This window comes from Flavobacterium sp., from assembly GCF_004295795.1.
GTDB lineage: Bacteria > Bacteroidota > Bacteroidia > Flavobacteriales > Flavobacteriaceae > Flavobacterium.
In genome coordinates this window covers 1-57,671 of record NZ_SEBR01000004.1, presented here as the reverse complement: position 1 = coordinate 57,671, position 57,671 = coordinate 1, and the positions used below count along the sequence as shown (strand labels likewise).

Genomic DNA, 57,671 nt, shown 5'->3' with positions numbered 1-57,671 from the left:
ACCGATCGCTGATCGATTACTGGTTTTACTGTTTGGAAGTATGATTGGTTGAGAAGATCCGGGCGAAAATCTTCAGGCTCGTGATTTGTTTTTTGTCGGCTCTGACATTTTTGAACTGCTTAGGGGGTTCCTTTTGGTGGGTCGTGGCTTAGAAAATTAGCGGGTGTTTGTCCTTTTTTTACACTTTCGGATTCCGAGGTTTGAAAATCCGAGTCAACAAATAATAAGACAACCCTGTCACTGTTTAGAAGGGTGACAGGGTTTATAACCCTGACAGGGTACCCCAATCTGTAGGAAAAAACCACGCGTTATTCAAAATTGCAACCAAAAATCCAACCCAAATCAAATTTCGAGGCCAGAATTACCAAAAAATCTTGAATAATCAGTTTACATCCTAATCCACAACAAATTATATATCAATGAATTATGTGTATAATTTTTAGAGTTGACCAATCTCGACATCATTTTCACGCAACATTTGTTGACGCAATAATGTCCCAATACGCGAATTGAAAAATATATACCTTTTTAGCAAAAGTACATCGCAACAAATTCACCATATAATTATCTTTACGGAAATTAATGCCTGTAAAAAATCAAGCATCAAAAAAACAGACCATGAGTTATTACAAGATTGCCAATCTCGAACAGTATTTCAAGCACTACAACAAATCGATTCGCGAGCCTCGTAAATTCTGGGGCAAGATCGCCGAGGAAAACTTCACCTGGTACCAAATGTGGGACAAGGTCATGGAATTCGACATGGCAGAAGCCGACATCAAATGGTTCGTGAACGCCAAAGTCAATATCGTCAAGAATTGCGTCGACCGACATCTGGCGCGCCGTGGCAACAAAACCGCAATCATTTTCGAACCGAACAATCCCGATGAGGAAACCCAACATATCACGTACAACGAACTGCACGAACGCGTCTGCAAAATGGCCAACGTATTGCGCGAACAAGGCGTCAAAAAAGGCGATCGCGTGTGTATTTACCTTCCGATGATCCCGGAACTGGCCGTGGCGGTTTTGGCCTGCGCCAGAATCGGGGCGATCCATTCGGTTGTTTTCGCCGGATTTTCAGCTTCGGCCGTGGCGGCGCGCGTCAACGACTGCGAATGTTCGTTGGTGATTACCGCTGATGGAGGTTTCAGAGGCGACAAAACCGTCCAACTCAAGTCGATCATAGACGAAGCCTTGCACACTTGTCCGACAGTCCACAAAGTACTTGTAGTAAAACGCACAAACGAAGAAGTTCCGATGACTTACGGACGCGACATGTGGCTGCAACCACTTTTGGACGAAGCATCGGACAATAATGTAGCCGAGATCATGGACGCCGAAGATCCGCTTTTCATCCTTTACACATCCGGCTCGACCGGAAAACCAAAGGGAATGCTGCACACGACGGCGGGTTACATGGTTTACACCGCTTATACTTTCAAGAATATTTTCGCCTACGAAGAAAACGACGTTTATTGGTGTACGGCCGATATCGGTTGGATTACGGGCCATTCCTATATTTTGTACGGACCGCTTTTGAACGGCGCGACCACCGTAATTTTCGAAGGCGTTCCGTCGTATCCGAATTACAGCCGATTTTGGGACATCATCGAAAAACATAAGGTCAACCAATTTTACACCGCTCCAACGGCGATCCGTTCGCTTGCCAAGGAAAGCATCGACTTCGTTCAGGGACATCCCATGAAATCCTTGAAAGTGATCGGCTCAGTCGGTGAACCGATCAACGAAGAAGCCTGGAATTGGTACAACGATCACGTAGGAGGAAAGCGCTGTCCGCTCGTCGACACTTGGTGGCAAACCGAAACGGGTGGCATCCTGATTTCGCCTGTTCCGTTCGTAACCCCAACAAAACCTACTTACGCGACACTTCCATTGCCGGGAATCCAACCCGTGTTGATGGACGAAAAGCGAAACGAGATCGAGGGCAACCAGGTTGTGGGAAGTTTGTGCATCAAATTCCCTTGGCCGTCGATCGCCAGAACAATTTGGGGCGATCACCAACGCTACAAAGACACGTATTTCTCGACTTTCCCCGGCAAGTATTTTACGGGCGATGGCGCGCTTCGCGATGAAGTCGGCTATTACCGGATTACCGGACGTGTCGATGACGTGATCATCGTTTCGGGCCACAACCTCGGAACGGCTCCAATCGAAGATGCGATCAACGAACACCAAGCCGTTGCAGAAAGCGCAATCGTCGGTTTCCCGCACGATATCAAAGGAAATGCGCTTTATGGTTACATCATCTTGAAGGAACACGGGGAAACGCGAGACCAGAAAAACCTTCGCAACGAGATCAACAAACTCATCTCAGATCAGGTCGGACCAATCGCCAAACTCGACAAGATCCAATTCGTGTCGGGACTTCCCAAGACGCGGTCAGGCAAGATCATGCGACGCATCCTGCGAAAAATCGCGGAAGGTGATTTCAGTAATTTCGGCGACACAAGCACGCTTTTGAATCCGGAAATCATCGATGAGATCAAGGACGGAAAAATCGAGTAGCTTTAGTCTGACGCAAAATAATCTCTCTTTTTGAAAAGGCCGCGAATAGCGTAAATTTTACTCATTCGCGGTCTTTAACTTTGGACGTAAAACTTCAACTTATTTTAACATGCCGTTAGAAAAATTTGCATGGAAAACTTTGTGTAAATCCTGTAATAAAATCATCCTCGTTTACAAACACGGTCGAACCTGATTTGTTAAATTGCGGCCTATGCTAAACAATCGAGTCATTATTATCGGAGGCGGTCTTGCGGGACTTACCGCTGCCATCCATCTTTGCCGTTCGGGCAAGGACGTGACTTTGATTGAAAAACAGGAATATCCCAAACACAAAGTTTGTGGAGAATACGTTTCCAATGAGATTTTACCGTATTTGAAGTGGCTCGGACTCGATCTGTCGCCACTGAATCCGGTTATTATTGAAAAAGCCGCATTTTCCACCGTCGACGGAAAGGAAATCAGGTGCGAATTGCCACTGGGCGGAATCGGGATAAGTCGATATGCACTCGACAATTTCCTGTACAAAGCCGCAATTTCACAAGGTTGCGAAGTAATCCAGGATTCGGTTTTGGACGTGCAATTCGCGAACGATCAATTTTCGGTTGATTTATCTGACGGACAAAAACATCAGGCCAAAATCGTGCTCGGCGCATTCGGGAAACGGTCCAATATCGACCAAAAGCTCGAACGCGCTTTCATCAGGCAAAAATCGCCTTGGCTAGCTGTCAAGATGCATTATTCGGGAGATTTTCCAAACGATCTCGTCGGATTGCACAACTTCAACGGTGGCTATTGCGGCGTTTCAAAAGTCGAGAACGGAGCCGTGAACGTTTGCTATCTCGCCGATTTCGACTCGTTCAAGAAATATAAAAACATTGCCGAATACCAGTCGCAAGTTGTTTGTGAAAACCCACATTTGCGCGAACTTCTTGACAATTTCGTCCCGTTGTTCGACAATCCGATCACCATCAGCCAGATTTCATTCGAAAAGAAATTGCCGATCGAGAATCATATCCTGATGATGGGCGATACGGCCGGACTGATCCATCCTTTGTGCGGAAACGGCATGGCGATGGCGATCCATAGCGCGAAACTGGCATCGGAATGCGTCATCGATTTCCTTGAACAGAATCTGACAAGGGAAAAATTCGAGCAAAACTATTCCAACGTCTGGAACGTACATTTCAAAAAGCGTCTCAAGACAGGAAGATTGCTGGCCTCGATGCTGCAAAAGAAAACCATCTCGCATTTTTTGCTGCAAGCGCTATCACTCTTTCCGTCGCTTTTACCCGAAATCATCAAAATGACACACGGAAAACCCATTAAAATAGCCGCATGAACCTCACTGTAGACACGACATATCGAAGCGAATTGCCCGAGATCATGGACGATCTCGACATGAAAGGCGAGCAGTTGCGCGACACGCTTGACAAAATTGCAAACCTGAACCGTCGACTCGGCGGAAACAGCCTGACGATTTCGGGCGTGAAACGGTTGGTGGAAAAATATCCGAAACACAAAACCATAAAAATTGTCGACGTTGGTTGCGGAAGCGGTGATATGTTACGGGATCTGGCTGATTTCGCGAGCGAGGACGGAAGAAAATTCTCGCTAGTCGGGATTGACGCCAATGCAGATGCGATCGCGTACGCCGAAAAAATCTCCGGCCATTATCCCGATATTTCCTACTCGGTACAAAATATTTTCGACGAGCGTTTCGCACAACTCGAATGCGACATTATCGTGAGCACGCTTACCTTGCATCATTTTTCAGATGCCGAGATCGAGTCGATACTAAAAACTTTCCGCAGGCAGGCCAAAATAGGCATCGTGATCAACGACCTTCACCGATCGGCTTTGGCTTACCGATTGTTCCAGATCGTCTGCTGCGTTTTCCAACTCGGCCCGATGCCCAAAAACGACGGGTTGATCTCGATCCTTCGCGGCTTCAAAAAAGGGGAATTGCGCGAATTTTCGCAAAAACTAAATTTCAACAATTATAGCATCCGATGGAAATGGGCATTCCGCTACCAATGGATCATACAAACCGCATGAGTGTAAAAATCAAGACAGTAGCCAAAGAGCTGCCCAATTATAGTAAGGATACGTCCGAAATAGTAGAACTTGTCGACAGCTGGCTCGACGGTCAGGACGATCGTTTTGTGAGAAAAGTCAAGAAAATCTTCGAAGGAGCGGCCGTTGACCGAAGATATTCGATCATGGAACCGATGGACGTTTTCACGGCGACTTCATTCGAGGAAAAAAATGACATCTACACAAAAGAAGTCATCGATTTAGGCGAAAAAGTACTTCGGAAAGCCTTGCTCAAAGCGGCTTGGGATCCGTTGGCACTCGATTTCATCATCACGGTAAGCTGCACGGGGATCATGATTCCTTCTTTGGATGCGTATCTGATAAACCTCGTCGGGTTGCGACAGGACATCGTGCGTTTGCCCGTTACCGAAATGGGTTGCGCGGCCGGTGTTTCGGGAATCATTTATGCCAAGAATTTCCTCAAGGCCAATCCCGGAAAACGCGCTGCGGTAATCGCTGTGGAAAGCCCGACGTCGACTTTCCAATTGGACGATTATTCAATGCCGAACGTGGTCAGTGCTGCCATTTTTGGTGACGGAGCGGCTTGTGTGTTGCTTTCTTCGGACGAATCGGATGAAGGACCGGAAGTGATTTCGGAAGAAATGTACCACTTTTACGACAACGAGCACATGATGGGTTTCAAGCTCACCAACGGCGGGCTCCAAATGGTGCTCGACGTCGAAGTTCCCGATACGATCGCGGCCCATTTTCCAAAAATCGTGCATCCGTTTTTGGCCAAACAAGGTCTTGAGATGAAAGACGTCGACCATTTGATCTTCCATCCCGGCGGACGGAAAATCATCCAGACGGTAGAAGAACTTTTCGCCGGATTGGGAAAAAATATAGACATGACCAAAGCGATTCTGCGCAATTACGGCAATATGTCGAGCGCGACGGTTTTGTATGTGTTGGAAGAAATCATAGAAGAAAAACCCGAAAAAGGCCAGTACGGACTCATGTTGAGCTTCGGCCCGGGATTTTCGGCACAACGCGTCTTGCTCAAATTCTGATGGCAGATTTTACCGACAAGAACTATTGGGCGATCGTACTCGGCGCAAGTTCCGGTCTGGGATTCGCATCCGCCAGAAAATTGGCCGAACACGGCATGAACATCTGCGCGATTTACAGAAGTCCGCGCAGCGAAGCCGAAATCGTCGAAACCAATTTTTACGAAATACGCAAAACCGGAGTCGAATTCCTCGAATTCAATGCCGATGCGATGAATTCGGAAAAACAAATCGAAATTTTGTCCAAACTCAAAATGGCGATCGGCGAGGGAAAAGTCCGAGTACTTTTGCACAGCATTGCCAAGGGAAATCTCAAACCGATGACAGGAGAAAACAGCCTTTCGCCAGATGATTTCCGAACGACTTTGGACGCCATGGCGATCAGTTTGTACGACTGGACAAAATTACTTTCGAGTGCCAATTTGTTTGCAGATGATGCTCGAATCTTGGCATTCACAAGCGAAGGCAGCCAAAAACCGATGTCGAATTACGCGGCAGTTTCTGTAGCGAAAGCGGCATTGGAAGCAATCTCGAGAAGTATTGCGCTGGAATTTGCGTCAAGCGGAATCAAATCGAACTGCATCCAAGCCGGCGTGACTGATACGGCGGCGATGCGCAGAATTCCGGGAAGCGACGATCTGGTCACACATTCAATTTCCAGAAATCCTTTCAAGCGGTTGACGACGCCCGAAGACGTGGCGAACGTGGTTTATCTGATGGCAAAAGACGAAGCCAAATGGATCAACGGAACGACAATTCAGGTCGATGGAGGCGAACATCTGCAATGATCTCCAAAGCTGAAATACTCAGGAAATTGCCGTATTCCGAGCCGTTTTTGTTTGTCGACGAATTGCTGTCGATAGATGAAAACGGAGCAAAAGGCACTTATTTTTTCGACGAAAATCTCGCTTTCTACAAAGGTCATTTTCGTGGAAATCCAGTTACGCCGGGCGTGATTTTGACGGAATGCATGGCGCAGATCGGAGTGGTCTGTCTAGGCATTTTCCTGTTGGATGAAGAATTGAAGTCGGAAACTGCAATTGCATTGACTTCAAACGAAATAGAATTTTTGAAACCCGTTTTCCCGAATGAGAAAGTAACGGTGACTTCCACCAAAAAATACTTCCGTTTCGGCAAACTCAAATGCGAGGTCGAAATGCGCAACCAAGCCGACGAAATTGTCTGCAGTGGAACGATTGCGGGCCTCATAACAACCAGAGCATGAAAAAACGAGTTGTCATAACAGGATTGGGAATTTGCGCCCCGAACGGAAACAACATTCCGGAATTCCTCGAGGCCATAAAATCGGCGAGATCAGGGGTTCGTTTCGACCAACAATTGGCCGACCTTAATTTTTCCTGCCAGATTTCGGCCAAACCACAAGTATCGGATGAACTCAAATCGCAGTATTTTACCGAGCTCGAACTGAGAAATTTCGACGCCGACGGCATTATGTACGGCGTAATCGCGGGAATGCAAGCGTGGAAAGACGCCGGTTTGCCGCTAAATTCGGACGAAGCCGATTTCGACAGCGGAACGATTTTCGGAGCCGGAACTTCCGGACTCGGAAAATTCCGCGAAGCTATATACAAAATCGACGACAAAAATGTGAGAAGGTTGGGAAGCACGGCGGTCGTTCAAACGATGGCGAGCGGCATTACAGCTTATCTGGGCGGAAAACTCGCACTCGGAAATATGGTCACGACCAATTCGTCGGCTTGCACAACGGGAGCCGAAGCCATTCTTTTAGCTTACGACAGAATCGTCTCGGGTCAGGCAAAACGCATGCTCGCCGGCAGCACAAGCGATTCCGGACCTTACATTTGGGGCGGTTTCGATGCGATGCGTGTCTGCAATTCAAAATCGAATGACGATCCCGAAAATGCTTCGCGACCCATGAGCGCGACGGCTTCCGGATTCGTTCCTGGCGCTGGTTCCGGCGCATTGTTGCTCGAAGATCTCGATTCGGCTTTGGAGAGAGGCGCAACGATTTACGCCGAAATCCTTGGCGGGCACGTGAATTCGGGCGGGCAAAGAGGCGAGGGTTCGATGACGGCTCCGAATCCTGCCGCGGTTCAAAGGTGTATTTCCGAAGCCTTGAAATCGGCTGATGTCGAGGCCAAAGACATTGACGCGATCAACGGACACTTGACCGCGACTTCGAAAGACGGCCTCGAAATCGAGAATTGGACAAAAGCACTCGGCAGAAACGGGAGCGATTTTCCTTACATAAATTCGTTGAAATCAACCGTCGGACATTGTCTTTCTGGTTCGGGAAGCGTAGAAAGTGTGGCCACGGTCTTGCAGATCAAACACCAATTCGTGTTTCCGAACCGCAACTGCGACGATTTGCACCCCGAAATCGCGAATCTCGTCTCGGGAGAAAAAATTCCGACCCAAATCGTTGATACACAACTCAAGTATGTAGCCAAGGCAAGTTTCGGTTTTGGCGATGTGAACGGATGTGTTATATTTGGTCGATTTGACTGACCAAACGCCCAAAACATGAACAAAGCCGAAACCATCGAGCAACTGAAAACCATCGTAAAACCTTATATCAAGAACCAGGAAGCGTTCGAGAATCTGAGTGAGGAAACCGATTTTATCCGCGACCTGCAAATCAATTCCGCGAATCTCGTAGATGTGGCGCTCGATGTCGAGGAAGCTTTCGACATCACGATCGACAACGCGTCGATGGAAAAAATGCTGAACGTCAAAGCCGCTTTGGCTATCATCGAGGAAAAACTGTCCGAAAAGTGATCGGCAACGACGTCGTCGACCTAAAAGCCGCGAAGGCTCAAAGCGATTGGCGTCGCAAGGGATTTCTTGAAAAACTTTTTTTGGAGCCTGAAATCCGTCTGATACAAAATTCAGAAAATCCCGACATTTCCGTGTGGAATTTATGGAGTAGGAAAGAGGCCGCTTACAAGATTTTCAACCGACAGACGGGAATCAGGAAGTTCAATCCGACCTTTTTTGCATGTGCCGACCTGAATCCGGAAAGCAATGTGCGATTTGGAAATGAGATCGTTTATTCAAAAACGGAAGTCAATCCTGAATTCGTGCATACGATTTGTGTGTCCGATGAAAAACTGTTTGGCTTTGTATCCGAAATTCCAAAATCGGAAATCATCAAAATCGACGGACTTCCATTTGTCATTTCAGATAAAAAGCAACTTCCCGCATCTGTAAGCCATCACGGGATTTTCGAGAAATGCGTGACCTTAATTGGCGATGGTCTCGATTTCGATCTTGCCTTCCAAGGTGCGATGGATCGGGCATTTGTCGGCGATTTCGAGTAGACGCGCACATTGTTCTTTGTCGAGATTTCCCTTCATTTCGATGTATCGGACAAACGATGCCTTATCAGCCTTATCATCGCGCTCTACACTGACCCGAACCGTAACTTGTTCCAACTCCCATTTTTTTCGATCGGAATACATTCGCATCGTGGCCGCGGTGCAAGTTCCCAAGGACGAGGCCAGTAATTCGAATGGAGAAAATCCCAAATCTTCTCCGCCCAAATGCCGCGGTTCGTCTGCGATAAGCGTGTTTCCGTGAGACGAGGTGATTGTCATCTTGTATTTTTCGCGTCCGATTACAGCGGTGATGTCTGCCATTAGAATCTAGGTTTTGGAAGTGGAACGAATTCGGTTTCACCCGGAACTTTGTCGAATTCCTGGTTTTCCCATCTGATTTTTGCTTTCTCGATCAACTCTTTGGACGATGCGACGAAGTTCCAGAAAATAAAGCGTTCCTCGGGAAAAGGTTCGCCTCCGAAAATGTAAACTGTCGTGTTTTCATCGATTTCAAATTCACACAAATGCGCGTCTTTGGCGACAAGCAGTTGTTTAGGTCCGAAAATATGGCCTTCGGTCGTGACGTTTCCTTCGAGAATATACATGCCGCTTTCGCCGAAAAGTTCTTGTCCGATGTTTATTTTTTTGGCAGAAGTCGATTTGATTTCCAAAAGGTAAAGCGGACTGTAAACCGGAACAGGCGATTTCCTGCCGAACGCTTCTCCGGCAATCAGGCGAAATGCTACGTCATCGCTTCCCCAATGCGGTATTTCATCGGCTTCGACGTGATGGAACGAGGCTTCTCCTTGTTCGAGATGCTTCGGAAGTGCGACCCAAATTTGAAGTCCGTGCAGGTTTTTTTCGGACTGACGCAAATACTCAGGCGTTCGTTCGGAGTGCACGATTCCATTTCCGGCGGTCATCCAATTGACCTGACCTGGCTTGATTTCCACTTCGGAACCGAGGCTGTCGCGGTGCAAGATCGCGCCCTCGAAAAGATAAGTCAAGGTCGAAAGCCCGATATGAGGATGCGGCGGAACGTCCATATTCTGGTGATCTGACAATTTCGCCGGTCCCATGTGGTCGATGAACGCGAACGGTCCGACCATGCGCTTTTCGCGGAACGGCAAAAGTCGTCCGACCAGGAAATTGCCGATATCGGCGGGACGTTCTTCGATTATGAGTTGGATGTTTGACATGTTTTACAGTAGATGAAAGATTGATAGATGATTAAAAGTTTACAAATCTGTTATCTGGCTAAGTTCTGTTTCTGTTTCTGCAACTGCAACTGCAACCGCTTCTGCAACTGCTTCTGCCACTAATTTATCCCAAGTCGGTTCTTGAGTTTGAGGAACAAAAGCGACATAATATAAGCATCGTCCATCGCCGTCATTCGCTCTCCGGTTGGAATTTTGTAGAAGTGGGCGAGTTCGTCAAGCGAAAATTGCCTGTCGGTGATATCGTTGAGTTTGCGGTGCATGATCTCGATGTCGAGCGCCTCGTTTTTCAATCGCCCGCAGCCCAATTTCTCGAGCGCCGCGTTTATCAGCTCGACGTCGTGATGGATTCTGTGTCCGACCAAAACCGCATTTCCGATAAATTCAACGAAAGCTTCAGTCGCATCGTTTTCAGATAATTTATCCTGTTTGGATTCAAGTATGAATTCATTGCTATCCATGCCGTTGTCGTGCAGGAATTTGTATTGTGGAATCACGGTTTCAAAACTGTCGCCAATCAGGACGTTGTTATTGAAAACGCCAATCGCGCCAAAGGCAAAAATCACGTCCTTTTCGGGATTCGTACCCGAATGTTCCAGACTCAAGGCCACAAAACGCTTTGAACGGTGATCGAATTTGGCGAGATATTTTTTCCAGAATTCGGGATATTCCTTGTTGATGTGTTTGATCCAGTCGAACATTATGAAAACTGTGTTAATCGGAATTTGTCTTTTATGATTTCCTCGAGATCGCGCATGGGTTCAAGAGCCGTCTTGAGTTTTTCGCGATCGATTCTGGACAATTCGTCGAGATTGATGAAGCGTCCGTCGTTGTCGTATTTCATGCCTTCGATAGCGCGGTATTTCGACAAGGTCAGGTAAGCTTCGGCACAACTCAGGTAAACCTCGGAATGTCTGGCGTCAACCATGGCCAATTGCTTGAAACGCAGATAGGTATTGGTGATTCCGCGCAAATTCTGACCCAAAGCCAGCAATCTCGCGCCGTCAGTCAAAGGCATGATTCCCCTGAGTTTGATATCGAACCTGTTCCTGTTTTCGCCTTCTTCCTCGACATTGAATTTCTTGAAAAAACTCAAGGCCGGCGGTTTTCGCAACGCGTCGTTCCCGAGATAGTCGAAGAGCGAGTTGCGTCTTGTGTTGGTGTAGATCGCGTCCAGCAAGGTTTCTTCGATTTTCGATTCTCCGAAAGCCAGATCGAAATCAAAGAAAATGGGGCTGATTTCGTTGCTCTTTTCGCCCGGAGTCGTCATCCAACCTTGGTATTGCTTGAGCCAGTCCGAAACCGACTTGCACCAAAGCATATTGCTGGCCACGTGGCCGTTAGGGCAAGGCACATAACCGACTTTTTCGAGGACGGCGACCGTGCGTTTGGCCAATCTGAGGAAATAATCTTTTACGTCCTTGTATTTTTCGGCTGCGACGTCTTCGAAAACAAGCATACTGTCCTGATCGGTGAGCAAAATCTGTTCTTTTCTGCCCTGACTTCCTATGGAAAGCCAGGCGAATCGCGCAGGCGGCGAACCCAAATCGAGAATGGAAATCTCGACAGATCGCTTGATGATCGCCATATTGATCTCGCTCGCAATGTTGTTCACATGCGTCATAGGAATGTTCTTGGTAAGCGACGAACGCACGAGTTCCGACATTTTTTCACGGACGTTCCTGAGTTCTCTCGGATGTTGCGCGCGCTTGATTTCCTTGATGAGAATGCCCGGGTTATTCGCCTGTGCAGCAATGAGATCGTGTTGGGAAATCACGCCTTTCAAAGCCGACTTGTCCGATCCGTCGGCGGTGACGACCAAATGCGTGACGTTGTTCTTGAGAAGCAACAATTGCGCCTCGGCCAACGATACGTTTTCGGGAACCGATACGACAGGCGAGGCCATGATCTTGTCGACGGCGATCGTTACAGGAAATCTTCCTGTTGCTATCTTGGAACGCAAATCTGCATCGGTCACGATTCCAATGGGAATTTCTCCTTGCGTGACAACGACGTAATCTGCAAGGTTTTCTGTCATCTGGATCGCGACATCTTTCGTCAACGAAGCCGTCGAGGCGCGCAAAGGCGTTTTCGAATAATCAAGCGACTGAAAGAACTGCATTTCGGTTTGCTGTTCCGGCGCGTAGTTGGTTTCGGACAGCAATTTCCCTCGGATGTCCTTGTCAGCCGGATTGCGGCTATTGTTGGCGAAACTCTCCAAAAGGAAGTTCAAAACCTCGGAATTTGCCGCGACGTAAGGCCTGAAAGCAGCGATCGGGACGGCGTAAACAATGCTTTCCTCACGCGCTTTTGCCGTCATCATATAGTTGTTTCGGGCAAAAAACGGACGCAACCCGAAAATGTCTCCGGGCACACATTTGTTGAGCAGATTCTCTTCCGCGTCAGCGATAACCGTCAAATTCACAACGCCCGAAGCCACGACGTAAAAGCTGTCGTGGAGCGTGTCGTTGATCGTGAACAGGGTTTGGTTCTTGTCGAGCGTCACAACGCGAATGCTCGTGGAAATGCTCAGCAGATCGTCATACGAGAGTTTGTTGAAAGGAGGGAAGTCCTTGAGGAAATCGGCGATTCTTTCGGCAATGCTGTTTCTCATGTTCGGGGTAAAAACTTAAAAATACAAAGAAAACAAGGCGTCCTGAATCAAATTCGGCTTAAAATTTCAGCAACTTTTCAACGTCTTTAAATTCCTGTTAAACTGCTGATAAGGCGCGAAATATCCGTAAATTTAAAAGAAGAAAACCACTTACATGGCCTTTATCGACTATTATCAGACCTTGGGCGTAACCAAAAACGCGTCGGCTGACGACATCAAGAAAGCTTACCGCAAGCTTGCCCGGAAACTGCATCCGGACGTAAATCCTGACGACAAGGACGCCAACCTCAAATTCCAGCAGCTCAACGAAGCTTACGAGGTGTTGGGCAATGCCGAAAATCGGAAGAAATATGACACTTACGGAGAAAATTGGCAGCAAGGCGAACAGTATGAGAATGCGCGCAGATCGCAGCAAAACCAATATGCGGGCGACCAAGGTTACACGTACAACGGAAATTTTGGTGATGGTGATTTCTCGGATTTTTTCGACTCGATGTTCGGAAATGCGAAAGGAAGAAACGCGCGCCAGACGGCGTATCGCGGACAGGATTACAGTTCGGAAATCCATCTGTCGCTTCGGGACGTGCTTGAAACGCAAAAGCAAACACTTTCGGTCAACGGCAAAAATATCAGGATCACGGTTCCGGCCGGAGTCGCTGACGGACAGACCATCAAACTTTCTGGATTTGGCGCGCCCGGAGCCAACAATGGTCCGTCGGGCGATTTGTATCTGACGTTTAAAATCAAACAAGATCCTGACTACAAGCGACTTGGGGACGATTTGCACAAAGAGGTCGAAATCGATTTGTTCAAGGCGATTCTGGGTGGCGAAGTTACGGTCGAAACCTTATCCGGGAAGGTCAAACTCAAAATCGCCGAAGGAACGCAAAACGGTACAAAAGTAAGACTCAAAGGAAAAGGAATGCCGGTCTATAAAAAGGACGGAAATGGCGATCTGATCGTGACGTATTCGGTCAAAATTCCAACAGACCTGAGCGAAAACCAAAAGGATTTTATCCGAAAAGCATCTGAAAATCAATGAGTATGAAACGAATGCTGTCAATTGAAGAGTATTGCAAATTGCATGGAACCGAATCGAAATTCCTGTTGGAACTCGAGCAAAATGGCCTGATCGAAATCGTCGTGGAGAATTCTGCGCATTATATAAGTGTCGAAAAACTTCAGGATTTGGAGCGCTACAGAATTTGGCATTATGAACTCAACGTGAATATCGAGGGAATCGACATCATCGAGAATCTTTTGGAAAAGCAGCGGTTTTTTCAGGAGGAAATTGGTCGGTTGCGCAACAGGCTTGGGGTTTATGAATCGGATGGTGATTTGTAGCGGCAGAGGAATCGACCCGTTTTCCTGTGTTTTCTATTTTACATAATATAAATTATAGTGCAAAATGCCATTGTATGCAAACTGGCGAAAAGTAGCCAAATTCCCAACGCTCAAACATTGTTTGCAATAATTGGATATCAACACGTTACGGTCGATAACTTTTGGATAATCGACGCTTAACATCAAATCGATTTTCTACTTTTAGTCGACGAACTACATCCTTATGAAGCAATTATTCTGGCTCGCGATCTTGCTGCCGATCTTTGGCCTGGCGCAGAAAAAAGAACGAATTCCTTTTCAGTCTTACGATTTTCTAAAACTAGTCCACAAATACTACAAGAATATTCCGGTTATCGAAGAAGGTTTCAAATCGCTTGACCTGATTGGCGAACCTTGTTTTTTGCTCACGATGCCAAATGGCGATCTTTATTACCTGTATGAAAATAACGTGCTTAAGTTTTCTTCGGGAAACACATCCGTGGATGTTTATCAGGTTGGCGAAAACGTCGTGATGTTTGCCGTACAGATTTCGACTAGCGAACGCCAATTGATTTACTCGGTAAATGGCGATGTGAAATCCCGTTTGAAAGGATAATTTCTATTTCAAAATATTCTCCTTGATTTTTTCGTCTGTGTTCCAACCTTTGGAAAGATTTTAAATAATCGACGAAATTTTGCGTTTAATCGACAAACTACAAGGTTGAACAACTTTGTCAAAATGTGTAGTTATGAACAATTTTCAGTCAAATTGTTAAAAAGATGAAAATGCGTTTTGTCGGATAAATTCTTACAGTCGTTCTAATTTATGTAAGATTTTACTTCACTTTATTCTTAATTTTTACACTTTATCGGCTAAATTAGGTTTTTTAACAATTGTTTTTCTAGTTTTAAATCGTCGACGAACTAGATTTGTCAAACCGATATTTACGCTGTTTTTTTGAAAATATCGCATCGAAACGCCCTAAAACCCAAATCCATAATAGCAACCCCAAAGAAAGCATCGTAGCGCTTTCAAAATCTTGACCTACTACACTATGAAGAAATTATTGGCCTTGACCTTGGCACTGGCTTCCTACTGTGGATTCGCCCAGACTACAACGGTCACTTACGCGCCCACCACGGCGAGCTTTTCCAATCCGGAAAGAGGTTTTTACAGACACACCGAAACACACTCGGATTCCTACAGCAGTCTCAATCAGACGACGCTGACCAACTACCGCGTCAACGGAAATTACTCGTTGATTCTTCGCGTTTGCTATCTCGAGAATTTTGTCAACGGGGCGATTTCCTCGACTTATATGAACAACATGCAGGCCGATTTCACGAAAATCCGCAACGCCGGACTCAAGTGCATCCTGCGTTTTGCTTATTCGGACGACAACGACAACGGCGCGGCACAAGATGCTTCGAAAGCGCAAATTCTGTCGCACATCAGTCAGTTGCAGTCGATGTTGCAGACCAATTCGGACGTAATCGCTGTCGTCCAGGCCGGATTCATCGGCGCTTGGGGCGAATGGTATTACACCGATCACTTCGGAATGGAACCGACCGCGGCAGATTATGCCAACAGGAAAGCCGTAGTCGATGCGATCCTGGCGGCGCTTCCGACCTCGAGAATGGTACAATTGCGCACGCCTTCGCTGAAACGGAATACTTACAATGCCATGACGGCTTTGACTGCGGCGCAAGCTTACAGCACTACACTTCCGGTTGCCCGACTCGGCCATCACAACGATTGTTTCCTTGCAAGTTCTGACGATTACGGAACGTATGAAAACGTCGCTGTCGAATATCCTTATTTGGAGCAGGAGACGAAATTCACGCCTATGGGCGGAGAAACCTGTAAAGTGAACGCGCCTCGTTCAGAGTGCGCGAAAGCCTTGGAAGAAATGGCGAGATTTCACTGGTCGTACCTCAATGTGGATTATCATCCGGATGTGATCGACGGATTCGAGGCCAATTCGTGCCTTGACGATATGGAAAGAAGATTGGGTTACAGATTCGAGTTGCAGACCGGAACTTATCCGAACACGGCGACTGTCGGTGGCGCTTTGGCCTTTACTTTTCAGGTCAAGAACACAGGATTTGCCGCGCCGTACAATCCGAGAACGGCTTATATCGTGCTCAGAAACACGACCAATCAGGCCGTTTACAGCTTTCCTTTGACGACAAATGTCAGATTATGGCAGGCAAATGCTACGCAAACCGTTTCAGAAACTGTCGTACTTCCGGCGAACATCCCGACAGGAAATTACCAGATGTTCCTCAATCTTCCTGACAACGCGGCGGCTTTGGCTACGCGTTCAGAATATTCGATCCGTTTGGGAAATAACAATACCTGGGAAAATGCGACGGGTTACAACAACCTGAACCACACGATAAATATTGGCGGCGCGCTTGGCATCGGAGACAATCCTATCGCTTCGGAACTGCGCATTTATCCGGTTCCTACACACGGTGAACTCACTGTCGAATACGATGGTATCGATGCGTTCAAGGCCACGGTTTTCAACTCGCTCGGACAAGTCGTCGGAGTATCTTCCACTATCAGCGGAAACAAGATGTTGCTGAATACATCGGGCTTGACCAATGGAATTTATTTCGTCCAACTCGAAAACGGCGCAACCAAGACAGTGAAGAAATTTATCGTGAGCAACTAAACAATAAAATTATTGATTGATTTTATGACCGGCGGAAATCCTCCTTTTGCCGGTCATTTTTTTTGCCGTTTTTTGAGATTGTGCTTGATTCCGAGAAGGAAAGCATTCGAGTAGAACTTGTCTTGCGTGTACATTTCCATTGTAGCCGAAATGGCCGTGTAATCGAAAATCTGCCAGTTGACTTCGCCCGTGTAGCGCATGAAATTTCCGCTGAAATCGTCCTGGAAATAAGCCGCTTCGAGCCTTGCGGTGAAATTGCTGTCGAGCAGTCCGTATCTCCAACCGAGTCCGCCGCCGTAGTAAAGACGTTCGTCGAGTAACCAATATGGATAACCTACGTCAGTGTTGGCGTTGATCGTCGAACCGATGGAACCTTGTGAAAACGAAACTTCGGCGAATGGCAAAAAGCGCATTTTTACGTCCGATCCGTCGTCCCAGATCGTCTTGCTCGTCAAAATGATTTCATAGGATGCTCCTATTTTCACGGGCGTTTTCGACTTGCTGGCCGTGTAGTAATTTCCTTCGGCAGTGAAGTTTTGGTTGATGTTCCTGAAAAAGAAAAATTCTCCGTAAGCCACGGCCTGCGTGCGATAGATTTCTTTTCTATAAGCCGGTCCGGTTTCTGCAGGGAACAATCTGGCTTCGGCCGAAAGGAAGTTCTTGCCATAATTCTTGCTTGCGCCAAGACCTGCGTGAAAGTAGAAATTCCCGTAATCGGTATACTCCACTCGCCCACTTCCCCAATATTGCAGTTTTTCACCGTCTACCGGATTGTTGAACTGGTATTGCAAACCGTAAGCATTGGCCGTTATATTGTCGCCCGGATCGAACAGAGCGATGTCGATGTCGTACATCCTGCCATAAGTCGCGCTGAAACTATGCAGGTTTTTCTTCTTGTCGAAGTGGCCGTAAGTGAGCGTATTCTTGAAAAATTGCGGCAAATCCTTATTGGTTTCCATCGCGCTTTTCAGGGCAATGAAATCGCCGTATTGCTTGCGGATGTCTTTGGTAAGCGCCGCCAGAACGTCTGGATAAAACAACTCCGGATGTTTCATCACCAGCAATTGCTGCAACTCTTCTTCGACATACACGACGTCTTTGTTCAGGATTGCGCGAATTTCGTCTTTCTCGGGACTGTCCGGAAGCGATTTGGCGAGAATCCAAGCCTCGAGAAAACGTCCTTGTTCGTGATAAATGCCCGCCATCAAAGCTTTCGTCTTGTAATCGTCAGGATTGATCGCGATGTATTTCTTGTATTCTTCCTCGAGCGGTTTGTAGGCCTGCAGGTCGATCAGCCACGACATTTTTGATCCGAAGTCGATGTCGTCACTGAATTTCGACCACGCGTAAGCTTTCTCGAATTCGTTCCTGTCGGCGTAGAGCCAGGCCGCGTCACTTGCGATCGGGCCATACTTTTCCTCGGGTTTTATCTTGTCGAGTTCGGCTTTTGCCGCATCGGGTTCATACGTCATCAAATGTTCGAGATATTGCAGATAGGTGTCGAAATTCGTATCGACCTTGAGCAAAGTCTGAAGCGCTTTCTTGATTTTCTCCTGATTTTCCGGCGTGTGGAAATCGGCTACGTAACTGTTGAGCAAATGCACATCATTGGGCGTCACCATGAGTTGCGCGCTGAGCCATTTCTCGCGGATGAGATCGTTCGGATACCCGATTACGCGATCGAGTTCCTTCGAATACATGACGTTGTTGGCCGTTGGATATTTCACGACATATTCCTCGAGCATTTTCCAGGGATCGAGCGGACGGTCTTTGTCCCAAGCCACGAATTTGGCATATTTGTTCCATTGTACCGAATCGATCGTCGGCTTTGCCATAAGCTGTTGGCCGAGTTTGATCATTTCCTTTTCGAGCAAGGCATCGGCATCTTCTTCCACAACCGCGTCGACTTCTCCCGAAATGTACTTTTTCTGTTTTATCAGATAAGCCTTGTATTGTTGACCGACCGATTTTACGATCCTTTCGGCTTCTTTCTTTTGAGCTGGCGTTTTCAGGTTCACGTCTGTCAGGGTCAATTCCGGCTTGTGCGTGTAAACCGAATACAGATAACCTTCCATGAACGGCGTTTTCGAGAACAAAGCCTCTTCACGCGTCAGTGAAGCGTCGACTTTTTTGGCATTCTGGAAACTCGCATACATAAACCAATATTGCGTATTGGCAATCGATTTTGAAGGATCGGATTCGCGAACCGTGTACAAACCGTCGCCGCTTTGATGAACGAACTGCGAAGCGCGCCAATCGTTGACGATCTTTCCTCCTTCTCCGGCATTCACGTAGCGCAATTGCGGATAAGTCTTGGCCATCTCGTCGAGAATCGCCGTGAATTCGCCCATCATCCCAATAGATTTGTTCTTGGTTTTTCTCCAACCGAGCTCGCGCGAATTGCGAAGGTCGAAATCGCCCGAACTCGTGTTGAACGGGCTCGGGATTTGGTAAACGTCGTCCGGATGCACGAAATGCGTCCAGATTCCGGTGTAGATGTACATCGACTCGAGCGAGAATTTCTTGTCGGTTTCCATGTAGAATCCGTCGGAAATCCTCGGATAATCGAAGAAATCCTTGTTGTAAGGATCGAAGTCGAATTCGCGTCCGCCGCCTTCCGCAGGATCGCCAAGGTAGAGACTGCAGATGTATTTGATCGACGGCATTCCTTTCCGAAGGTAATCGACGCCCGCCGGATCGATGATGTTCGAAGGCGGAACGTAAGTCACCGGCAAAGGTCCGTAATTGGTCACGCCCCATTTTTTCTGAACCGATTTCAAAGCCATTCCGATGAATTCGGGCTTTTTCCAGTGGCCTTTCTTGAATTCGACGTGGTTGTAGCCGTGCAGGCAAAGTTCGTGCCCGTGTTTTTTGGAATCGAAAACGAGCCAGTCCGACAGAATTTCTGTCTTCTTCCCGACCTTGACTTTATGAGAATCCCATTGGTCGAACAAAAACGGCGGTTCCACATTGTTCTTGTAGTCAAAAGCGATCATCGCCGAATAGGAAATCTTGTATTTTTCGGCGATCTGTTTCATATCAGGCCACCACGCATCTCTTACGAACTCGGCGATCGTCAGGTTCATTTCAGACTTGATCGGCTCCGATTTTATGTCGTAAACCGGTGATGGGAAATCGTCAAGAAAAATCGTGCTCGTATTCGCAATCGGATAAGGAACGGCTTCGATGCCTTTCAAAAGCCCCGAAAACAGTAGTCCGCGATGGATTTTTTCGTATTCCGTGGTCGTGTTGAAGAAAACGACTTTCCCTTTGCCTATCTGATTTTCGACGACAAGCGGATACTCGCGATTGTTTACCGAAGTTGCCAGGATTTTCACATCTTTCCTGAAATTGCCTCTGGCGTAACCGTAATGTTTCGAATTTTCAGAGTATGTCTTGCCTTTGAGGTTCGGAAGCACGGCCGTTGAAAAATAAAAGCCTTCGGAATTGATGTCGGTCTCGAAATCGCAATCAGGGCGCAAGCCTACGAAATACGACATCCTTCTGTCGTCGCTGGCCAGCGGAAGCAGCAAAGTTCCGCCTTGGGCGACAAATTCCACAAGTCTGTTCAAAGCGGCCTGATTCAATTTCTTGATATCGTGGATGCAAAGCGAACGAACCGACGCCGGGATCTGCGCCTTGGCGTTGAACGACTCGATATCGATCGACCGGAAAGGCAATTTCGTATAGTCGCAAACCTTTCTGATGTTCCGATCGTTGGCCACACTGAGTTTGCTGCTGTTGTCGCGGATGTAGAAAATCAATGGCGTCTGGCTTTCTCCCGGCAGATTGTAACGGCGCAATTCGGTCGCGCTGTTCTTGGCCTCGTCTTCGAAAAAGCTGAAATCGTCCGCGTCGAAGTTGTCGAGCGAACCGCATCCGAAGGCCAACGCCAACGCCAGAAAAGCGAAGTAGCGCCAAAGCAGGAGACTTTTTGTTTGTTTGTTGTTTTCCATGGTTAGAATATCAGGTCTGAGATGCGGCTGGATTCGGGTTCATTCACGATCTCGTACACTTTTACGTGTTTGTTGTCGTAAAACAATTGCACTTTTCTTCCTCTTTTCTTGAGCAATGCCAAATGATCCAGCACGATCGGTTTGAGTTCACCGTCTTCCACATAAGTTTCGGACGTCACATCATCGTCGAACACGAATACGAGCACACTTTTCGGGATCACGTCTTCGGGATGTTCTTTTATGAACTTCGGATTTTTTATGTTCTTGAAGTAAATCGAGTCCTGACGCGGGTAATCGTAGATGAAATCGGAATAATTCATAAAGAAATGCTTGTCCTGACTCAGGATTTGCGTCATGTTGTTGTTCACGATCGCGTACGTATAAGGAAAATAATCGCGTGTGATGTTGTCGTAAGCCTCGAGGACTTCGCGTTGTGTCGGATCGGATTCCGTCAGTTTGCCCAGATTTTGTTGCTGCTTTTGGATGGAAATCACCACGAAGACCGCGATCAGTGATCCAACGAGTATCGGATTCCACTTCTGTAAACGTCCAAAAACCTTGATGAAATTGAAAATTCGTACAACCGATGCGATCGCGATTCCGGCCACGATCGGCATGAAAACGGCGAGTCCTTGCGTGAGCAGATCGTCGTCGATCCAGGCGTTGTTCATACTTTTGATGAAAAGCAACAGGTTGAAATACACCAAAAATGCGAACGAGGCGCGCCAGTCTTCTTTGGCGACAAAAGTGTAGATTACGATCAAAACTGCCGCTACGGCCGAGATTATCCGATAATAACCAAGCAAAACATCGAGATCGACAACCAACTGCGGAATGTAAGTGTAAGAGCTCACCGCAAGGAAATTCGAGTGCATGAACATCTCGAGATCGGAGTTGAAATATTTCGCGATAATGGCGTAAAGTCCCATGATCAAAGTGACGCCACACAGGTACGAAAGCAATCCGACCCATTTGAAATTGCCCGATTTCTTCTTGGCGAAGCACAATCCGGTGAGCATGAACGGCGGAAAAAGGATGCAAAGCGTAAAAATATCGATAAGTCCTATCGCGAAAAAAGCCACGATGAAAGCGAAGAAAAACTGCCACTTGGTCATCTTGAGCAATCCCGGACGCAAATAGTAGACCATTACGGGCAATCCAAAAGTGAGCGCGAGGAAAATCGGACGGTTTTGGAGCACGAAATAGATGTTGAGAGGCGAAAGTGTGTATACCAATCCAAAGCTCAAAGCCGCGATCGTCGGGGCGATGTGCTTGGAACGCGTGACTTTGCTCACGACCCAAAAAATCAAGACCGACAAAAGCACCGACTCAAGAATCCCGATCGACTGCAAAGCGATTTCGGGCGTAACAGTTGCGATTTTTCCGTAAAGGTTCACGTACGCCAAGTCACCCACGACCGTAGATTGTCCTTCGAACCATTTCTGGGCGTCGAAGCCTACGATGGTTTCGAGATCGGCGATCCAGACAGGCGAAAGTGAATACGAGTCGTAATTGAAAAAATAGGCGCGACTCACGAAAGTCAACACCGAAATCAGGATCACAAGCGCCAAAATGTACCAACCGCGAGGCTTTCCCGGTTTCGAACGACGCGGAAAAACGAGCCAGCCTTTGGTCGGATAGTTGTTTTCCATACGCCTTAAGATCAATTGCACATTGGCTTTGACCGTGTTTTCGTAGTAAGCTTTCGGATTCCGGAGATTCCTGAATCCGACGTAATCGATGGCGATTATTCCCAAAAGGATGATCACGCAATTCACCAGATTGTAGATGCCGCATTGCACAGACACGAAAATGAGCGTGCCCATGATGCTTCCGTAGCGAAACCATTGCCAGACCAAAAATTCAAGGAAATTGTTCTTTGGCGATGTATTCACAAGCTTTCTGTTCAGGTAATAGATGAACAGCAGCATGAAACACAGCCGGATGAATCCCCACAAAATGGAACTGGTGATTGGCATTTTCTATTGGAAGGTTGGTATGGTTTGCAATTCGATTTCCCCGATGAAATAGTCGAAGCCAAGCGGTTTGATGCGCTGCACCACTTGCTTGTACAGTTTTTGGCTGTCGGCATATTCGATCAGGATGATCGGCATGTTGTATTTCTTGTTGATTTCGGTAAGCTTCTGAGCCTGAGCCTTGAAGTCGCCTTCGGGGCGCAATTTATAGGATTTGTCCTCAAAGGTGTAGTTTGTCGCTACAGATTCGACAACGACAGCGTCCACATAAGCCGCCGTGTCCGGAATCAACTCGATTCCCGCGTTTTGGATCCAGGTTTTATGGGGATACTTTTCTGACAAACTCTTGAGGAAATTCACGAGATCCTTTTTTTGGTTGGGCTGCGCGCCCCAAGTCGTGTAATTGTCGACATTGTCCAAAAAGAAGCCGTCGTAGCCTTTCTCGAGGGTTTTGTCGATTATCCGCAACAGCGTGCTTACGGTTTTTTCCGATTTGAGGTCGAGATAATAACTGTCCCAGATCTCATTCTTTCCGGCCGTGTGGTCTTTGAGTTCGTTGAAATGCGGTGCATTCGAGTTCACCTCCCCGATGCTGATGTAAGCCAGGACTTTCTCGTTCTGCGACTTGATCTTGCGCAATTCGTATATATTGTAGTGTGCCGATTCCAGAATCACGTAGTCGTATCCTTTCACCAACTCCGGATCCATTTTTCCATAGCAAACCAGCACGCTGCTGCCCTTGCCTACTCCGGCCATAATGTGCGCCGACAAAACCGACGGCAACACGAAAAGAATCATCTTAATAAGCCGCATAGTAATAATAGTCAAGGTTTTTATAGAATTTGGATACGGCTCTCGAGGTCGTCGCCATGAAGACGATTCCGGCGACAAGCAGTCCGAGGACGCTGTATTCGTAAGATAGGAAACGGCTCGCGCTGAATCCGACCAGAAAATTGATCACGCAGCAAAGTACGATCGACCGCAGCGGCCCTTCGGGTTGACCCAATGTAAAAAGGTAGAGTGAATTCAGCATTCCCCAGCCCAAAAACAGGTAACCCAATCCGCCGAGGAAACAAACCATGATGCTAACCGAACTCAAACTTTCGTGGAATTGTCCGCTGTAACCCCATTTTGCGAACATCATGAAGTAAACCAGCACAAAAACAAAAACGCCGGTGGCAATCAACATCGCAACGTGTTGCCAATACATTTTATAAAGATCTTTCCCGAATTGGGAAACGTTCGTGGCCGAAACCGTTTTTTGCCCGATGTCCATGAACTTCGAAAACGACGCGATCGCAAATTCGAGAACGCCTGCAAGCAACAGGAAAACGAGAATGGCGAAATCCATCCCGAGTTCGTAGTTTTTCTCGAAATAGATGATGAACGGAAGCGGTCCGTCGTGATTGTTCGACCAAGCCAAAAGCCTGTCGATGAAAATAAAGACGTAAATGGAAAGTCCGTAAAGGAAATACTTGTAGTTGTGATAAATGAAAAGTGCCGGTTTCACCTCAAGGTTCGATGTCGCTTTTTTCTTGCTTAGCAAATTCCTGAAGTAGATCTTGAGGAAAATCCAGGCCGTCAGGACAGCTGTCGCAATTCCTATCCAATGCGTGAAATATACCAGCATCGGCGTCAAGGTCTTGAGCAAAATCGCCACGACCGTTCCAAAAGTGATCGCGACCGTAATTACCCAGCGTTGGTCGAGCGTGTGCAAAGGCGCCAACAACAGAACCAAAAGTCCAATCAGAAGCGCGTAGGTGAAAACCACGAAAAGGAAAGCGTAAGGGTAAATGTGGAAAAACAGGTTGCACACGAAAATGGCGCCGAGCACGGCAAAAATGGAGATCGCTCCCACTTTGAGCAAATAATCGACCGTGCGTTTGGTCATCACATAATCGGCGTGGTTCCAATAGAACGAGGCTTGTCGGCCGATGACCTGGACGAATCCGCCCGTGGAAACCAATCCGACGACGACGCCCAAAACGACTGCCGTAGATTGTACGTTGTTGAATCCGACAAAAGTCCAAAGCGAATAACCAAAATAGATAATGGCCAGAATCTGGAGCAAAACCGGAAACAAGTGAAAAATACCTTGTGAGTAATAGCGCGCGAAAATTTTGGCTTTAACGGCCGTGTAATCTGACGTCGTGATCGTCTCGGGTGCGTTGGCGATCGCCTCGCGTTCCTTGACATTCTTGGCGCCTTTGTGCTCTTCTGAAGTCGTGAGCTCGTAATAAACAAGATTCGCCAGTTCGTAGATCGACGGCATTCCGTAATCGGTTCGCGTATCGATGTCCCGGATTCCGAGCGATTCGATGGCGGCCACGACAACTCGCGAGCTGACAGGTCTGCCAACTTTTTCCCTGATATCGAAAATCAGGGTCTTTATGTTTTCATTTTGAGCTTCCATGCGATTTGGGGAAATATGGAATCAGAGAATGATCCGATAAAATCATTTAAGACGCTTCCTGTCTTTCCAGGCCGATAAATATTGGTTCGACGACTTGTTTGTTGGTTCTCTTGTTGAGCAGTCTGTCGTAAACTTGCTCGTATTCGCAGATAAATTTTCCGATGGTGAAATTGTCGGCCACTTTCTTTCTGGCGTTCACTCCCATCTTTTCGCGCAAGGCTTTATCGCGCAGCAAAGTTATGACACTGTTTCCAATTTCGTTGAAATCTTTTGGCTTGCATATGAATCCGCACGAGGAATCGAGCGCTTCGGTCACGCCGCCCACGTCTGTGGCCACAACCGGAATTCCGCAGCTCATCGATTCGAGAACCGTGTAAGGGAAACCTTCGGAAATCGAGGTCAGGATCGAAATATCGCCCTCGGCAAACAATTCGTGCGGTTTCGAATGGTATCCGGCGAGAATGAAATTGTCTTCCAAGCCCAACGCTGCAATAAGATCGCGGCATTCTTTGGTGTATTCCGGAACGGCGTTATTGTCGCCATAAACCAGATATCTCACGTTCGGAATTGCTTTCTGCACGACACCACAAGACTTGATCATCGTAATGATGTCCTTCAATTCGAAGATGCGCGCGGCGGCGACGACCGTTGGAATTCCTTCCAGGTGCGCCGGTTTGGCTTTCGGAACGAAAAGGTTGTGATCGATTCCATTGTAGATCACGTCGATTTTCTTCGGATCGGCTCCGTAAAGTTTCTCCCAAGTCATGTTGAACTTGTTTACCGAAAGGATTCTGTCGGCCTTGTAGTAAACCAGGCTCGTGATCGCTTCGGAAAACTTGATGAGCATTTTCTTGAGGAAAAACGAATATTCCGAGGTGTTGATCGCAATGAGGCGTTCGCGGATAAAAACGCCGTGCTCGGTCACGATCATTGGCGTTCCGTATTTGTATTTGAGGACCAAAGCCGGAATTACCGGGAAACCCGAAAGTGTCAGGTGAGACAGATCGGCTTTTGGAACTTCTATGCTTAGCGGAATAAGGAAACGATAAATCCAACGCATGGCGACGGTGAGGTCGTACAATGTCGCTTCCTCGTCATTATCGGAGATGATGATGTCCTGCATCAGGTATCGGAAACAATCCCAAACCTGTTTGCTGCGCATCGTCGTCTTGTAATCGTTTTGCTGGAAATAACGCCACATGTCGAACATGACGTCATCCATATCTTCTGTATCCTGAACTTCAGAATAGATGATCGTGATCAGTTTTTCGAATATCGGAAGGAAAACATTCTTGATATTTTCGTTACTCGTATTCTCTTTGCGCTCGACGAATTTGTGGAATTTCTTACCGTAATTTATCATTTCCTGAGGTTCGAGAGGCGACCAAAGCGGCACCTGAACGACGTCTTTCACGTTGTCGCTGAGTTCGTACCGAGGTTTCGTCTCGAAATCTGCATTGATGCTGTAAAGCGAGTAATTGGCGTTGCTCACTTCGCTGCAAAGCATGTGTGCCCAAGTTGATACGCCGCCACCGTTGTAAGGATAAGTTCCTTCGAGAATCAATAATACGTTGTACTTTTCAGTCATAACATTCGGTCATTAGTGTTCACTGTCGCCAAAGGCAAAAACGATTTTTGCTCCGGCAATTCCCAGGTAAATCAATCTTTAGGTGGTGGCATGGGAAACGCTGTGGACTACGAATCTGCGGTTTCCCCGTTGTTGTTGAAGCAAAAGTAGCGCAACGTCCCGGGGAGAAAAAAAAGTTCAGTTGAACAATCCATAAAGTCGATGAACTGCACATTTCGCGAAGAAACCCGCCATTTCTCGACCTTTTTTACCGATTATCGGACAAAGTGCGCTGATTGCTAAGATTTAAGAAACGAAATCGATGTAGTGAATGCTTGCTTCCGAAGCGGATCGAAAATCAATCCATCATCGATTCACGGAATTTTTTACCGATGAGCAACACAAGCTTGGTCTTGTAATCTTCCACGAGCCATTCGCGGTAATTCTTGCTCGTGTGGCTCAGACACGCCGCGTAGCGTTTCATTCGCGAACGGATGTCTTCGTCGAGTTCCTTTCCGAGTTGTTTGGCCTGCGTAAGGGTTTCGCTGTTCTCGACGCACATCGTCGCGTGCTGTTCGAGCGATTTTTCCATAACTACTTTCGACCGTTGGTTGGCCGCCATCGCAATCCTGTGTTCCTCGTCCACGTCGAAGTCGACATTGGTCGTCTTTGCAAATTTGGCTCGTAGTTCGGCGGGCATCTGATAGCGGAAATACAGCTCGATCTCGGCATCTTCGCGAAGGTTTTCGAGATACCATTCTGGCGAGCGGAAAATGAGCTGCCAATCGATAGGTTCGTCCCAAAGTCCGAATCTGGCGGCGTTATTTCCAAGGTCGATCACGGTAAATTCCGATTTCCCGGGCAGTCGTCTCGAGCCGCGTCCGATCATCTGGAAATAAAGCGTCAACGATTTGGTGGCGCGGTTCAGGATGATGCTGTCGACCGTCGGTTCATCGAAACCTGTGGTAAGGATTCCTACCGAAGTCAAAATCGCGTCGGGTGTTTTTCGGAACCAACTCAAGATGTCGCGTCTTTCCTCGGCTCCGGTGGTGTTGTCCAAGTGTTTTATCGGGAAACCGGCTTCCTTGAAAGTGTCGAAAACGTAAAGCGAAGTATTGATTCCGTTGTTGAAAATCAGCGTCTTCTTCCCCAGCGATTTTTCGGTGTAGGCGTGCAGCAATTTTTCCTGCATCAACATCGTCGAATAAAGTTCTTCGGATGATTTTACCGTATAGTCGCCGTTGATCCCAACCTTGAGCGAAGTCAGCCCGACGTCGTAAGTGTAAGTCGTTGCCCTTGCCAAATAACCGTTGTCTATAAGCGAACGGATCGTGTCGCCCATGATCAGTTCGTTGTAATTCTGGTACATCGGAAGGCGGATATTCGAGCTCAAAGGCGTGGCGGTCACACCCAGGATAAACGAATTCGGAAAGAAAGCCAAAAGTTTGCGGAACGAGTTGTAGTGCGCCTCATCGATAATGACCAAACCGATATTGTCGAGGTGCAATTTACTGTCGTTGATGCGATTTTTGAGGGTTTCGACCATCGCCACGAAACATGAGAATTCGTTTTGATCGGGCAAATCCTTGACGTTGCTGTTGATGATCTTGTTCTTGACACCAAAGCCGGAAAGCATTTTGTGCGTCTGTCGGCAAAGCTCGATTCGGTGCGTCAGGACGACGACTTTCTTTTGGTGGAGTTCGAGATAACGCCTCACGATTTCCGAAAAAATCACGGTTTTCCCGCCGCCCGTGGGCAATTGGTAAAGCAGATGGTAATTTTTGGCCGCGTTGTCGAAGCGCTCGAAAATGGCGTCGATATCGTCTTTCTGGTAGCCGTAAAGTTCTTTCCTCTGACCTACTTCGGCCTCAATTTCCCCTGAATTCATGTCTGCTTGGTCCAATTTTGCAAAAGTAAGCCTAAAAAGAAGTTTTCCTACGACGCGAAAGTTAAATTTAACGGCGGCCGGATATCGGAAGTAAAATTACACGCAAAAAAAAACGACATACACTTGTCGTTCAATGAGTTGGTCTAAATTGTTTTGATGGACGCCAATTGATTCCAAAAGGTGTAAATGCGAAATTGTTAGGATCGCGAATGAAAATTTGCACGATAATTCATTTCCAATAAACAGCGAAATCAACTCGCGAGCAGTATTCGTGCATTCGTGGTTAAAATTTGCTACCAAAAATAGAACGCAGCAAAGATAAGTTTGTTTTTTTGGCCAGGAATGCACGAATTTTAGTTATCTGTGCTAAAACATTTGCTGATAATTCGATCGGGAAAAGCATACATAAAACCAGTTTATAGAACATTTTGCGAATATTTTGGACGTTTTTCGGTTTTGTATCCGTATTTTTGAGAATCCCGAACTATCCAAAAAAACTGACTATCGTCCATGAAATGCTTTGGCAACTCAAACCTCGTGTCGCAAAATTCCCATGTATTTACATGGCCGAATGACGCTGTGACAAAATTGGTGTTTTTGTTTTCCGATGCAAATCCTATCAGCGACAAAAACCAGCAATATTCCCGCATCCATTCTATCGAAACCTCACATCCGAAAGACATCCGATGCAGCTTCCCTATTGTATTTCCCCAAATAAAAACAACGACAAATTTCCCCAATTGCAATGTTTACCTACGACAATTTAAGTATCAGTGAAGCCACGTTAATCCAGAAAGAACTACAGGCAAAAATCGACCTTACGCCATTCGACAAAGAAATAAAACTCGTCGCCGGAGCCGATATTTCGTTCAATAAATTCAGCACGACGGTCTACGCCGGAATCGTGGTCATGGAATATCCCAGCATGAAAATCAAGCAGATGGCACTTGCCAAAGGAGAAGCGAATTTCCCGTATGTCTCGGGTTATCTTGCATTTCGGGAAATGCCGGCACTGCAAAAAGCGTGGAGAATGCTTACTTTAACTCCTGACATTCTGATACTTGACGGGCAAGGAATTACGCACCCGAGAAGAATGGGAATCGCAACGCATTTCGGGATTGTCGAAAACCAGCCGACGATCGGTTGCGCCAAGAGTATGTTGTCAGGAAAATTCGACGATCTGGAGCTCGGGAAATTCAGTTCGGCACCAATTGTAATCAAAGACCAGCTTTGCGGACACGCGCTGAGGACAAAAAATGCGGTCAAGCCGATCTACATTTCTCCGGGGCACAAAGTTTCGGTTGACCAAAGCCTTGAAATCGTCTCGAGATGTGTCGGAAAGTACAGGATTCCGGAACCGACGCGAATCGCACATGAAATGGTAAATCTATTCCGGACAGGAGAATTGGCGCAAGGACTTCACGCCGATTGCTGAATGGGCGCGCATTCCACATGAAACCGGCTTTTGTGGCGCGCAGATTCGACCGAGATGGCGACGGCAATGATATTGCTGTATGGGCTTAGCGTATCGCTTGCTACCGAAATCACGTTTCTCGGCTTCTGCAATTCGTCCACCACGAGTCTTACCGTTTTGGCCGGATCGCGCCTGATGATTTCTTTTCCCGGAATGCAAACGCGCACGATTGCCGAATCCTTTATTTTCGACATGACTTCCTTTCGTGGCGAAAACACCGGATCGTACCCTTTGTAAAGAATTTCGGGATCGCCCAATTTCAAGATCTGACTGACTACCGAAATCAGCGAATCCTTGTCACACAAGGCGTCATTGAAGCAAAGCAGATTTGAGATATGTGGTATCCGAAACAGGAACGTGGAAATCTTAGCACTCGATGGAACTGACATATCGATTCACTTATTAGGGGCTGAAAAATAAGTTTGGGAACAGAACTAAGTTCGCATTTTGCGATTTTTGTCACTTACACGATTTCCGAGATTTCTTTCAAAATTCTCATATCTTTTCCAAACGCTCCAACTGCTCGTCGAAGAAATGAGAGTTGATCCATTTTTGGGATTTCGCACTCGACGCCACGTTCGATATCCGGATTCGAAAATCTGCGGCAAGACCGTTCGCAATCACATAATCGACAACTTCTTCGAACGAATTGCCCATACTTTTATAGAACGATTCGTATCTGATTTCTCTTTTGGCCGTGAATCGCTGCGCGGTTTCCAGATTGTAAAGCATCACATCGGTCAACGCGATCGGATCGACTCCGAGCGATAGAAAGTGTTTGATGAATTTTTGGGCCGTACTGCGTCTCAACTTCGGACGCTTCGATTTCAGCGGGAAATACTCGTTCGATATCTTGGCCTTCGCTTCACCTATGCGTTTTTCCTCGTTCGGATTGAATACGAAGTCATAGTAGGTTTTTACTGCCGCAAATTTATCGTACAGTTCCAGCAATTGTTCGGCAACCTGTTCTTTGTCGAGTTGGGCCAAATATTTCTTAAGGTCTCTTTTGCTCATTTTTTGTTGGCTGCCTGCTCTTTTAAATCTTACTTTTGCAGCACGAAACGAAAGTACCACATTATGCTCAAAATTTTCAAGATTGTCGCGCTGTTGGAAGGAATTTCCCTGCTGAGTTTGTTTCTTATCGCAATGCCGATGAAATATATCCTCAAGAATGAAGCGATCATGTTTCCCGTCGGGATGGCGCACGGAGTGCTTTTCATTGTTTATATCATCATGGCGTTCGTTTTGAAATCGGAAGAAAATTGGAGTTGGAAAAAATTGCTTGTGATTTGTGCGGCATCGGTAATTCCGGCCGGAACTTTTTACGTCGAGAGAAAATACCTGCGTCAGGATTCACGCGTTTGAAGGGAATGTTAAAAACATTTCAAGAAATTGTGTAAATCGCGTTAAATTGATTTTAAAACCTCAAGATTCACAGGCTTTTCTGAGCCAAAACGTAGGTTTTTTAAATTGTAATACTTTATATTTGCATTGGTCGCGAGCAAAAATCCCGACCGTCCAGCTTAATAACGCCAAAACTTTATGAGAAAAAGTCTACTATTGATTTCCTTAGGCTTCATGGCCATTTCCCAGATCAATGCCCAGACGAAGGAAAATCCCGAAGAAAAAGAGGTTTCCGTCGATGACATGTACAACAAATGGACAATCGAGGCCGGAGCCGGAATGGCACGCGGAATGCGTCCTTACACCGAAGGTTACTTTTCTAGCAATCCAAACAAAGTCCTCGGGTCTTTCAACTTCAACTCTTACAATCTTGGTGTCCGTTATATGATAAGTCCGACTTTCGGATTCAAGTTCGACGGAAATTTCGACAAATTCAAAAACCATAAAGACACTGACAGCAAGCCTTTCGAGGTCAATCAATTGCGCTTCCAGTTGCAAGGTGTCGTAAATGCTTCACGCGTCCTCGATCTTGAGGAAGTGATAAACCGCTTCGGACTTTTGGCACACGGTGGTATTTCTTACGCAAGGGTTACGCCTCAACTTGATACGGGTATCGATCCTATCGGTGGCGCTTCTGGGGAAGGATTTACTGAAAACAACATCGGTGTAGTATTCGGAATCACGCCACAATTCCGCGTTCTCGACAGACTTTCGCTTTATCTCGACATCAGCTACGTATACAATTTCCGTCAGCATTTCGCTTGGGATGGACATTATTCTACCGCAGACAACAACCTTCAAGGCCAGATGCTTTCAGGCGTTTTGGGTCTGTCCTACTCTTTCGGACCGAATCCGCTTCACGGCGATTGGGGCGTGATCGAGGACAAACAGTCTGACGAAATCGCAGAACTCGACAAACGCATCGGAGAACTCGAAACGATGATGAATGACGCCGATAAAGACGGTGTTCCGGATTACCTCGACGTAGAGAACAACTCTATTCCGGGTGTTGCCGTAGACACGAAAGGCCGCATGGTCGACCTGAACCAAAACGGTGTTCCTGACGAACTCGAGAAATTCATCAACAACTCCGTAAAAGAAGGCGCTCAACAAGCAGTGACCGATGCAACCCAGAACGGAGAAGTCGTCAAACAACTTATCAACGACGGATACATCGCCGTATTCTTCGACTTCGGAAGCGTTAAACCAACTCCGGCTTCGACCCAAAATGTGGCTTTCATCCTCAACTATTTGAGAAACAACCCATCCGCTACGGCCGATATTACAGGTTACGCAGACGAGATCGGAAATACAGACTTCAACAAGTCGCTTTCGGGCAAACGCGCCTCTTACATCAGAGACGTGCTCATCAAATCAGGAATCGACGGTTCACGCCTGAACATCGTTCCTGCCGGAGAAGACGACTCTGTTGATAAAAACTCTGACATGGCACGCCGATTGGTGAGAAAAGCGATTTTCCACATCAAGTAATCGGTTGACAACTTACTTCCAAACCGCTGTTCACGCAGCGGTTTTTTTTATACATTCTAGAAAAAGAACACATGGAAACCAGGGATGAAATTATCGAGAATTTGAGAGGTGAAGCCATTGGAAACGTGAGCGAGAATTCTTCGCCCGACGAACAGTTCCAAAACAAAGTGCTGCGTCCGATACTGAAATTGCAGAACGACCTTTTTCTGGACGTGTTCCGCAATTACATTTCGAAATACAAGAACGACTTCTACTCCTATTCGGTTGAAAAGAAACTGCAATACATAGAGAATTCCATCCAAAAGGATATCAAGTTCCGGAATTCGTTAAAAGGGATGGTGATAGGCTTGTTCACCGTACCCGAATACGACCAATACATCACGAATTCCTCCCAACTCAACAAGCGGATGATGAACATGTTGATCGAGCGCCTTAAAAGTCAGGTCATGTTGTTCGAGTTGCAACAAAACTGATCATCTCCAGATTTTTCGAAGTCTATACGTGTTGTCGTTGTAAAGATGATAGGCTGCCGAGGCGTGTCCCAAAGCGTCATTGGCCAAGCCCGGATCCAAAGGCATAGGCACGAACGTAGTATCGTTCGATAGCTTGAACTGCAAAGGTTTCTTGAACGGCTGCATGACCACGACTTCATTTCCGACGCGAAACGCATTGATATTGTGGAATTGCATGATTGCGCGACCTGCCACCGAAGGCGAAAGGCGGAACAAATTGCGTCCAGGCATAGGCGTTTCAAGCTCGAGTCCAAGTTTCGAGATCACCGACGGGAGAATGTCGATCTGGCTGCAAAGCGCGTCGTAGGTCTTTCCCTTGTCGACATTCGGCCCGATCACCAAAGCCGGAATGTGGAATTTGTGGATCGGAACCAAGTGTTTTCCGTAAGTTCTGGTGTTGTGGTCGGCAATCACGAGAAAAATCGTGTTTTTGTAATAAGCCTCTTTTTTGGCCAGTTCGAAGAATTTCCCAACGGCAAAGTCGGCGTATTTCATGGCGTTGTTCACCGTATTTTTTTTCTTGTCGTAAAGTGCGATGCGTCCGTCCGGAAACTCGAAAGGTTCGTGGTTCGACGACGAAAACACCAAAGACACGAATGGTTTCTGCTGCGTTCTGAAATACTCGTTCGCCTTTTTCATCACATCTTCATCGCTCCAACCCCAAGTGCCGTGAAAGGCGCTTTTCTTTGGGTCGAAGTCGTCTTCGTCGATAATGCGTTTGAAGCCGTTTCCGTTGAAAAACGAGGCCATGTTGTCGAAATTCGCCATTCCGCCATAGACAAAACTCGTGTCGTAACCTTTCTGTTCGAGCAAGGCCGCGATGGTGAAAAACCCTGATTGCGAATCGCTCAATTTCACGACGCTTTCTGACGGAGACGGCAAAAATCCGGTAACGACGGCTTCGATGCCTCTAACGCTTCTGGTTCCCGTGGCGTACAAATCTGTGAAAAGCGTTCCTTCTTTGGCGAGTTTGTCGATGTTCGGCGTAAGTGGTTTTCCGCCAAGACATCCTACGTATTCCGCCCCGAGGCTTTCCTGCAAGATGATGACGAGATTGTAGGGTTTGGCCAAAACGGAATCAGGTTTGGTCACGTGCAACAGCGGAATCGAATCTGAAGTGAATCCGTCAGCAGCGACATCCATATATTTTTTGACGCGGGCGTAAGCTTCCTGCTCGTTCATCTTGCCATACATTTTGTCGACGTTGGTCTCGTTTTTCATCGCGTAAGCCGCAAAAGCCACGGTATAAAGCGAATTGAGTCCGAGGCAATTCGTGAGTTGGTCGACAGAAAACACCGAGTTGCTGATGTTGATTGGGCGTTTCGAAGTCAAACTTCCGCGAGAAGCGAAAACCAACAGGAAAATCACGATCGGAAACAAAATCAACTTGGTCTTGAAAGGCGTGTCTCCCATTTTAAAAATGCGTCCGGCATTGCGCGTCATTCCCCAAACGAAACCAGTCATTATAACGATCGCGGCCAAAAGCATGATCCAATAACTTTTGATCAACGTTCCAAAAACTTCCTTCGGATAAACCAGATATTCGAGAAAAATCCCGTTCGGACGCGTGTCGTACTGACGGATGAAATCTGGAGTCGAAAGTTCCATCAGTAAAAAAAGCGACAGGAAGAAAATATAATAACCCGAAATGAACCTGCGGACCTTGCGAAATTTTGAGACCGGAAGAAACGTGAGAAGCAAAACGGGAAGGAAACTCAGATAGCCGATAAGGATCAGGTCGGAACGCAAACCAATCGGGAAAATCTGCCAATAGTCGTCGGTTTCGGTCACGCGATCGCTAAAGAGCGCGAACAAGGCAATGCGGCTGACAGTCGTAATGATAAGCGCCAAACACGCGAAAATCAGTGCTGGCCTCAAAAATGAAAATCTCTTCATGTTAAATTAATGTGGCGCAAATGTAAGGATTACGTTCGTCCCTACATCGATTGCGCTGTTTATCTGCAATTTGATTTTGAGCAAATCGCAAACTCGTTTTACCAGTGACAATCCAAGACCGGTGCCTCCAATTCCGGAACGGCTTTCGTCTCCGGCGCGATAGAACGGCTCGAAAATGCGTTTGAGTTCTGTTTCGGAAATTCCGATTCCATCGTCGGAAACTTCCAAAATGGTCGTATCGTCGGCTTGCGTCAGCGTAATTTTTAGCAATCCGCCGGGTTTCGAATACTTGATGGCGTTCGACAAGACGTTCGAAATTACCGTCGAGGCCATCGAGGCGTCCGACTGCACGAAAAAGTGTCTGTCAAATGTAAAATCGACCAACAGCTTTTGAATCTGGATCTGTTCGGAATACAACTGCAAAGCTTCCAAAACCACTTCGTCGATCGCGACCTCGACTATTTTCAGATCTTGCTTTCGGTTCTCGAATCGCGCCAAATCGAGCAGTTGTTCTACCAAATTCGTGAGTCGGTCGATTTCCTTGAGACAATACGAAACCTTGTCCTCATATTGCTCAACCTCACGAGGTTTGCGAATCAACACTTCCAAAGTGCCTTTTACCACGGCAAGCGGCGTGCGCAATTCATGAGAAGCGTTGGCCGTAAATTCCTTTTCGCGCGCCATCATCGCCTCAACTCTTTCGAGCAAGCTGTTCAGCGAAACCGACAACTTGTAAAGTTCGTCCTTGCGCTTGGGAAGCAAAATTCTTTCTGTCAGATTTCCTTCGCTTATCCTTTCGGTCGTCGCAATGATCTCCAAAACCGGATCGATACTTTTGCCTGCCAAAAATCTCGAGACGAAAAAAAGTGCCAGCAAAATGATCGGATACAATACGAAAAGCAGGAATTTGAGGTCGGAAATCAGGTTGAACGAAGCTTCGGTAGACATTGCTATTACGACATAACCGACTTTTTTTCCCGAGTGATACAAAGCCGATTGCGTTTGGCGCACTTGTCTTCCGGACAAAACCGTGTCGCGGAATCGCTCGCTGTCGTTCTTGTAAAACCGAAGTTGGTTGTCTTTCAAATTCGGCGATTTTTCCTGGAAATTTCCGCTTTTGTCGTAAACCTGCACGAATATCGGATTGATCAGCAAGTCTTTGTGTTCGGACTCTTCCCATTCGTTCGGAAGCACCAAACGCGTGGTATCGACAAGTTTTTCAATGTCCGACTGATGGCGTTCGACCTCGATCATCAAATCTTTGTTGATGTCAGACAAAGCGTTCGAAACCGTCATCCGGTAAATCAGCACGAAAGCGATCAACACGATGGCAGCCGTGGCCGACAGGATGTAAAATGCTATCCTATTTCGGAACGAACTAATCATGCTCTATTTCGTTTACGATATAACCGATTCCTCTCACGGTCTTGATGTAATCTTCCTCTTTTTTGAGGTGCAGTTTCTTTCGCAGCGAATTCATGAAAACGTCGATAACGCCCGTGTCGTAAGAAAAATGGATGTTCCACACGTCTTCGATGATCCGGTTTCTCGTGCAGATCGTACCTTTTCGTTCGATGAGATATTCGAGCAGTGCAAATTCTTTTTGCGTCAACATAATTTCTTCGGATGCGCGAAAAACCTGATGTGTGGCGCGTTTTACCAAAATATCGCCAAGCCGCAGATCGTCTACGGTTTCGTGTCCGTTCCTGAGCTGGACTTTGATGCGTTCAAGCAATTCCTCGAAACTGAAAGGCTTCTTGATGTAGTCGTTCGCCCCAGATTTGAGTCCGGCGACCGTGTCCTGAACCGTGTCTTTTGCGGTGAGGAACAGTACCGGCGTTTCGTTCCGGGATTCCCGCAAACGCTTGCAGACCTCGAGTCCGCTCAATTTAGGAAGCATCCAATCGAGCAAAATGACGTCGAAAGCCTGTGTTCTGGCCAAAGTCAGGCCTTGCGAACCATCGGCGGCGACCGAGACGAAAAAACCTTCTTCCTCAAGACCTTGCCTGAGAAATTCGGAAATTCCTTTTTCATCCTCGACAACCAAAATTCTGGACTGATTCATGCCTTATTTGTATTTAAGATTGAGGCTGACGATGTGCGACTTCAAACCGTCCGACCTGTCATAATGCCCGTACCTGATTTCCAACATGCTGAAATGGCCCCATCCGAAAACACCTTTTGGAGGTGCAAGTCGTATTCCGGCTCCGAGAAAATTGCTGTCGAAAGTCGACAAGTCATAATTGCTCGTATAAAATTCGTCTGCGGCGGAATGCGCTCCGTATGGCGCAAAATATTTCGTACCGGTTTGTGCATAAAACCTGTAAAACGGACTCACCGATACAAAAGACGACAATTTCACGGGAACTTCGAGATCGAAAGTGTGAGCAGACAATTTCCAATCGTCCTGATAGTAGCGATAGTATGCGCGGATGATCACGTTGTCGCCCAAGAAGTAACTGCCTCTAACGGCGAGCGGAATCTTGAGGCGAGAATCTGGCAAATGTTCCTGGTGCACGCTTTGGTCGTTGAAATAGACGCGGTGAAATGGCAGTCCGAGATAGCCGTCTTGCCGAATGACGTCGGCCGAAAACAACAACTGGAATTCCTTGTTTACGATTTGTGCGTAAGTCAACGATAAGGCAAACGTGTTGCGATTGTCAGTCGCGTAACTGTCTGACGTTCGCAATTCTATCGGCGTGATTAGCTTTATCTGGTCGATGTAAGCCTGGAATCTCGCGCTGAATTCGCCGCTTTTGTCCCTGGTTTTTTTGGCATATCCGATGTTCGCTCCAAACGATTGGTAGTCGAATTCCGAAGACGAAGAAACGCCTGCCGAAAAAGCCGAACCAGTCGATTCGTTTTCGAGACCGTAACTCAAAGACGGATAAACCCTCGTGTCGCTGTAAGATGCAGACGAAACAGTACTCGGATCGATTTTGTCGGACGAAGCCGAAGAATAGTGGTCGATCCCGACTTCGAGGCCGAAAGTGTGTTTTTTGCCGGTCGCGCCGTATTTCGTCAATTTCACATCGATTGCATTCGAGATATCGGTCAATTTTTGCGTTCCGAGCCCGCCTTCCACAGCCGAATGGTTTCCGTCCTGTTTGTAGTAACTCGATACGAGATTTATTTCCTCGAGTTTGAGTTTGGTCGCTTTGTAAGCCGATGTGTCGCTTTGAATTGGCTCCGATGTATTTTGCGCCGTGAGTTGCATCAATAGCAGTAAGGCAAATCCTGTGAGAATTCTCTTTTTCATCTCGGTATTTTATCAATTACAGCCGCATCCGCCGCCACTTTTGCCCGAATTTCCTCCCGATGCGCCTTCGCGATACGACTGGAAACTCAATTCGGTCTTCTCTATTTTTCGGTTTGACAACACCATTTCGGAGTCGTTGAGCTTGGCCTTCTGGTATTCCTTGACTTGAGAGCAAGATGTGCATGCAACGGCCGCGAGCAGCGAAACGGCAGCCAACTTAGGTTTGGTCGATTTGAGATTCATGAGGTAAGGTTTATGTTTTTCGAGGAGTAGATCTTGTTGTAATCGTCAACGATGATGCAGTGCAAACCCGGAATTTGATCGACAAGGTGCAAACCCGCCGAAATTCCCATTACCGCTATTGGAGTCGCCATCGCATCGGCGAATTCCGCGTTGTCGCAAATCGTGGTCACGCTTTTGATCCCCGTGATCGGAAATCCGGTCTTGGGATCGATCGTGTGCGAGTATTTGCGGCCGCCGATCATCGCGAATTTTTCGTAATTGCCAGAAGTCGCGACGGCTTTGTCTGAAATGTCGAGATAGGAAAATGGCTGGTTCGGACGCTCCGGGTCGGCAATCCCGATAGTCCAGGATTTTCCCGAAGGTTGTTTTCCCCAAGCCGTCAAGTCGCCGCTGGCGTTGATTATCCCGCTTTCCACTCCGGCCGCTATCAATTTGCGCTTGCCCATTTCGGCGGCGTAGCCCTTTCCTATTCCACCGAATCCGATCCGCATTCCTTTGTTCCTGAGAAAAACGGTTTGCGCTTCGGCGTCGAGTTCAATGTTTCTAAAGTCGATGAGATGGACCATTTTTCGGGCTGTTTCCGCGTCCGGAAGCGCTTGCATCGAGCAGTCGAAATTCCAAAGCTTTTTGTCGATACTTCCGTATGAAATGTCGAAAGCGCCTTGCGTAATACGCGAAATGGCGATACTTCTCTCGATCAAATCGAAAACTTCGGCATCGACTTTTACAGGCGAAATTCCAGAGCGCGCGTTGATTTTGTTCGTCTGGCTTGTATCCGAAAAAGTCGTGAGCAAACTTTCGATACGCCTGGTTTCCACTACTGCGATTTCCATCTGGTCAAAAGCGATTTTCTCTCTTTCGGCAGCGACCGAAAAAGCGAATGTATTTCCCATGAGACGCACTGTTCGCGAGAAAACCTGCATCAGTTGCAAAGGTTTTTGAGTTCGAAAATCCATTCGGCGACGGGAACGTTTGGCTTGCCTTGCCACGATTTCACGACTTTTCCGTCGGAATCCAACAGCAAGGTGTAAGGGAAAATACCGTTCGGATTGTACTTTTCGGCCAAGGCATCGTTGGCTTTCGCCGATTCGGCCGGCAGTTGATTCTTCTTCTTGCGCGGAAAATCGGCATTTACAAAAACGAGTGCATCCGATTCGAAAGCTTTGAATTGCGGATTCCCGAGAAATTCGTTCGTAAAAACCAGACAAGGTCCGCACCAATCCGATCCCGAAAAATTAAGCAGGATGTGTTTATGCTGTGATTTGGCTTGCGACTTTACCTGCGAAAAATCGGTTTGGGCATTTGCCGAAAAAGCGAACAGCACAAGAAAAGCGGCAATAGTTTTCATACTCTGGATTTGTTTCCAAAATAACGAAACACCGCCCGCCTCTATTGGCCTGGATCGCTTAAGATTCGCTTAAGAAGTCAGCCCTTGTCTGCCGATTTGATCTGGGCGACATATTGGCGAACCGTCTGATCGTCGTACATAGGAAGTTTTGCGACGATTTTTCCGGTTTTGTTCACAAGCACAACCCACGGGAAAAAACCGTCCTTGTTGTACTTTTCCACGACCAACAATTGTTCGGCTTTGTCTTTTCCGGGCTGGCTCTTGAAGTCCATTTTGGCCAAAACAAGGTTGGATTGTGCGTACTCCAGAAATTCCTGTGACTTGAAAACGTCGTGGTCGATGCGTCGGCAAAGCTCGCAATTGTCGGGGATCGAAAAGAACAACAGCACGTTTTTACTGCCTTGTTCCGCCTGACGGAAAGCCTCATCGAGATCGTTGTTCCACTGTTGGGCGAAAGTCGTGCCCGAAGTCATCAGCAAAAACAGGATAATCGTTTTCATATACAGCAATTTGATGCTAAATGTAAAACGGAAATCGCATTTTGAACAACGTTTTCCGTGCTTTATTTCAACAATTTGTTTGTGAATAAGTAGTCGGCGGTCTGATAGTACGAAATCGTCTCGCGCAGGAAGCTCTTGTCGACTGCCATAGGCTTGAGCGAGTTGTCGCGTTTGTCCCACGAGTAGAAATTCTGTTTTTTTCCGTCTGATAAAACCATGACTTTGTTGTCTTTCATCAGACATAATTTGCGATAAGTGCCAAAAAGTGCGCGCGGCTCGAAATCGTCCGACAAAACGTTTTTTCCGTAAAAATCGGAATCGTATCTCCAGTGCAAAATCGAAAACAAAGTCGGGAAAAGATCGAGCTGCGAACAAAGTTTGTCCACTTCCTTGTTTTCAGCTTCCGGCAAATTCACGACAAAGGCCGGAATGTGGTAATTGGCTACGTCGATCTCGTCTTTTCCGGCGCTGCTGGCGCAATGATCGGCGACGATTACGAAAATCGTGTTTTTGAACCAAGCTTTGTTTTTGGCTTTCCGGAAAAGTTCGCGCAACGCAATATCTGTGTATTTTACCGCGCCTTGTCTATTGGTGTGCGACGGAATATCGATTTTTCCCGACGGATAAGTATAAGGCCGATGGTTGGAAGTCGTCATCACAAAATTGAAAAACGGCTGGCTTTTGCTATATTTTTCGTCAGCAACCTTGAGCATTTTGGCAAAAATATCTTCGTCGCAAATTCCCCAGGCGTTCTCGAACGTGACTTGGCTGTCGCCTATATTCGTGCGTTTTGTCTTGATGTCGTCGCTCAGTACGCTTCCTCGGCCGCGGTCATAGATGTCAAATCCGTTTCCGCCGAAGTAAGCATTCATATTGTCGAAGTAGCTGTCGCCACCGTAAAAGAAACTCGAGTCGTAGCCTTTGGACTTGAAAACATCCGAAATCGTGAAAAGGTTGTCATTCTCGGGACGTTTTACGATACTTTGTCCCGGCGTCGGCGGAATGCACAAAGTCACGGCTTCCATCCCGCGGACGGTGCGTGTTCCCGTGGCATGCAAATTCCGGAAAAACAAGCTGTGATGTGACAAACTGTCGAGAAACGGCGTAATGTTTTCAGTGTTTCCGAACTCGCCCATGAATTTGGCGCTCAAGCTTTCCACCAAAATAAAGACGACATTTTTCTGCTGCGGATTTGGTTCGGAAGCAGAAATGACGCGATGGATCGGGAAACGCGAAGTGGAAAATCTCGTACCCGATTCCCTCAGTTTATTTCGGACGATAGCAAAAGCCTGCCGGTTGGGAATCGTCGTATAGAACTCGCGATAATCCATGCGATTGTTGTGCATAGCGGCGAAAAACGAGTAAATGCCTGATTTCGAGAGTTCGGAATCGTATCGGTTTTTCGACCATTCGGCTTGGTTGTTGGTCACTAAAAACGAGAAGAGAATCGCTGTGGCAAAAACGGGCGAAAACGCGATCGCTCTTTGTTTTACCGACGCTTTTTCGGAGAAAGTGAGGCGGAAAATCTTCTTTCGTCGGAACAAAAAAACCACGAGAAATGTGAGAGCCGAAATCCCGAAGACCAACAATGGCAAAGGATACGACTGACTTATGTTCGCGACAACTTCATGCGTATAAATCAGATAGTCTACGGCGATGAAGTTGAAACGCGTCCTGAATTCGTCCCAAAAAGTGACTTCGGCGAAAAAGGTGAAAACGAGGATGAAGATCGTGAGCGTCGAAAAAAACCACGTGAAAATCCTGTCGAATTTCGATCCGATGAACCGATTCGGCAAAAGCGAGAAATAGCACAAGGCCGGAAGCGCCAAAAAGCTCACCGTTCCTATGTCAAAAAAACTTCCGACAAGCAAAACTTTCAAAAGCGCAAACGGATTTCTCGTGATCTCGTCGGCTTCCCAAACCGCAAGCAAAATCCGAAGCAAAAAAGAAATACCTACAAACCATAGCACGAATGCCGCGACCAGTATAAAACGACCCGAAACAACTTTTTGGAACATGACTTTTTTTGAGGACAAAAGTCAAAAGCGCAACTTCAGATTGGCTTAAGCGCCTCTTAAAACCAACTTAATGTTCGCTTAAGGAAGGTTTGGAATTCGTAACTTGAAGAAAAACAACGCCATGGCAACCACATTTTCAACCCGGATTCTCGAAGAATTGAAACTCGAAATCCCTTCGACCCAAAAATGCCTGGAGCGCATCGAGGCCAAACATTTCGCGTTCAAACCGCATCCGACCTCTATGGAAATGGGATATCTCGCGGTCTTGGTCGCCCAGATACCGCTTTGGATTTCCTATATGATCGACGTGGGAGAAATCGATTTCAAGACTTTCAACCAACCTGAGATCAAGACCAATGACGACCTGGTTTCGTACTTTGAAGCGAATCTGAAAAAAGCAGAAAAAAGCCTGAATGAAGCCACGGACGAGAAACTTTCGGGAAATTTCACCTTAAAAAACGACGGACAGGAATTGTATTCGGCTCCAAAAAAACAGGACATAGCAACAGCGATAAATCACTGGATCCATCACCGCGGGCAACTCACGGTTTACATGCGCATGAACGAGATTCCGGTACCGTCGATTTACGGGCCAAGTGCCGACGACAGGAATTTCTAGAGCATTCCGTTGTACTTGCGGATGAACCATTCGGCGGCTAGCGTGCATGCGATCAAAATCAGCATCAGCAAACTGTCGATCAGCGGAATTTTCTTGGTGATTTGCTTTTCGACGGTTTTGTAATCCTGGTTTTCGAGAAGCGATTTCACGAGTTCCTCAACCTGATCCGGCATAAAAGCTTTGGCCGAAGTCTGGCTTGCCAATTGGTTCAATTTCAATACATCAGGATTGACGAATTGTTTTTCGATGTCAAAGTCCAGAATTTCGAAGTAGCCTTTGTAGTTCGTGTTCGAATTGAGTTCGCGAACCGAAAAATCGTATTGGCCAGCCGCGAGTCCGTCGAGGTTGACTTTGTAAGCGTTGTTGGTCTTGAGCAGATCGTACTTCTTGGTTTGCTTAGAATTTCTGTTCGTGACCGAAATCGTCAAGCGCGCATTCTCGTCAAATTCGTAGTTCTTGTTGAAAAATTGCGCCGTGATCGCGATCGCTTCTCCGGAATTGTAGAAACTTTCGTGGTTTACGACAAGCGATTTGCGCGAGTTGTCCGACGCCAGATATTGGATGATCTTGTCGGCGAAAAGATCGAATTTCTCGAAAGATTTGTTGTCGATGTGCGATTGCAGCCGCCATTTCCAAATGCCTTCTCCCAAAAGGTAAGCCGATCTCTTGCCATTGTTCTCGAAAAAAGTCAGCATGGGCGAACCGGCGTCGATACCGCGGATCGTAGCATTCAAAAGCGTGTTCGCATTTCCTTTGACCGAAACCGTCCCAAAGGCATTTTCCAAAGGCGGAAGCGATTCAAAACCCATATTGTCTATAGCGAAAAGGTTGAATCCGGAGTCGAAGGCCGCCATAAAATCTTCTTTGGAAGCACTCATGCGGAACTCGAGATTCGTCTGGTTTTGGTTCAGTAGATTGTAGTCAGTATTGTCGCCCGTGATCGTGAAGGTGTTGATTCCCGCATTTTTGTTGGCTTCGAAAAGCTGTCGGAATTCTGGCGTCGGTTGGTACAGGACAAGTACGTTGTAATTTCTTAGATCGCCTATCGCATTCGGTTTGACGATCGTGACTTTTCGTTGAGAATTCGATTCGATGGCGCGTTTCAAAGCGCCTAGATCCGGATGGCTTTGAGTCGATACGATGGCGATTTCAGTGCGTTGGTCAATTACTTCGACGGCAAAATTCTTGGTGTTGTTGTAAGTGTTTTTCTCGGCTTCGGACGAAGACAGGTTCGCCTTGAAAACCTGTAACCCGACATTATCGGCCGGAAGCAGCAAGTTCACGACTTCCGAACGCTTTGAAGGCGAAAACGAAATCGTCTGTTTCGCGAGCACGTTAGAACCTTTGGAAATACTGAAAGTCGCGTTCACGGCCTTATTTCCGGAATATTGCAGGAAAACCTCGACCGGAAATTTGTTCTTGTGGAAAGCATATTTGTTGACGTTGACCTGCATCACTCGCAAATCGAGGAATGCGGTCGTGTCGCCGAGAATTATCGGATAAACTCTATTTTCAGACTGGAAACTGTACACGTAATCGCTTCCCTCGGTCTGGTTTCCGTCAGAAATCAAGACGGTCGGATATTTCCTGTTGCGGTAAATGCTCTTCAGATTGCGCGCCACTTCGTCCAGATTCGTCTGCTTTCCTTTAAAATCAAAGGTTTCCGAAGGTTCAAAATCGGATGAAAAACCATACGACTGCATCTCAAATTTATCCTTGAGGCGCGAGTCTTCGGACAGTTTCTTGTAGACTTCAAGCGCGGCTGCGTCGGCTTTCAAATCGCCGATGGATGCGGAATTGTCGACCGCGATGGCCAATGGCGTTTTTTCGGTTTCGTAAGTGCTCTTGGCGACTTTCGGATTGATCAAAAGCAAAAGCACGCCAAAAATCGTGATGAAACGCAAAATCGCGAGCAAAAGAGTCGTCCTGCTGCGTTTTCCCGCTTTGAAAAGATAGTGGTAAAATGACAATCCGGCCGCCAAAACAATTGAGAGCAAGAGCATTAGAACCGTAATCGCCGTCATATTCGCCAATGAATTTAGAAAAACCAAGATAAGTATAAAAATGCGGGATTCACAAGGGTTTGCGTGGTGTTATCCACTTTTTATGAACGTCAGAAAATAAAAAAAGCCACCAAAACGGCAGCTCTTTTCTATGATTTCAAGACTTTCAGGTCAACATTCCTCCGTCTACGTTCAGGACTTGTCCAGTCACGTAAGCGCTCAGGTCCGAAGCCAGGAAAAGACATGCGTTTGCGACATCTTCAGGCGTTCCGCCGCGCTTCAACGGGATGCTGTCTCTCCAACCTTGCACGACGTCCTCGTTGAGTTTTCCGGTCATCTCGGTCTCGATGAATCCAGGTGCGATCGCGTTGCAACGGATGTTTCGCGATCCAAGTTCCAAAGCCACCGATTTCGTAAAGCCGATCGCTCCGGCCTTTGAAGCCGCGTAATTCGCCTGGCCCGCATTTCCTTTGACGCCAACGACCGAACTCATGTTGATGATCGATCCCGAACGGTTTTTCAACATCGTTTTCTGCACGGCTTTGGTCATGTTGAAAATAGATTTCAGGTTTACGTTTATGACTTTGTCGAAATCCTCTTCCGGCATTCGCATCAAAAGGTTGTCCTTGGTGATTCCGGCGTTGTTTATCAAGATGTCGACGGTTCCGAATTCGGCCAGGACCGAATCGACGAACGTTTGTGCCTGACTGAAATCGGCTGCATCGGATTGATATCCTTTGGCCCTGACGCCCATCGCGTTCAAAGTGTCCTCGAGCGCTTTTGCCGATTCTACCGATGAACTATATGTGAACGCAACGTTGGCTCCGTGTTTGGCGAAAGCCTCGGCGATCCCTTTCCCGATGCCGCGGCTGGCGCCCGTGATGATGGCCGTTTTTCCTTCTAGTAACTTCATTTTAATTTTGGTAAAGTTGATTTGCAAGTCAAATATAGCAATAATTGAAAGCGTGGAAAGTGCGATTTCCTAAAGTTTCCATAAGGTTTTTTAACAATAGTCGAGTGAGTGTTTCGACGATTCCTTTTTACCTTTAGGCTTAAGATCGGATGGATATGGAATTTTGGAAAAAAACGATAGATCTCGAGCGGGAGTTGCTCAAAATCAGGAGTAAGCAAACAGATGAAAATTTGGTTCTGGAACAGGTTTCTCAAATTTTGCAGCAGAATGAATCGCATCGCACACAAATTCGGGACACTTTGTTTTTCGGAAATGAAACCGACTCCAATAACCTGGATTTCCAACAGATGGATTTTGACCGGATTTTCCACATCGACCAGATCCGAAAAATATGTATCGATTACCGACTGAGATTTCTTCCGACGCAGTATTTCAAAGGCGGTATTCCCGAGGAAGCCGTTTCCCACATCCGACAAATCGAAAAAATACACGACACCAGACTCGGCGGTTTCCATATCGTCGCTCCTACCAAGACGTTCCAATTGAAGAATTATGACGATCCGCTTTTGTTCGCGCCTGTCGGAAACGGTTATTTTTACCTGATCCACAAATGGGGAAACGATCTGAAAGCGTCGCGGAAACTGATGGTTTGGCCCTACCGAAACTTGCTCACGTTCACTTTGGCAACAATCGCGATCAGCCTGTTTTTGACTTGGCTCACACCCGAAACCAAACTTGGCAAAGCGGTTCCGCTGGCCAATATGATTGTGTTTTTGTTCGCTTTCAAGTCGATCTTCGCCGTCGGAATGTACAGTTTCTTTATGCTTGGCAAGAAATTCAATGCGAGTATTTGGGACAGCGTTTACTACAATAATTGAATTTTCTTGCTGTCTGATTTTCAACCGATACGAATACACGAATAATCTAGATTAGCGCGTTTGTGGCGTTCAATGTATCTGATGATTCGAAGGTAAAATCCGATGTCGCCAATTAAAAAAGCCCCGCGAAGTTGCGAGGCGTTTTCTATGCTGATTCGGGAATTATCCCAAAACTTCTTTCACTTTCTTTCCGATTTCGGCAGGTGAATCGACCACGAAAATACCGTTGTCGCGCATGATCTGTTTTTTGGCTTGAGCCGTGTCGTCAGCACCACCGACGATTGCTCCGGCGTGACCCATCGTGCGTCCTTTCGGTGCGGATTCTCCGGCGATGAACCCGATTACCGGCTTGCGGTTTCCGTCGGCTTTGATCCATTTTGCGGCGTCTGCCTCAAGTTGTCCACCAATCTCACCAATCATGATGATCGCTTCGGTTTCCGGATCGTTCATCAACAATTCGACCGCTTCTTTAGTGGTTGTTCCGATGATCGGATCGCCACCGATTCCGATGGCAGTCGTGATTCCAAGACCTTGTTTAACGACCTGATCTGCCGCTTCATAAGTCAAAGTTCCCGATTTGGAAACGATTCCGACCTTGCCTTTCTTGAAAACAAAACCTGGCATGATCCCTACTTTCGCTTCCTCAGGAGTGATTACGCCCGGACAGTTCGGCCCGATCAATCGGCACTCTTTTCCTTGGATGTAATCGTATGCTTTTACCATGTCTGCAACAGGAATTCCTTCGGTGATCGTGATGATGACCTTGATTCCGGCATCGGCAGCTTCCATGATGGCGTCTGCTGCGAAGGCTGGCGGAACGAAGATGATTGTGGTATCGGCACCGGCCTGGTCTACCGCGTCTTTCACCGTGTTGAAAACCGGACGGTCAAGGTGCGTGCTTCCACCCTTTCCGGGAGTTACGCCGCCTACGACGTTCGTTCCGTATTCAATCATTTGTGAAGCGTGGAAAGTTCCTTCGCTGCCTGTAAATCCTTGTACGATTATTTTGGAATTCTTATTGACTAAAACGCTCATTGGAGTTCTGTTATTAGGTTTGATTTCGGATGCAAAAATAAGGCTTTCACACCGATATTTAGGTTATTGTTGGTTCAATTTTTTCAGGAAACCTGACTGATTTGGTAACCGCGGTACAACTTGTCGTCCTTGAGTTCCCAGATAACCACAAAATGCGCCAGCAACATTTCCTCGCGCGGATTCTCTATCGTCTTGATATAGTGGTCGTAACGCACAGTAACGAAATTCCCTTCCTGGAGCAGATGCGAAATCCGGGCTTTTGATCGCATATAGGCGCGGCCGAGTTCGGTTGTCAAATCAAGAAGTTTCTGGCGATCGAGCACGATAAGGCCTTTGCTGCTTTGCCATTCGATCTCGATTTCGGGATGGATGTAGGCCGACATGACTTCTGGGTCGATCAGCGCATCTGATTTGTAGAACTGTTGGACGAATTTCTTTGGTCCCATTATTTCAGTTTTTTGATAATTTCGGGAAGATAGCGAATACCTGCGAGCTGTTTCATGGCTTCGCGCGCTTCTTGTGCCGGCGTTCCCCAATATTGTTTTCCGCCTTCGAGCGTTTTGGAAATCCCGCTTTGGGCGAAAATCTCGGCCTTGGATTCGATCGTGATGCCGCTTCGTATTCCGACTTGTCCCCAAATCGTTACCTCGTCCTCGATGATCACGCAGCCCGCAATTCCGGTTTGTGCCGCGATCAGGCATTTCTTTCCGATCACCGTGTCGTGCCCCACGTGTACCTGATTGTCGATTTTTGTTCCATCACCAATTGTCGTGTCACCGCTAACGCCTTTGTCTATCGTGCAAAGCGCTCCGAGACAGACGTTGTCCTTTATGACTACGCGTCCTCCGGACAGCAGTTTGTCGAAACCTTCGGGACGTTTTTTGTAGTAAAATGCATCGGCACCAAGTACGGTTCCGGAATGGATGGTCACATTGTCGCCAATGACCGCGTTGTCGTAAATCGAGACATTGGCATAAATGACGCAGTTTTTCCCGATCGAGACGTTGTGTCCGATGAATACGTTCGGCTGTATGACCGTGCCCTCGCCTATCCTGGCCGATTCCGAAATGGCAACGGAAGCCGGGACGAAAGGCCTGAAATGTCGCGTGAGTTTGTTGAAGTCGCGAAACGGATCGTCTGAAACCAAAAGCGCTTTCCCGTCAGGACAATCGACTTTCTTGTTGATCAGAATGACGGTCGCCGCCGATTGCAAAGCCTTGTCGTAATACTTCGGATGGTCGACAAATACGATGTCTCCAGGCTCAACTACGTGAATCTCGTTCATGCCGTGAACCGGAAAATCTGCACTTCCAACGAATTCCGAACCGATGATTTCGGCGATTTCCTCGAGCGACTGTACTTTTGGGAATTTCATTTTGTAATGAGGTAATTTGAAAATCCGGAAATTTGGAAATGAGTTCTCAGGCTGCTTTTCTTTTCAAAATTTCCGAATTCGCACATTTTCAAATTATTCTTTGACGCGTTCCATGTAAGCGCCCGTAGCTGTATCGATCTTGATCTTGTCGCCTTCGTTGATGAAAAGCGGCACGTTCACCGATGCTCCGGTCTCGACTTTCGCAGGTTTTGTCGCGTTGGTCGCCGTGTTTCCTTTTGCTCCCGGTTCTGAATAAGTCACTTCAAGGACTACCGAAGCCGGCATGTCTACTGACAAAGGCGCTTCCGTTTCTGCATTGATGATCACCTTTACCGTTGAACCTTCTTTCAAAAGTTGGGGCGCATCAAGGATTTCCTTGCCCAAAGCGATTTGTTCGTAAGTTTCAGTGTGCATGAAGTTGTAGGCGTCACCTTCGGCATACAAGAATTGGAATTCATGCGTTTCCACACGTACCTCGTCAATTTTGTGACCTGCCGAAAACGTGTTGTCAAGCACTTTCCCGTTCGTAAGACTTTTGAGTTTCGTACGCACGAAAGCCGGACCTTTTCCAGGCTTCACGTGAAGGAATTCGATGATTTTGTAGATGTCGTGGTTGAACTTGATGCACAATCCGTTGCGGATATCTGATGTACTTGCCATTATATTTCGTTATTCGTTATTCTAAATTCGTTGTTTGCATTCATCCGACTGCGCGTGGCAGTTTCGTCTCAATATCCTCCTGAATACCCTTTCATGATGCCGCGAGAGGAATTCCGGATAAACATGATGATCTCATCGCGTTCCGGCGTTGCCTCGAATTCGCCTTCGATGATTCCCAAGGCCTGAGAGGTATTGTAATTCTTTTGGTACATTATCCTGTAAATCTCCTGGATTTCCCTGATTTTTTCAGATGAAAAACCTCTTCTTCTCAAACCTACGGAGTTGATTCCGACATACGAAAGCGGTTCCTTCGCTGCCTTGGTGTAAGGCGGAACGTCTTTTCGCAACAAAGATCCGCCGGAAATCATCGCGTGATCGCCCACACTGATAAATTGATGTACAGCCGAAAGGCCACCGATGATCGCGTAATTGCCTATCGAAACATGTCCGCCAAGCAAAACGCCGTTCACGATAATCGCGTTGTGTCCGATATGACAATCGTGTGCGACGTGGGCAGTGGCCATGATAAGGCAGTTGTCCCCGATCACCGTTTGTCCCGAAGCGATCGTGCCGCGGTTGATGGTAACGCACTCGCGGATCGTGCAATTGTCGCCGATGATCGCAAGTGAATCCTCGCCTCCGAACTTCAAATCCTGAGGAACGGCCGAAATGACCGCGCCCGGAAAAATATTACAGTTCTTGCCGATTCGGGCGCCTTCCATGATGGTGACGTTCGAACCGATCCAGGTTCCGTCGCCTATGACGACGTTGTTGTGAATGGTCGTGAAAGGTTCGATCACGACGTTCTTTGCTATTTTCGCGCCCGGATGGACGAATGCCAATGGCTGATTCATAGTGTGTCTTTTAACTGATTTTGGCGATCTGCGCCATTAGCTCGGCTTCGGCAACCAATTTGTTGTTGGCATAGGCGCTGGCCGACATGTGACAGATTCCACGACGGATCGGGGAAATCAGCTTACAGTCGAACACAAGCGTATCGCCCGGCATTACTTTCTGCTTGAATTTCACGTTGTCGATCTTCATGAAATACGTGAGGTAATTTTCAGGATCCGGAACCGAACTCAAAATAAGGATTCCTCCGCACTGCGCCATCGCCTCGACGATCAAAACGCCCGGCATTACCGGCGCGCCAGGAAAGTGTCCGACGAAAAAGCTCTCGTTCATCGTCACGTTCTTGAGTCCCACGACATGCGTGTCGCTCATCTCAAGGATTTTGTCGACAAGCAAAAACGGCGGACGGTGCGGCAACATCGACATGATCTTGTTCACGTCCATGAGCGGATCTTTGTAGATATCGAACGTCGGAATTTGGTTGCGCTGCTCGATCTTGATGAGTTTCTGCATCTTTTTGGCGAATTGCGTGTTGACGAAATGTCCCGGTTTGTTCGCGATGATCTTGCCTTTGATGCGGGTTCCGATAAGTGCCAGATCGCCGATTACGTCAAGCAATTTGTGGCGTGCGGCCTCGTTTGGATAATGAAGCGTCAGGTTGTCGAGGATTCCGTTCGGCTTGACCGAAATCTTCTCTTTCCCGAAAGCCGTCTTGAGGTTTTCCATAGTCTTCTCTGAAATCTCCTTGTCGACATACACGATGGCGTTGTTGAGATCGCCTCCTTTGATCAATCCGTTGTCCAGCAACGTCTCGAGTTCGTGAAGGAAACTGAAAGTTCTCGCGTTTGCGATTTCGGCCTTGAAGTCTGAAATGCTTTTGAGATTGGCGTTTTGCGTTCCCAGCACTTTCGTACCGAAATCGACCATCGTCGTGACCTGATATTCGTCGGCCGGCATCACCAGAATCTCGCTTCCGGAAGCTTCGTCGGTAAACGAAATCACCTCTTTCACCGTGTAGTAGTACCGTTCGGCATCTTGTTGCACGATTCCGGCTTCCTCGATGGCCTCGACGAAATACTTCGACGATCCGTCCATGATTGGCGGTTCCGAAGCATCAAGCTCGATTATGACGTTGTCTACATCGCATCCGACAAGCGCCGCCAAAACGTGCTCTGAAGTCTGGATCTTGACGCCCAATTTCTCAAGGTTCGTACCTCTTTGCGTGTTTACGACGTAACTGGCATCGGCTTCGATGACCGGACTTCCTTCAAGGTCTACCCTGACAAAAGTATACCCGTTGTTCACGGGCGCGGGCTTGAAGGTCATTTTTACGTCCTTACCGGTATGAAGACCTACTCCGGTAAGTGAAACTTCATTCTTTATGGTTGTTTGTTTAACCATTATGTGTTTTTTTGGTTTAGTGTCTTTTTGAGTTCGTCTATGTCCGAAGCGATCTTTGGCAGATTCTTGAAATGGACATAAGACTTCATGTATTCGGGAAGATGGAACGCCGGACTGCCCTGAAGCGTCTCGTTGTCAGGAATGTTTTTGCCGATTCCCGATTGCGCCTGTATTTTCACATTGTTTCCGATGACCAGATGGCCAACAATACCGACCTGTCCGCCAATCATGCAGTTCTTTCCTATTTTGGTCGATCCGGCGACGCCACTTTGGGCTGCGATTACCGTGTTTTCCCCGATTTCTACATTATGTGCGATCTGGATCTGGTTGTCGAGTTTCACGCCTTTTCGGATTATGGTCGATCCCATTGTCGCGCGATCGATTGTCGTACACGATCCTATGTCGACGTTGTCCTCGATCACGACATTGCCGATTTGCGGTACTTTTTTGTAAGAACCGTCCGGGGTTGGCGCCCATCCGAAACCATCGGCACCGATTATTGCGCCCGAATGGATCGTACAATCGTTCCCGATCACCGTTTCGGAATAGATCTTGGCTCCGGCGAAAATCGTGACGTTGTTTCCGATAGAAACATTGTCGCCGATAAAAACGTTCGGATAAATCTTGACGTCATTTCCCACGACGGAATTCGCGCCGATGTAACTGAAACTGCCCAAATAAAGATTTTCTCCCGTCTGGACATTGTCAGAAATAACCGACGGCTGTTCGACCCCGACCTTATTGAGTTTTACCTGATTGTAAACCTCGAGCAAGCGCGTGAACGCCCCGTAAGCGTCGGCAACCTTGATAAGTGTCGTAGTGATTTCGGTTTCAGGCTCGAAAGTCGTGTTCACGATCGTGATCGAAGCCTGGGTCGAATAGATAAAGTTCTCGTATTTCGGGTTCGAAAGAAAGGTCAACGATCCCGGAGTTCCCTCTTCGATCTTCGAGAGTCTGGAGACTTCCGCTTCGGGATTTCCCACCACTTCGCCTTCGAGTATTCCTGCTATTTGAGCTGCTGTGAATTTCATTCTATCTGATTAAATTTCCATTGTCATAGAATGGAATCCCGATGAAATCGATGCAAAAAACCACATTTGGGTTGCCACCATTTCATCCCGACAAAAATATAAAAATTTGGTTTTCTACCTACTTTTCAGACAGATGTTTTGGAAAGCACACGTAATATTTGGTCACGGGTTTCGACAGTGCCTTGAGGTTCAATTGGTCCGATGCCTCGACGACGTCTTCAACGGTTTTGTCTTTCTTGAGAATGCGGATCGGTTCGGCTTCCTTATTGTATGCCTGATTTTTGATCTTGCCCTTGAAAACGAAATAGTGCGCGTCTTCGAGTGAAATGCCTTTTTCCTTGGCGCACGCTCTTATATAAGTGTCGATTTCTTCCTTGGTTATTTTTTCGGCAGACAACTTGACCTTGAGCAAATCCCGGTTGACGATCATGTGGCTCAATTCCGACAGGATCACATCGGCACAAAATTGCCAGCTTTTGAGCGCACTTACAATGTCGTAATCGTCGAGCATCGAAAAGCGTTTCAGTATGTTGGCATCAAAATCTTCAAGCGTCACTTTATGTTCCATGAAGAACTGAAGGTTGCCCGAACAATCGAGCTTTTGCCCTTTTTCGACCAATTCCTTGGCGCGTTTCAAAGCTTTCATCAAAGTCAATTCGGCGACGAGACTTGTCTTGTGCAGATAGGCTTGCCAATACATGAGACGCCTTGCCATAAGGAATTTCTCTACCGAATAAATGCCTTTTTCCTCGATCACCAAAGTGTCGTCGACGACGTTCATCATCTGGATCAATCGGTCGGAATTGATGTTTCCTTCGGCGACTCCCGTATAGAAACTGTCGCGTTTAAGGTAATCCATACGATCCATATCCAGTTGGCTCGAAATGAGCTGCAACATGAACTTGCGATGGTATTCACCTTTGAAAACCTTGATAGCCAAAGACAATTGCCCGTCGAACTGCCTGTTCAGCTCTTCCATGAACAGCAACGAGATCGATTCGTGGTTTACGGATTCCACTATGGAGTGTTCCATCGCGTGCGAAAACGGTCCGTGGCCGATGTCGTGCAACAGGATTGCAACCAAGAGCGCAATTTCTTCCTCTTCGGAAATTTCCACATCCTTGAACCGCAAGACCTCGATGGCTCGCTGCATGATGTGCATCGCCCCGATAGCGTGATGAAAACGCGTGTGGTGCGCGCCCGGATACACGAGATAGGACAATCCCATTTGGGAAATTCTCCTGAGTCTCTGAAAATACGGATGCTCGATCAGGTCATAAATAAGAGCATTCGGAATCGATATGAACCCGTAAATCGGATCGTTTAAAATTTTGAGTTTGTTGGTTTGGGCCACAGAAACAGGATTTGCGCAAATATAACCCGAATAGCGTTACCAATCTTTGGTCACATGGGTTAAAGCCAAGTTAATCCGTAAATCGTGAAAGACGGCTGAGACAAGTACGATCTACCTTTATCAAAATAAAACACCAATTATGAAAAAGTTCATTTTCACAGCAGCACTGCTTGCTTTTTTTACAGTTGCAAGCGCGCAACAGGACGGACAGGCCGACCAAGATAGAATCCAACAGGAACCGCCTCGTCCGGCACAACAGGAAGTCGAGCGTTCGGCAACCAAAACGTCCAAGTCGGAAGTTGGAAGAACCGCAAGCGAGAAACAACTCGAAGGTGAAATGCGCGCCAAGCAAAAAGGCCAATCGCAGGCAGTCAAGACACAGCCGAACAGCGGCATTCCGCCAAGACTCAACGACACATTGAATCCGCCGACGCGCAAAGCTAAGACGCCTCAGCCCTGATTCGACAGCTTTAACATTTTTTACAGGAAATCTGTAATGGGATTTGGTTTGTACGGCCGAACTTTGCAGACCTAACAAATCTTCGAGATTTGTTAGGTCTTGCAAAACCCAAAATCCTGATGTGTTTTTGTATAGTTTTGCACATCGGATTTTTCTTATGGAATACAACAGACATTCGTTTTTCAAAAGTACTTTCTGCATTTTCAAAGCTGAAAAGTCGCCAAATCGAAAACCAGATTACGCCAGTAACTCGGGAAGCCTGTATTGGTTTGACGAAAACGGCGTCTTTCGCGAGTCGAATCATTGGGGACGCGCCGCCAAATGCAAATGGCGTCTCGTGGAATCTGATGGAAAGACTTCGCGCACCAGGTCGGGTTATGCGAAATGGGCCGACTTTTTCCCCGACAACGAAGTCGAAAACCTTTACTTCCTCAAATTCCAAAACGGACAAGTGCAGTTCTTCCATAAAAGTGCGCCTGAATATGCAGGCGAACATTGCCGTACTTCGGCTGAAACCATGAAACGCATCCGTAAAATCAGGCAATACATTCAACAAGGCGATTCTTCCGAAATCTTCCTCAAGCAATTGGCCGACACAGATTTGCCGGTCCACGAAATAAACCGGCTGCTTTCCCATTCCTGATTTTTCTAACTTTGCCGCATGAAACCCAATTTCGTCAACCGAAACAAGGAAATTGTAGCGTATGCCATTTTCATGGGAGTCGCCTTGGCAATCCTGAGATTTCTGGAAATCCGGTTTTTCTTTTTCGACTTCGGAACCGAAATCTTGGTCGGCGGATCGGCTTTGCTTTTTATGGCCATCGGAATTTGGGTGACACTGAAACTTGCGAAGCCCAAGACAATCGTGATAGAAAAGGAAATTGCGCGTGCGGCAGAATTTTGTTTGGATCAATCGGCGCTGCAAACCATCGGAATCAGCAAACGCGAACTCGAAGTGCTGCAACTCATGTCGAAAGGCCACAGCAATACGGAAATCGCCTCCCAGCTTTTCGTCTCATTGAACACCATAAAAACGCACGCTTCCAATATTTTCGAAAAACTCGAGGTCAATCGACGGACGCAGGCTGTCGAGAAGGCCAGACAACTTCGGTTGATCCCGTAAATGGCTTACCCGAGTTCGAATCTGGGTAAAATCACCCGAAAGTATGACCCGAAAAGCCGCGCCAAACCTAATCTTTGCCCGATAACCAAAATCAGCAACATGACAAAAACAGTATTGAAATTCGGATCGATTTCGGGCGCGATCGTCGCCTTTATGCTTATTGCGATGGCTTTGATAGGCATGGAAAAAGTGATGTTCGGGCCTTGGGGAATGGTCATCGGTTTCGGATCGATGCTAATTGCTTTCGCATTCATCTTCGTCGGAATCAAACACTATCGCGACAAAGTCTCAAATGGCAGGATAACCTTCGCAAAAGCCCTCCAGGTCGGATTGCTCATCGCGTTCATTGCCTCGACATTTTACGTGGTGACGTGGCTTGTCGAATACTATGTGTTTATTCCCGATTTCTTCGAAAAGTACGCCGCTGCGAGTCTGGAAAATGCCAAAGCATCCGGAAAATCGCCCGCCGAAATCGCCGAAGTGATTAGTGAACTTGACAAAAGCAGGGAAATTTACGAGACACCTATCGGCGTGGTGCTTTTCACCTATTTCGAAATTTTACCGCTCGGCATCATTGTTTCGATCATCGCGGCGCTAGTGATGATGCGAAAGTCCTTGAAATCGTAAAACCAAAGTTTCCACAGCGGTTAAATAAAAGTTAATCAGATTGACAAATAGCGTCCTTTTTAAGTAACTTAGACTTGTAATTATAGCGATATAAATACTTAAGAGCCTGAAGAACAACATCAGAACGATTAGATTTCTATTTGTTATTTAGGTTATTGATGAGAGAGGTTTCATTTTTATGAAACCTCTTTCTGTTATATATATTTCCTCTTTTCACAAATTTTCTTTTATTTCGATTTTTTGGGAGCTTTTTCCGGCTAACCTGGCACTAGCTTTCTTTAAAAAACCAGTTTTTCTTAGGTTTAAAACGAGCTTCCTGCGGTCGCTGTTTTAAATCTAGAAAAATTTGGTTTTTTCTGCGAAAGGCTAGTTGCCGTTATCCGGGCTATTTTCTTTTATCACAAAATCTTTTTCCTTTATTATTTTCTGTGAAACCGGAATTCTTGCCTCAAACTATATCGAATAAAAAATGAGCTTCGCTCATTTTGTGTTTGCGGCAGCTTCGCTGCCGGATGTTGTAGTTCGTCGCCTTCCGCGGGACTACTTTTGCCTGGCCGCAAAAGTAGCAAAAAGGCCTTGCGGCTCGAACCAAAAACGCGACCTGACAGCCTTGAAATTTGGAAAAGAGGCG

General features: G+C 47.0%; 54 protein-coding genes. 23 read left to right on the top strand and 31 right to left on the bottom strand.

Features of this window, described 5'->3' with window-relative positions; genetic code table 11:
* Nucleotides 1–582: 582 nt before the first annotated feature.
* The 9 genes from acs to EOO49_RS03635 all read left to right on the top strand — a co-directional run bounded on the left by acs (nt 583) and on the right by EOO49_RS03635 (nt 8,932).
* Complete coding sequence (gene acs / locus EOO49_RS03675) at nt 583–2,529, top strand: acetate--CoA ligase (RefSeq protein ID WP_290842850.1); 1,947 nt, start codon at nt 583–585, stop codon at nt 2,527–2,529.
* Nucleotides 2,530–2,740: 211 nt separating this feature from the next.
* Complete coding sequence (locus tag EOO49_RS03670; protein ID WP_290842848.1) at nt 2,741–3,868, top strand: NAD(P)/FAD-dependent oxidoreductase; 1,128 nt, start codon at nt 2,741–2,743, stop codon at nt 3,866–3,868.
* Nucleotides 3,865–4,584, top strand: coding sequence for a methyltransferase domain-containing protein (locus EOO49_RS03665; protein WP_290842846.1), 720 nt, complete (start codon nt 3,865–3,867; stop codon nt 4,582–4,584). Before EOO49_RS03670 ends, EOO49_RS03665 begins: the two co-directional genes overlap by 4 nt.
* On the top strand, nt 4,581–5,633 hold the full coding sequence (locus EOO49_RS03660; RefSeq protein ID WP_290842844.1) for a 3-oxoacyl-[acyl-carrier-protein] synthase III C-terminal domain-containing protein: 1,053 nt from the start codon (nt 4,581–4,583) through the stop codon (nt 5,631–5,633). The genes EOO49_RS03665 and EOO49_RS03660 overlap by 4 nt, the downstream gene beginning before the upstream one ends.
* Nucleotides 5,633–6,418, top strand: coding sequence for an SDR family oxidoreductase (locus EOO49_RS03655; protein WP_366927231.1), 786 nt, complete (start codon nt 5,633–5,635; stop codon nt 6,416–6,418). The genes EOO49_RS03660 and EOO49_RS03655 overlap by 1 nt, the downstream gene beginning before the upstream one ends.
* Nucleotides 6,418–6,855, top strand: coding sequence for a hydroxymyristoyl-ACP dehydratase (locus EOO49_RS03650; protein ID WP_290843553.1), 438 nt, complete (start codon nt 6,418–6,420; stop codon nt 6,853–6,855). Before EOO49_RS03655 ends, EOO49_RS03650 begins: the two co-directional genes overlap by 1 nt.
* Complete coding sequence (locus EOO49_RS03645; protein ID WP_290842842.1) at nt 6,852–8,120, top strand: beta-ketoacyl synthase; 1,269 nt, start codon at nt 6,852–6,854, stop codon at nt 8,118–8,120. The genes EOO49_RS03650 and EOO49_RS03645 overlap by 4 nt, the downstream gene beginning before the upstream one ends.
* Nucleotides 8,121–8,135: 15 nt before the next feature.
* Nucleotides 8,136–8,390 (top strand): acyl carrier protein, encoded by a 255-nt coding sequence (locus EOO49_RS03640; RefSeq protein WP_290842840.1) that lies wholly within the window; start codon nt 8,136–8,138, stop codon nt 8,388–8,390.
* Nucleotides 8,387–8,932: a 4'-phosphopantetheinyl transferase superfamily protein gene (locus EOO49_RS03635; protein ID WP_290842838.1), complete on the top strand. Its 546-nt coding sequence runs from the start codon at nt 8,387–8,389 to the stop codon at nt 8,930–8,932. The genes EOO49_RS03640 and EOO49_RS03635 overlap by 4 nt, the downstream gene beginning before the upstream one ends.
* Here the strand turns inward: EOO49_RS03635 and EOO49_RS03630 are convergent.
* From EOO49_RS03630 to EOO49_RS03615, 4 genes are all read right to left on the bottom strand, one after another.
* Nucleotides 8,855–9,250, bottom strand: coding sequence for an OsmC family protein (locus tag EOO49_RS03630; RefSeq protein WP_290842836.1), 396 nt, complete (start codon nt 9,248–9,250; stop codon nt 8,855–8,857). The two genes, EOO49_RS03635 and EOO49_RS03630, sit on opposite strands and share 78 nt — an antisense overlap.
* Complete coding sequence (locus EOO49_RS03625; protein WP_290842834.1) at nt 9,250–10,128, bottom strand: pirin family protein; 879 nt, start codon at nt 10,126–10,128, stop codon at nt 9,250–9,252. The genes EOO49_RS03630 and EOO49_RS03625 overlap by 1 nt, the downstream gene beginning before the upstream one ends.
* Before the next feature lie 119 nt (nt 10,129–10,247).
* Entirely contained in the window at nt 10,248–10,847 is a 600-nt protein-coding gene (locus tag EOO49_RS03620) for a 3'-5' exonuclease (protein ID WP_290842833.1), read from the bottom strand.
* A complete protein-coding gene (locus EOO49_RS03615; RefSeq protein ID WP_290842831.1) occupies nt 10,847–12,760 on the bottom strand; it encodes a DUF294 nucleotidyltransferase-like domain-containing protein in 1,914 nt (637 codons plus the stop codon). The genes EOO49_RS03620 and EOO49_RS03615 overlap by 1 nt, the downstream gene beginning before the upstream one ends.
* A 154-nt stretch (nt 12,761–12,914) precedes the next feature.
* Between EOO49_RS03615 and EOO49_RS03610 the strand changes: the two genes are divergently transcribed.
* From EOO49_RS03610 to EOO49_RS03595, 4 genes are all read left to right on the top strand, one after another.
* Nucleotides 12,915–13,802, top strand: coding sequence for a J domain-containing protein (locus EOO49_RS03610; protein WP_290842829.1), 888 nt, complete (start codon nt 12,915–12,917; stop codon nt 13,800–13,802).
* A gap of 2 nt (nt 13,803–13,804) precedes the next feature.
* Nucleotides 13,805–14,104 (top strand): chaperone modulator CbpM, encoded by a 300-nt coding sequence (locus EOO49_RS03605; protein ID WP_290842827.1) that lies wholly within the window; start codon nt 13,805–13,807, stop codon nt 14,102–14,104.
* 223 nt (nt 14,105–14,327) lie between these two features.
* Entirely contained in the window at nt 14,328–14,699 is a 372-nt protein-coding gene (locus EOO49_RS03600) for a hypothetical protein (RefSeq protein ID WP_290842825.1), read from the top strand.
* 424 nt (nt 14,700–15,123) lie between these two features.
* Nucleotides 15,124–16,764, top strand: a complete 1,641-nt coding sequence (locus EOO49_RS03595) for a DUF4832 domain-containing protein (RefSeq protein WP_290842823.1) — start codon at nt 15,124–15,126, stop codon at nt 16,762–16,764.
* A 53-nt stretch (nt 16,765–16,817) separates the two neighbouring features.
* On the opposite strand, the gene EOO49_RS03590 is transcribed toward EOO49_RS03595, so the two are convergent.
* The 6 genes from EOO49_RS03590 to EOO49_RS03565 form a co-directional block, all read right to left on the bottom strand.
* Nucleotides 16,818–20,720: a DUF2194 domain-containing protein gene (locus EOO49_RS03590; protein ID WP_290842822.1), complete on the bottom strand. Its 3,903-nt coding sequence runs from the start codon at nt 20,718–20,720 to the stop codon at nt 16,818–16,820.
* Nucleotides 20,721–20,722: 2 nt separating this feature from the next.
* Complete coding sequence (locus tag EOO49_RS03585; protein WP_290842820.1) at nt 20,723–22,699, bottom strand: hypothetical protein; 1,977 nt, start codon at nt 22,697–22,699, stop codon at nt 20,723–20,725.
* Between the two features lie 3 nt (nt 22,700–22,702).
* Nucleotides 22,703–23,524 (bottom strand): endo alpha-1,4 polygalactosaminidase, encoded by an 822-nt coding sequence (locus tag EOO49_RS03580; RefSeq protein ID WP_290842818.1) that lies wholly within the window; start codon nt 23,522–23,524, stop codon nt 22,703–22,705.
* Nucleotides 23,496–25,109: a hypothetical protein gene (locus tag EOO49_RS03575; protein WP_290842816.1), complete on the bottom strand. Its 1,614-nt coding sequence runs from the start codon at nt 25,107–25,109 to the stop codon at nt 23,496–23,498. The genes EOO49_RS03580 and EOO49_RS03575 overlap by 29 nt, the downstream gene beginning before the upstream one ends.
* Nucleotides 25,110–25,155: 46 nt before the next feature.
* Nucleotides 25,156–26,697: a GT4 family glycosyltransferase PelF gene (gene pelF / locus EOO49_RS03570; RefSeq protein ID WP_290842814.1), complete on the bottom strand. Its 1,542-nt coding sequence runs from the start codon at nt 26,695–26,697 to the stop codon at nt 25,156–25,158.
* A 337-nt stretch (nt 26,698–27,034) separates the two neighbouring features.
* A complete protein-coding gene (locus EOO49_RS03565) occupies nt 27,035–28,564 on the bottom strand; it encodes a DEAD/DEAH box helicase (protein ID WP_290842812.1) in 1,530 nt (509 codons plus the stop codon).
* 745 nt (nt 28,565–29,309) lie between these two features.
* Between EOO49_RS03565 and nfi the strand changes: the two genes are divergently transcribed.
* Nucleotides 29,310–29,999: a deoxyribonuclease V gene (nfi, locus tag EOO49_RS03560; RefSeq protein ID WP_290842810.1), complete on the top strand. Its 690-nt coding sequence runs from the start codon at nt 29,310–29,312 to the stop codon at nt 29,997–29,999.
* Here the strand turns inward: nfi and EOO49_RS03555 are convergent.
* A complete protein-coding gene (locus EOO49_RS03555; protein WP_290842808.1) occupies nt 29,984–30,427 on the bottom strand; it encodes a hypothetical protein in 444 nt (147 codons plus the stop codon). The genes nfi and EOO49_RS03555 overlap by 16 nt on opposite strands.
* A gap of 106 nt (nt 30,428–30,533) precedes the next feature.
* Entirely contained in the window at nt 30,534–31,052 is a 519-nt protein-coding gene (locus EOO49_RS03550) for a DUF6155 family protein (protein WP_290842806.1), read from the bottom strand.
* 63 nt (nt 31,053–31,115) lie between these two features.
* Between EOO49_RS03550 and EOO49_RS03545 the strand changes: the two genes are divergently transcribed.
* The 3 genes from EOO49_RS03545 to EOO49_RS03535 all read left to right on the top strand — a co-directional run bounded on the left by EOO49_RS03545 (nt 31,116) and on the right by EOO49_RS03535 (nt 33,406).
* Nucleotides 31,116–31,403: a DUF3817 domain-containing protein gene (locus EOO49_RS03545; RefSeq protein ID WP_290842804.1), complete on the top strand. Its 288-nt coding sequence runs from the start codon at nt 31,116–31,118 to the stop codon at nt 31,401–31,403.
* Nucleotides 31,404–31,580: 177 nt separating this feature from the next.
* Nucleotides 31,581–32,933: an OmpA family protein gene (locus EOO49_RS03540; protein ID WP_290842803.1), complete on the top strand. Its 1,353-nt coding sequence runs from the start codon at nt 31,581–31,583 to the stop codon at nt 32,931–32,933.
* A 71-nt stretch (nt 32,934–33,004) separates the two neighbouring features.
* Nucleotides 33,005–33,406 (top strand): glyoxalase, encoded by a 402-nt coding sequence (locus tag EOO49_RS03535; protein ID WP_290842801.1) that lies wholly within the window; start codon nt 33,005–33,007, stop codon nt 33,404–33,406.
* On the opposite strand, the gene EOO49_RS03530 is transcribed toward EOO49_RS03535, so the two are convergent.
* The 9 genes from EOO49_RS03530 to EOO49_RS03490 form a co-directional block, all read right to left on the bottom strand.
* Nucleotides 33,407–35,341: an LTA synthase family protein gene (locus EOO49_RS03530; protein WP_290842800.1), complete on the bottom strand. Its 1,935-nt coding sequence runs from the start codon at nt 35,339–35,341 to the stop codon at nt 33,407–33,409.
* Nucleotides 35,342–35,347: 6 nt separating this feature from the next.
* Complete coding sequence (locus EOO49_RS03525; RefSeq protein WP_290842798.1) at nt 35,348–36,727, bottom strand: HAMP domain-containing sensor histidine kinase; 1,380 nt, start codon at nt 36,725–36,727, stop codon at nt 35,348–35,350.
* Nucleotides 36,720–37,406, bottom strand: coding sequence for a response regulator transcription factor (locus EOO49_RS03520; protein WP_290842796.1), 687 nt, complete (start codon nt 37,404–37,406; stop codon nt 36,720–36,722). The genes EOO49_RS03525 and EOO49_RS03520 overlap by 8 nt, the downstream gene beginning before the upstream one ends.
* Nucleotides 37,407–37,409: 3 nt before the next feature.
* A complete protein-coding gene (locus EOO49_RS03515; protein WP_290842795.1) occupies nt 37,410–38,600 on the bottom strand; it encodes a DUF3570 domain-containing protein in 1,191 nt (396 codons plus the stop codon).
* A 12-nt stretch (nt 38,601–38,612) separates the two neighbouring features.
* Nucleotides 38,613–38,843: a DUF4266 domain-containing protein gene (locus EOO49_RS03510; protein ID WP_290842794.1), complete on the bottom strand. Its 231-nt coding sequence runs from the start codon at nt 38,841–38,843 to the stop codon at nt 38,613–38,615.
* On the bottom strand, nt 38,840–39,799 hold the full coding sequence (locus EOO49_RS03505; protein WP_290842793.1) for an FAD:protein FMN transferase: 960 nt from the start codon (nt 39,797–39,799) through the stop codon (nt 38,840–38,842). Before EOO49_RS03505 ends, EOO49_RS03510 begins: the two co-directional genes overlap by 4 nt.
* Complete coding sequence (locus EOO49_RS03500; protein WP_290842791.1) at nt 39,766–40,191, bottom strand: thioredoxin family protein; 426 nt, start codon at nt 40,189–40,191, stop codon at nt 39,766–39,768. The genes EOO49_RS03505 and EOO49_RS03500 overlap by 34 nt, the downstream gene beginning before the upstream one ends.
* Nucleotides 40,192–40,268: 77 nt before the next feature.
* Nucleotides 40,269–40,691: a thioredoxin family protein gene (locus tag EOO49_RS03495; protein WP_290842789.1), complete on the bottom strand. Its 423-nt coding sequence runs from the start codon at nt 40,689–40,691 to the stop codon at nt 40,269–40,271.
* A gap of 62 nt (nt 40,692–40,753) precedes the next feature.
* Nucleotides 40,754–42,709 carry an LTA synthase family protein gene (locus EOO49_RS03490; RefSeq protein ID WP_290842787.1) on the bottom strand — a complete coding sequence of 652 codons (1,956 nt, stop codon included), beginning with the start codon at nt 42,707–42,709 and terminating at the stop codon, nt 40,754–40,756.
* A gap of 121 nt (nt 42,710–42,830) precedes the next feature.
* On the opposite strand from EOO49_RS03490, the gene EOO49_RS03485 reads away from it, so the two are divergent.
* Nucleotides 42,831–43,328 (top strand): DinB family protein, encoded by a 498-nt coding sequence (locus EOO49_RS03485; RefSeq protein WP_290842785.1) that lies wholly within the window; start codon nt 42,831–42,833, stop codon nt 43,326–43,328.
* Here EOO49_RS03485 and EOO49_RS03480 read toward each other — a convergent pair.
* Both EOO49_RS03480 and fabG read right to left on the bottom strand, forming a co-directional pair.
* Nucleotides 43,325–45,352 (bottom strand): hypothetical protein, encoded by a 2,028-nt coding sequence (locus EOO49_RS03480; protein ID WP_290842783.1) that lies wholly within the window; start codon nt 45,350–45,352, stop codon nt 43,325–43,327. The genes EOO49_RS03485 and EOO49_RS03480 overlap by 4 nt on opposite strands.
* A gap of 145 nt (nt 45,353–45,497) precedes the next feature.
* A complete protein-coding gene (gene fabG, locus EOO49_RS03475; RefSeq protein WP_290842781.1) occupies nt 45,498–46,244 on the bottom strand; it encodes a 3-oxoacyl-[acyl-carrier-protein] reductase in 747 nt (248 codons plus the stop codon).
* A 155-nt stretch (nt 46,245–46,399) separates the two neighbouring features.
* On the opposite strand from fabG, the gene EOO49_RS03470 reads away from it, so the two are divergent.
* Entirely contained in the window at nt 46,400–47,122 is a 723-nt protein-coding gene (locus EOO49_RS03470; protein WP_290842779.1) for a hypothetical protein, read from the top strand.
* A gap of 162 nt (nt 47,123–47,284) precedes the next feature.
* Here EOO49_RS03470 and sucD read toward each other — a convergent pair whose 3' ends face one another.
* The 8 genes from sucD to EOO49_RS03430 all read right to left on the bottom strand — a co-directional run bounded on the left by sucD (nt 47,285) and on the right by EOO49_RS03430 (nt 54,830).
* On the bottom strand, nt 47,285–48,157 hold the full coding sequence (gene sucD, locus EOO49_RS03465) for a succinate--CoA ligase subunit alpha (protein ID WP_290842777.1): 873 nt from the start codon (nt 48,155–48,157) through the stop codon (nt 47,285–47,287).
* An 83-nt stretch (nt 48,158–48,240) separates the two neighbouring features.
* A complete protein-coding gene (locus EOO49_RS03460; RefSeq protein WP_290842775.1) occupies nt 48,241–48,603 on the bottom strand; it encodes a nuclear transport factor 2 family protein in 363 nt (120 codons plus the stop codon).
* Nucleotides 48,603–49,532: a UDP-3-O-(3-hydroxymyristoyl)glucosamine N-acyltransferase gene (locus EOO49_RS03455; RefSeq protein ID WP_290842773.1), complete on the bottom strand. Its 930-nt coding sequence runs from the start codon at nt 49,530–49,532 to the stop codon at nt 48,603–48,605. Before EOO49_RS03455 ends, EOO49_RS03460 begins: the two co-directional genes overlap by 1 nt.
* 93 nt (nt 49,533–49,625) lie before the next feature.
* Nucleotides 49,626–50,192 carry an elongation factor P gene (efp, locus tag EOO49_RS03450; protein ID WP_290842772.1) on the bottom strand — a complete coding sequence of 189 codons (567 nt, stop codon included), beginning with the start codon at nt 50,190–50,192 and terminating at the stop codon, nt 49,626–49,628.
* Between the two features lie 68 nt (nt 50,193–50,260).
* Nucleotides 50,261–51,046, bottom strand: a complete 786-nt coding sequence (lpxA, locus tag EOO49_RS03445; protein WP_290842770.1) for an acyl-ACP--UDP-N-acetylglucosamine O-acyltransferase — start codon at nt 51,044–51,046, stop codon at nt 50,261–50,263.
* A 10-nt stretch (nt 51,047–51,056) separates the two neighbouring features.
* On the bottom strand, nt 51,057–52,445 hold the full coding sequence (locus tag EOO49_RS03440; protein WP_290842768.1) for a bifunctional UDP-3-O-[3-hydroxymyristoyl] N-acetylglucosamine deacetylase/3-hydroxyacyl-ACP dehydratase: 1,389 nt from the start codon (nt 52,443–52,445) through the stop codon (nt 51,057–51,059).
* Nucleotides 52,445–53,476 carry a UDP-3-O-(3-hydroxymyristoyl)glucosamine N-acyltransferase gene (gene lpxD / locus EOO49_RS03435; RefSeq protein WP_290842766.1) on the bottom strand — a complete coding sequence of 344 codons (1,032 nt, stop codon included), beginning with the start codon at nt 53,474–53,476 and terminating at the stop codon, nt 52,445–52,447. Before lpxD ends, EOO49_RS03440 begins: the two co-directional genes overlap by 1 nt.
* Nucleotides 53,477–53,594: 118 nt before the next feature.
* Nucleotides 53,595–54,830, bottom strand: a complete 1,236-nt coding sequence (locus tag EOO49_RS03430) for an HD domain-containing protein (RefSeq protein ID WP_290842765.1) — start codon at nt 54,828–54,830, stop codon at nt 53,595–53,597.
* A 139-nt stretch (nt 54,831–54,969) separates the two neighbouring features.
* Between EOO49_RS03430 and EOO49_RS03425 the strand changes: the two genes are divergently transcribed.
* The 4 genes from EOO49_RS03425 to EOO49_RS03410 all read left to right on the top strand — a co-directional run bounded on the left by EOO49_RS03425 (nt 54,970) and on the right by EOO49_RS03410 (nt 57,040).
* Nucleotides 54,970–55,290 carry a hypothetical protein gene (locus EOO49_RS03425; RefSeq protein WP_290842763.1) on the top strand — a complete coding sequence of 107 codons (321 nt, stop codon included), beginning with the start codon at nt 54,970–54,972 and terminating at the stop codon, nt 55,288–55,290.
* A gap of 157 nt (nt 55,291–55,447) precedes the next feature.
* Nucleotides 55,448–55,933 (top strand): hypothetical protein, encoded by a 486-nt coding sequence (locus tag EOO49_RS03420; protein ID WP_290842761.1) that lies wholly within the window; start codon nt 55,448–55,450, stop codon nt 55,931–55,933.
* Between the two features lie 18 nt (nt 55,934–55,951).
* Nucleotides 55,952–56,413, top strand: coding sequence for a response regulator transcription factor (locus EOO49_RS03415; RefSeq protein WP_290842759.1), 462 nt, complete (start codon nt 55,952–55,954; stop codon nt 56,411–56,413).
* Nucleotides 56,414–56,512: 99 nt separating this feature from the next.
* Entirely contained in the window at nt 56,513–57,040 is a 528-nt protein-coding gene (locus EOO49_RS03410; RefSeq protein WP_290842756.1) for a DUF4199 domain-containing protein, read from the top strand.
* Nucleotides 57,041–57,671 lie beyond the last annotated feature (631 nt).

Coding starts and splice junctions, on each gene's coding strand:
- acs (WP_290842850.1), top strand. CDS start 583: ATGCCTGTAAAAAATCAAGCATCAAAAAAACAGACCATGAGTTATTAC.
- EOO49_RS03670 (WP_290842848.1), top strand. CDS start 2,741: ATGCTAAACAATCGAGTCATTATTATCGGAGGCGGTCTTGCGGGACTT.
- EOO49_RS03665 (WP_290842846.1), top strand. CDS start 3,865: ATGAACCTCACTGTAGACACGACATATCGAAGCGAATTGCCCGAGATC.
- EOO49_RS03660 (WP_290842844.1), top strand. CDS start 4,581: ATGAGTGTAAAAATCAAGACAGTAGCCAAAGAGCTGCCCAATTATAGT.
- EOO49_RS03655 (WP_366927231.1), top strand. CDS start 5,633: ATGGCAGATTTTACCGACAAGAACTATTGGGCGATCGTACTCGGCGCA.
- EOO49_RS03645 (WP_290842842.1), top strand. CDS start 6,852: ATGAAAAAACGAGTTGTCATAACAGGATTGGGAATTTGCGCCCCGAAC.
- EOO49_RS03640 (WP_290842840.1), top strand. CDS start 8,136: ATGAACAAAGCCGAAACCATCGAGCAACTGAAAACCATCGTAAAACCT.
- EOO49_RS03630 (WP_290842836.1), bottom strand. CDS start 9,250: ATGGCAGACATCACCGCTGTAATCGGACGCGAAAAATACAAGATGACA.
- EOO49_RS03625 (WP_290842834.1), bottom strand. CDS start 10,128: ATGTCAAACATCCAACTCATAATCGAAGAACGTCCCGCCGATATCGGC.
- EOO49_RS03620 (WP_290842833.1), bottom strand. CDS start 10,847: ATGTTCGACTGGATCAAACACATCAACAAGGAATATCCCGAATTCTGG.
- EOO49_RS03615 (WP_290842831.1), bottom strand. CDS start 12,760: ATGAGAAACAGCATTGCCGAAAGAATCGCCGATTTCCTCAAGGACTTC.
- EOO49_RS03610 (WP_290842829.1), top strand. CDS start 12,915: ATGGCCTTTATCGACTATTATCAGACCTTGGGCGTAACCAAAAACGCG.
- EOO49_RS03605 (WP_290842827.1), top strand. CDS start 13,805: ATGAAACGAATGCTGTCAATTGAAGAGTATTGCAAATTGCATGGAACC.
- EOO49_RS03600 (WP_290842825.1), top strand. CDS start 14,328: ATGAAGCAATTATTCTGGCTCGCGATCTTGCTGCCGATCTTTGGCCTG.
- EOO49_RS03590 (WP_290842822.1), bottom strand. CDS start 20,720: ATGGAAAACAACAAACAAACAAAAAGTCTCCTGCTTTGGCGCTACTTC.
- EOO49_RS03585 (WP_290842820.1), bottom strand. CDS start 22,699: ATGCCAATCACCAGTTCCATTTTGTGGGGATTCATCCGGCTGTGTTTC.
- EOO49_RS03575 (WP_290842816.1), bottom strand. CDS start 25,109: ATGGAAGCTCAAAATGAAAACATAAAGACCCTGATTTTCGATATCAGG.
- pelF (WP_290842814.1), bottom strand. CDS start 26,697: ATGACTGAAAAGTACAACGTATTATTGATTCTCGAAGGAACTTATCCT.
- EOO49_RS03565 (WP_290842812.1), bottom strand. CDS start 28,564: ATGAATTCAGGGGAAATTGAGGCCGAAGTAGGTCAGAGGAAAGAACTT.
- nfi (WP_290842810.1), top strand. CDS start 29,310: ATGTTTACCTACGACAATTTAAGTATCAGTGAAGCCACGTTAATCCAG.
- EOO49_RS03555 (WP_290842808.1), bottom strand. CDS start 30,427: ATGTCAGTTCCATCGAGTGCTAAGATTTCCACGTTCCTGTTTCGGATA.
- EOO49_RS03550 (WP_290842806.1), bottom strand. CDS start 31,052: ATGAGCAAAAGAGACCTTAAGAAATATTTGGCCCAACTCGACAAAGAA.
- EOO49_RS03545 (WP_290842804.1), top strand. CDS start 31,116: ATGCTCAAAATTTTCAAGATTGTCGCGCTGTTGGAAGGAATTTCCCTG.
- EOO49_RS03540 (WP_290842803.1), top strand. CDS start 31,581: ATGAGAAAAAGTCTACTATTGATTTCCTTAGGCTTCATGGCCATTTCC.
- EOO49_RS03535 (WP_290842801.1), top strand. CDS start 33,005: ATGGAAACCAGGGATGAAATTATCGAGAATTTGAGAGGTGAAGCCATT.
- EOO49_RS03530 (WP_290842800.1), bottom strand. CDS start 35,341: ATGAAGAGATTTTCATTTTTGAGGCCAGCACTGATTTTCGCGTGTTTG.
- EOO49_RS03525 (WP_290842798.1), bottom strand. CDS start 36,727: ATGATTAGTTCGTTCCGAAATAGGATAGCATTTTACATCCTGTCGGCC.
- EOO49_RS03520 (WP_290842796.1), bottom strand. CDS start 37,406: ATGAATCAGTCCAGAATTTTGGTTGTCGAGGATGAAAAAGGAATTTCC.
- EOO49_RS03515 (WP_290842795.1), bottom strand. CDS start 38,600: ATGAAAAAGAGAATTCTCACAGGATTTGCCTTACTGCTATTGATGCAA.
- EOO49_RS03510 (WP_290842794.1), bottom strand. CDS start 38,843: ATGAATCTCAAATCGACCAAACCTAAGTTGGCTGCCGTTTCGCTGCTC.
- EOO49_RS03505 (WP_290842793.1), bottom strand. CDS start 39,799: ATGGATTTTCGAACTCAAAAACCTTTGCAACTGATGCAGGTTTTCTCG.
- EOO49_RS03500 (WP_290842791.1), bottom strand. CDS start 40,191: ATGAAAACTATTGCCGCTTTTCTTGTGCTGTTCGCTTTTTCGGCAAAT.
- EOO49_RS03495 (WP_290842789.1), bottom strand. CDS start 40,691: ATGAAAACGATTATCCTGTTTTTGCTGATGACTTCGGGCACGACTTTC.
- EOO49_RS03490 (WP_290842787.1), bottom strand. CDS start 42,709: ATGTTCCAAAAAGTTGTTTCGGGTCGTTTTATACTGGTCGCGGCATTC.
- EOO49_RS03485 (WP_290842785.1), top strand. CDS start 42,831: ATGGCAACCACATTTTCAACCCGGATTCTCGAAGAATTGAAACTCGAA.
- EOO49_RS03480 (WP_290842783.1), bottom strand. CDS start 45,352: ATGACGGCGATTACGGTTCTAATGCTCTTGCTCTCAATTGTTTTGGCG.
- fabG (WP_290842781.1), bottom strand. CDS start 46,244: ATGAAGTTACTAGAAGGAAAAACGGCCATCATCACGGGCGCCAGCCGC.
- EOO49_RS03470 (WP_290842779.1), top strand. CDS start 46,400: ATGGAATTTTGGAAAAAAACGATAGATCTCGAGCGGGAGTTGCTCAAA.
- sucD (WP_290842777.1), bottom strand. CDS start 48,157: ATGAGCGTTTTAGTCAATAAGAATTCCAAAATAATCGTACAAGGATTT.
- EOO49_RS03460 (WP_290842775.1), bottom strand. CDS start 48,603: ATGGGACCAAAGAAATTCGTCCAACAGTTCTACAAATCAGATGCGCTG.
- EOO49_RS03455 (WP_290842773.1), bottom strand. CDS start 49,532: ATGAAATTCCCAAAAGTACAGTCGCTCGAGGAAATCGCCGAAATCATC.
- efp (WP_290842772.1), bottom strand. CDS start 50,192: ATGGCAAGTACATCAGATATCCGCAACGGATTGTGCATCAAGTTCAAC.
- lpxA (WP_290842770.1), bottom strand. CDS start 51,046: ATGAATCAGCCATTGGCATTCGTCCATCCGGGCGCGAAAATAGCAAAG.
- EOO49_RS03440 (WP_290842768.1), bottom strand. CDS start 52,445: ATGGTTAAACAAACAACCATAAAGAATGAAGTTTCACTTACCGGAGTA.
- lpxD (WP_290842766.1), bottom strand. CDS start 53,476: ATGAAATTCACAGCAGCTCAAATAGCAGGAATACTCGAAGGCGAAGTG.
- EOO49_RS03425 (WP_290842763.1), top strand. CDS start 54,970: ATGAAAAAGTTCATTTTCACAGCAGCACTGCTTGCTTTTTTTACAGTT.
- EOO49_RS03420 (WP_290842761.1), top strand. CDS start 55,448: ATGGAATACAACAGACATTCGTTTTTCAAAAGTACTTTCTGCATTTTC.
- EOO49_RS03415 (WP_290842759.1), top strand. CDS start 55,952: ATGAAACCCAATTTCGTCAACCGAAACAAGGAAATTGTAGCGTATGCC.
- EOO49_RS03410 (WP_290842756.1), top strand. CDS start 56,513: ATGACAAAAACAGTATTGAAATTCGGATCGATTTCGGGCGCGATCGTC.